We start from the raw sequence: 57671 nt of genomic DNA, 5'->3' as shown, positions 1-57671 counted from the left end.
CTTTGTTCTCGACGTGCTGGTGCAAAACCGCCGCAATGCCAAGGCGGCAAAACGTTTGATGCGCAAGCTCCTGAAAGCCCAAGGCCGTGCGCTGCGTGTGATGATTACCGACAAACTACGATCCTATGGTGCAGCAAAGCGGGAGGTCATGCCCGGCGTTGAGCATCGTTCTCACAAGGGATCGAACAATCGGTCGGAAAACTCTCATCAGCCCGTCCGACGACGGGAGAGGATCATGAAGCGCTTCAAGTCAGCACGACATCTTCAGCGTTTCGTTTCCATCCATGACCCCATCGCCAACCTCTTTAACGTTCCCCGACACGATATCCCATCCGCCCACCATCGCGAACTGCGAACAGCAGCCATGCAAGCATGGCACCAAATCGCGCGCCTTCACGCCGCATGAACTAATTCCTCACGCCAAGATGTTGCGTTCAAGGCGATAAGTTTACAGTGCCGGCCCAAGTGGAAATCGACAGTCAAGCCCCATAGACGAAGACAACGCCTCTTCGAAAGGCGCTGACTCGCAAACGATACATCAGTGGTTAACGAGACTTAAAAATCGGTTGTCATCGATATTTTAACGGTTAATGGGGCCCCTTGTGTCACAGTGCCAAAGCTTGCGACACCTGACCAGTAATTCTTGTTGAAGACGTTTTCGACTTCGGCACGGAAGGTAACGGGTCGCTCCTTGATCGTTGTCTTGTAGCGCGCGCCGAGATCAAGACGTGTCCATGCCGGTAGTTTTTGGATATTGGCTGTATCGGCATATTGTTTGCCGGTGTGGATGACGTTGCCCGTCAGGGTGAAGCCGCTCAGGAATGGGGTGTCCCATTCTGCACCGAGGTTTACGAGGACTTTTGGCACGCCAATGGGGTCATTGCCTTGCGTCGAGGCATTGTTGGTTTTCGTCAACTCGCCCCGCATGAACGTAACGCCGCCAAGCAGTCTCACGGTGTCGGTCAACTCGCCGAACGCTGAAAGTTCAAGACCCCGGTTACGCTGTTCGCCACCGCGTTCGAAAACCAGATCGCTGCCACGCGTCTCCAAAACACCAAACGGCTTTTCGATCTGGAAAAGACTGGCGGTGAGCGTCACCGGACCGGTGTCTATCTTGGTTCCCACTTCATATTGCTTTGATTTATAGGGGCTGAGGGTTTCGCCTGCGTTTACGGCGTTTGTCGGAGCCGTTTCCCCGATGCTCAACCCTTCCGCATAGTTTGCATATAGCGATACATTTTCCCACGGCTTAACCACGACACCAACCATGGGTGTTATTGCGCTCGCGTCGGAAGAGGATGTTACAGCGCCAGTTGTCGAGCTGTAGTTTTCGGAATCGATGTGTTGAAAGCGCCCGCCAACCATCAATTGCGCCCGCTCATCCCATATGGACATTGTATCGGATAAAGCCACACCGTAGAATTCGCTTTCCGTTACTTTCGGTACGCTGGACGGCTTGGCAACAAATTGCTCCTCACGATCAACCGGATTATACAGATTGGTGGTTTGGGCCGTACCGGAATTGGAGCCTCGCGACAGCCATTGCAGCATATAATTGGCCTGCAATGTCACGGAGTGCTCGATGATGCCGGTGTCGAACTGTCCGCGAGTGCCGATTTCTGCGGTTCGTCTCTGCACATCAAAAATATAATGCTGCGGTACGATGCTGACATTGCCGGCAGAGTCCGTGATTGTGGGCGTGCCAAACAGACGCTCGACGTTTGACTTCCCACCACCGACGGCACCAAACACGGTCACGTCATCGCTGAGGTCATATTCAACGCGCCCCAGTGTTGAAAACTCCCGGGTTGCTGACCATTCCCAGGACTCCTGCACATTCAGACGATTGTCCGGTGCACTCGGCAGTTTAATGCCGGCTGTGGGATAGAATGGACGCTGTGGCGCGTCATAATGTTCATATTGATTGATGACATCGAGCGTTGCGCGCAGATTTTCTCCTTCGTAGTCCAGCGCAACCGCACCGACATAGGCAAAACGAGAAAGATCGTCAATAGTGCCATCACCACCTTGAACGCTGCCATTCAGCCGGACGCCAAATTGCCGTTCACTGCCATAGCGGCGGCTGATATCCACATGGGTTCCAACCTGAAGATCCGATTCATAGCTGGTGGTGACACGGGTCAGGTCCGTATCCAGAGCACGCTTTGGAACAATATTGATGGTTCCGCCCACACCACCATTGGGAGAAATGCCATAGAGGAAGGAGGTTGGCCCTTTCAGGACTTCTACGGATTCCGCATAATCGGTAAAAACGCGATAGTTTGGTGCGACGCCGAACACGCCATCAAACGCAATTTCACCAAAATTGCCGTCACCGATGGGAAAGCCACGGATATAGAAAGAGTCGACAATGCCGCCAGACGGATGCGTATTGCGCACCGATGCATCGCTCTCCATCACATCACCAACCGTTGATGCTCCCTTATCCTCTATGACTTTTGCAGTATATCCGCTGGTGCTGAAAGGCATATCCATGAAACTGCGGTTGCCCAGACTGCCCAATCGAGCACTACCGGTGACCATGCCCCCTGCATAAGGTTCGCTCTGTTTGCCTATGGTTGCGTTGGGCGATGAGGATTGTCCCTCAACAACAATTGGCTTGAGAACCGTGTCCTCTTCTGCCTGCGCAACAGTGCCGAGAGCAGCCAGAATTGCACCCATGGCAACGCCACTTTTCAAACCCATCATGTCAGCATCCCCCTCAGCAGAACCGGCAAGGTTGCCGTGAACTATGCTCTTTAAAATACACGCCCAAGCAGCTGGGTATTGAACATGACATTAAGAGTCAAGATTTTATTTTCATCGCGAATGAAATAGCCAGATATCTTTTATCCATCTGTTTATACTGGATATTTTTTTAGGATTGTAAATTGACATCTGGAAATAAACGCTACATGTTAAACATGATTTATGTAGTCATATTTTTGGAAATAGCGATTTTCACCGAAGGGCTGTATTTTATGCCATATCATTTTTCCTCTCCCAAAAAACTTGTCGACACTGAAGAAGTCGATCAAAGCGTTGTTGAGAATTTGCGCCAAACCATTTTACGTCAGCAGATCTGGACACGCCCTATTGCGGTCGAGCGCACTCAGTTTCTGGTGATGGATGGGCATCACCGGCTTGAGGTCGCAAGGCAGCTCAATCTCGCTGTCATTCCTGTTGTCCTCCTGGATTATGAGCGTGTGTCTGTCACGAGTTGGCGGCCTGAGGAATGCATTACACCAGACGATATTTTTGCCATGGCGCGGTCCGGCAAAAAATTTCCGATCAAAACGACACGTCACGTCTTCGCGGATGATTACCCGGTATGTGATGTACCGCTCGCGGTATTAGCCGGAATTGTGGCTACCATGGATTCGGCGATGCAAGGCGGCAGGGCGGTGCTGTCATGAGACTTGGCTCCAAGCAATCTCACACTCTGACGCCCCTGATTCATGACGAGGTCGCAGATTTTATTGAAAACAAGCATGAACAGTTGCGGGAAGGATTCAACAGATTTGGCTCGCCGCTCCATTTGATCTGGCCTGATCTGCTGGCCGATAATCTTCTGGCTTTGCAGGCCATATTGAGCGGCAGTCAAGTTCCATGCAGAATTTATTATGGTGTGAAGGTCAACAAGTCTGTGAATCTTATGGGAGCTGCCCTTCAGGCTGAAGGAGGCGTTGATGTCTCCAGCCTGTACGAGTTGCAGGATGCCTTGGCATTGGGTGCAAAGGGTGCCGATATTGTTGCGACCGGTCCTGCCAAAACATCGACATTTCATAGAGCCTTGATGGCCTGCAAGGCCCTGATTTCCATCGATTCTGTTGAGGAATTCGATGATATTTTGAAGGAATTGCCAAGCGCCGGTGACCCTCAGCCCGTGCTTTTGAGATTAAGGCCCCAAAATCAAGGGCAAAGCCGCTTCGGCATGGATGCTCAAGACGTTGTTTCGTGCCTGCATCGTTTGGCAGGCACCCCAGCCCTACGATTTGATGGAATCCATTTCCACCTGAGTGGTTATAGCGTCGAGACGCGCATCGAAGCATTGAATGAAGCCGCTGATCTCATTGCCAAAGCGCGCGGCATGGGGCTTTCTCCTCGCATGATCGATATTGGTGGTGGTTTGCCGGTGCAATATGTCGATCACCCGACCTACGCCGCCTTTCTGGAGGCGCAAACGGCGCAGGATTATCGCACCAACCATCTGCCACAGTCTTTTTATCCCTATGGAGGACCTGTTTGCGCAACGGAGTGGTTAACTCACCTGTTGCAATCCAAAATGCAGGACGGGCGCGATGTCGCAACATATTTCCGTCAAGAAAATCTTACGCTGGGGATGGAGCCGGGGCGGGCCCTTGCGGATCAGACTGCAATCACGGCTTTCAGAGTGACGAGAGTGAAGGCACTGGGTGCGCAGTCAGCAGCAATTTTTGTGGAGGGCAGCAGCTTCAGTGCATGCGAAACATGGTTCGCATCAGAATTTCTGATCGATCCCATTGTGGTGCCGCACGGGCCGGAAGCTGCACGCACCACTCCTGTGCGCGCCTATCTTGCCGGACATAGCTGCCTTGATGAAGATATTGTCTCCAACCGCTGGCTCGACTTTCCGATTACCCCGCAAGCTGGTGATTTGCTCATCTATGTCAATACCGGCGGCTATCAGATGGATCTGATGGAAAACCAGTTTCACCGCCACCCCATGCCAATCCGCTTATGTGTCAGGAGGACCGCAGATGGACTGTCCGAACTTATTCCGGATACCTGTGAGGAGGTACTATGCTCTATACAACCGTCACGCAATTGATTGGCCAGACCCCCCTGATCGCGCTTGATCTGGCAACAAGCAATGCAAAACTTTTGCTCAAAATGGAGAAGAACAATCCTGGCGGCTCAATGAAAGACCGCATGGCGCGCAGCATGGTGGTTGCGGCCTTGGCGGATGGGCGCCTGCCGCGTGGCGGCACGATCGTTGAATCCTCATCAGGCAACACGGGCACAGGTCTGGCTCTTGCGGCGCTGGAGTTTGGTCTTCGCTTTATCGCGGTCGTGGATCATCACGCCGCGCCGGATAAAATCCGGATGATGCGGGCCTTGGGTGCCGAAATTCGCTATGTTGAAGGCGACTATCGCGAAGATGAAGTGGCCGTCGTTGAAAGGCAGAGACTGGCCGCCCAGCTCGGCGCGCAACTGCCTGGTGCACTGTTCATGAACCAGTCCGACAATCCCGCCAATCCTGACGGCTATGCCGGATTTGTGGATGAGTTGATGGCACAACTGCCTGATGGATTGGATGCCTTTGTTGGTTGCGTGGGTACGGGTGGGTCGATGACGGGCATATCCCAGCGCCTCAAGCGCCTCAATCCCGCCATCAAGACAATTGCGGTTGAGCCTGCTGGTTCCATTGTTTTTGGTAAGCCGGGGCATTCCTATTACCAATCTGGCACAGGTACGCCCGCAGGCGATGAAGTCGGCAAGGTTCTGGATTATAGCTGCATTGATGAAGGTGTTCAGGTCACCGATACGCAAGCATTTGAAACGGCACGCTATATTGCCCGACGCAAAGGTATTCTCGTTGGTGGATCAACCGGGGGTACAATTTACAAAGCTCTCGAATTCATCGCATCCGGCAAATTGAGCGGCACAATTGTTACAGCCGTCGCAGATGGGGGTGAAAAATACCTGGCATCCGTGTTTGACGATGAGTGGATGGAAAAGCGCGGGCTTCTCAATCCGGCAATCGCAGCTCAATTGGATGGTTGGTTCAATGGCTTGGCAGGTGCGGCATGAGGGTCGCCATTTGCGGCGCAGGCCGCACCGGGCATTTGAATGCCGTGCTTTTTAAGCAAAATCCGCAGGTCCATCTCTCCGTTTTGACGGAGAATGACACTCTTGCCGCCAATTGGGCTGGAAATCCTGCTCCATGGCAGGCTTTTTTGCCGGATGGTCAGGGTATGTCCGGGCGCCCAGATTACGTTGGCAACAACCCCGATGAGGCGGTTGGGGATGTTGATCTGATTGTCATTACCCAGCCAGCCCATGCCAGATCCGCTGTTTTGCAGCGGATCGCAGGCAGTATCTCCAGCACCAAGCAGGTTTTCGTGGGAGCTATTCCGGGCTTTTGCGGTTTTGACTGGCTCGCTGCCGATCACTTAGGCGCAAGGGACAATGTGGTCATCTGGGGTTTGAAGGATGTGCCGCATATCGCCTACGACCTTGTTGCCGGACAGAGCGTTCGCATGGGCGGTGCTAAAGCCCATTTGTTTGCTGGCCTTCATCGGCGGGAATCCGCCCAAAGTGCCAAGGCCCTGCAAACAATGCTGACCGCGCTTTACAATGCGCCTGTAACCCTTTTGCAGGACTATCTGGAAATCACCCTGACACCCGGCAATGCGCTGATGCATCCAGCGATGCTCTATGGCCTGCTGGGGCCGGGCGCTGCCTGGGAGCGTAAACCGTTCTCCGAGCCGCTGTGCTGGTGGAGTGATTGCCCTGAGGAAGGGGCGCGCTTGCTGGAAATGTTCGATGCCGAAAATCAGGCCATATGTCAGGCGATTGCGACCCGAACCGGTCTTGATCTCAGCTCCGTCAAACCTTTGCGGCAGGAACTGATTGAAGCCTATGGCGATCAGATTGCCGATAGTCAAACGATGTATTCCCTGCTCAGAACAAACAGCGCCTATGCGGGAATTCAATTGCCGCTGATCCCCAATCATCATGGTCAAGGCTGGTTGATCGATCTGGAAAGCCGTGCCTTTCATGAGGATGTTGCATGCGGGCAGGCATTGCTGGTCAAGATCGCACAGCGGCTGGCGGTACCGATTCCAACCATCTCGAAAACCTACACGTGGGCGCGCCACTATCATGGTGCTTTGCCGGATGGATTAAGCCCGGTTCCTGATGATTGGCTGGAGGCTGCCTGATGACCCATTTGCTTTCGCCTTTGTTTGACATCCACGCGCAGACCGATGACCAGCCGTTGCGGGATTTTGCCGTTGCCAATGCAATCAGCCGCCTTGTTCGCTGCCTGTTTGCAGAACGTCTTCTGGCTCCTGAAGCGTTGCTCTGGTCGCGTGACAAGCATCAAGCCTGGTTGCCGCTGTGGAACACGCGCCGTGTGCTGCATTTTAAACATTTGCATGCGGCACCCGCTGGCACCTTGCAAAACCGTGGCGAGATTGAAATTCTCGACGCCGACGGCGGCCATGCCCGGATTGACCATCCCGATGCTTTGCTGCGGGAAGTGTTCGCTTCGTTGTCCATCTCTCCGACCCCTGATGGGCTTGAGGTTTTGATGCGCGATATCGCCGACAGCATCAACAATGATATGCTGGCCCGCCGACACCGGCAGGTCTGGGCTGCGAGCCTGAATGAGAAGATCAAACAATCCGGTGCGGTGGATTTTCTGGGCTATCTCTACGGTCATTTGCCTGCACATCTGGCGGCAATGCTGATTGACCAGTGGGGTGCGCTCGAAGGTCATCCGTTCTATCCGACATGGAAGGCAAAACCGAGTTTGCAGCCCGAAGAGGTTGTTGCCCTTTCGCCTGAATTCGGGGCCAAGGTGCCGGTCCGGATTGCGGCCTTGCGTCGGGGTTGGGCCTATGTGGAAAAAATGCCGCATGTGACTGATTACAATGACTGGTTTTCTGCCCAGTTTCCCGAATTGTTTGCCGCGTGGAAAGACCATCTGAGCGCACAGGGCAAATCAGCGCAAGACTGGATTCCTTTGCCCATCCACGGATGGCACCTCGAGCATTTTGTCCGCCGCGAATTTGGACAGGAAATCGCCTCTGGCATCTTGCTGTTGGACGGGCCAGACATTGACACCTCGCCATCCATGTCATTTCGGACCATGTTACCGGACGATGAAACGTTGCGCCCTTTCATCAAGTTGCCGGTTGCCATCTGGCTCACCAGCGAGCAGCGCAGCTTGCAGGCCAAATCCATTCACATGGGGCCTCGGCTTTCCACGTTAATCACCGATATTCTGGCCAATGAACCGGACATGGCCGCACAATTGGAAATCTTCACCGAAGAATTGGGAGCCATTCTGCACGATCCCGATACCGGCGATGAGCATCGCGGGCGATTTTTGTCGGTGGTCTATCGCAACGCCCAGCCTTTAAAGCGCGAGGATGGACGCTATGCGGTGACGGTCGCCGCACTTCTAAGTGCAAGTCCCAAGGATGGACGACCATTGATCTGCGAGCTGATTGCCCGTTACGGCAATGAGGAACAGGCAAGCGTTGTCGGCTTTTTCCGCCGGTATGTTGAGGTGGTGGTTCGGCCTGCGTTGGCGATGTATCTTCTTTATGGAATCGCTTTTGAGGCCCATCAGCAAAACACCACCATCGTGTTTGATCCTTCCGGTTCTGCGGAAAAGCTGATCATTCGGGATTTTGGTGATGGCCGCAGCTTTGCGCCTCTGCTCAAACAGCGTGGCTATCACCTCAAACCCTTTCAGCGTGCTGGGATTTTGCCCACCACCTTTGACGATGACATCGGGCTGGTTCGCTCGTTTTTGATCGACGCCTGCTTTATATGCCATCTGCATGAAATTGCTCTGTGCCTGACCCAGCACTATAGCATCGGCAATGATAGGCTCTGGACAGTGATCAAAGAGGTAACGCAAGAGGCGTTTGAAACATTGCGGCCCCGTGTGTCTTCGGACACGTTCTGGCAAGAAGAACGAGATGCCCTGCTTGAAAAAAAATGGCCCACCCGGTCGGTTCTCACCATGCATCTCCAGCGATATAGCGACTATCGGGTGGAGCATGAGCTGCCCAATCCTCTGGTCGGCCGTGAATGCTGAACGCTTTTGCCATGCTCAGGGCAAGCACGCCTGTGTTTCTGCTGCTGTTTGCGCTCCAGTTCATTTCCATGGGAGCCATGGAAATGAGCGGTCCTTTCTGGCCGCTGCAGATCAGGGTACTCAGCCCGTCGGATACGGCGTTCGGATTGGCAAGTATCGGGGTTTATATTTGCCCCATGCTTGGCATTTCCCTCACCAGCGCATTCTGGGGGCGTATGGGTGACCGCTATGGCAATCGCTTGATGATGGTTCGGGCCTTGGCGGGGTTGGCGATCACCCAGCTTCTGATTGCGCTTGCCCAAGATGTCTGGGTCATCCTGTTTCTGCGGTTCTTACAGGGGGCTTTCGCCGGCTATATTGCGCCCGCGCAAGCCTATGCCGTGCAGGTCAATAGCGGGCGTGATCGCGCCAGTCTGTTCGCCTGGTTGCAGGTGGCGACCAATGTTGGTTCGCTGGGCGGCGCATTTGCGGGTGGTCTCATTCTGGATGCAATGCCATTCGCGGCCGTTAATATCACGGCCGGGGCCGTATGTGGTCTATGTGCCCTTGTTGCCTGGGCAACATTGCCCATCCCGCCCATCAGACAGAATGCACCGCGCTCCGCTTCAAGCGCGCTCACCCCGGGCCATCCAGAAAGTTCTGCACCAGTCGTCGGGTTGCTGGTTTTGATTTGCGTATTGTTGGCCAGCCGAATGGTGCTGCAAGTGCCGTTTTCGCTCTACATGACCCAAGCTTTCGGAGCCAACCACTGGATTATTGGCCTCAGCTACGGGCTCATGGCGTTTGGTTTTGTGATTGGCGCCCCCCTCTGGGCGCGTCTGTTCAAAATGCGCAGCCTTGGCTTTGTGTTGGCGGTAAACACCGCGATCGCTCTGGCCTGCGCCAGCATCACGTTGATAGCGGGCTACACAACCCTCGTTCCCGTCTTTGCCGGATTGTACTTTCTCTGGGGCATTTTACTTGGTGGCACTACACCGGTTCTTACCTCCCGCCTTTCCCAGGCCACATCCTTCAACCGGCAAGGTGAAATTTTGGGCCGTGTGCAAAGCTGGCAGCAAATCGCTTCCATTTTGGGAATAGCAGCCGGTGTTGGATCAATGCAGCTTCGGGGTGCGGACGCCGCATTTCCCCTCGTATCGGCGTGTTACATCCTGTCATTTTTTATCGGCCTGTCGCTCTTGCTCAAAAGCGGCCCCTTACCCAACCGCATAGGATAAAACTGTGATAAAGCCAGCCATCACATTCTTTGTAGCTCTGCTGTCGTGCCTTGCAGCTCAGATGCCATCTGCTTTGGCACAAGAGCCCGCGGCTCAAACATCCAGTGCAGCAACAACGCCGCGTCATATCACCGTGACAGATATTGCTGGTCGGCAGGTGTCATTGCCTGTTCCTGTCCATCGCATGTTGTTGGGCGAAGGGCGGCAGCTCTATCTTGTCGCGTCATTGGAGTCCGAGAATCCTCTGGCGTTTCTGGCAGGATGGAAAAATGACCTCATTGAAGCCGACCCCGCAACCTATGCCCAATATGTCGCGAAGTTTCCGAAACTGGCCCAACTGCCAACCTTTGGCGGCAAGGAAGCAGGTCTGATTGATCTTGAGTCTGCCATTGTTCAAAAGCCTGATGTTGTGCTTTTGAATCTCGAAACCCAGCGCGCCAGCAAAGAGTCCGAATATATCGAAAAGCTGGCATCACTGGGAATACCGGTTCTTTATATCGATTTCCGGCATCAACCCCTTCACAATACCGAACCAACAATCCGCCTTTTGGGCGAGATCATGGGACGTGAAAAGCGCGCCGAGGAAATTATTGCCTTCAGGAAAAAGGCATTGTCGCAAGTGACGGATGTGATCGAACAAAAAAAGCCCGCACGACCGAATGTCTTTGTCGAGCGGATTGGCGGTTATGCGGATGATTGCTGCCTCACCTTTGGCAATGAGAATTTTGGTCGCTATGTCGAAATCGCCGGCGGGCACAATATCGGCGGTGATTTTCTTCCCGGAACCTTCGGACAATTGAACCCGGAACAGGTGATTGCTGCCGACCCGGATCAGGTTGTGGTCACGAGCGCCAATTGGGAAGCTTATGTTCCGGGTGGACACTGGATACCCCTGGGGCCGGGTGCCAACAGACAGGAAGCCGAACGAAAACTGGAATGGTTCACGACAAGAAATGCCTATGTTGGCACCAAAGCGGTCAAAAACCGCAGTTTCCATGGCATATGGCATCAGTTCTACAACAGCCCTTATGAATTCATCGCCATACAACAAATCGCAAAATGGCTTCATCCGGATTTGTTCGCCGATCTCGATCCAGACGAGACATTCAGGGAATATCATCGCCTTTTTCTGCCAATCGAATACAAGTCAGGCTATAGTATAAGCCTTGCGCCCTGAGAGGCAGTTTCGCCTTAAGTTTTGTACGATAGAGCAGTGGGCATGAACATTTCTTCGTCTACCTTCGCCTCCTATCGTTACAAACGTCACCGCTTTCCAGCCGAGATTATCGCTCACGCGGTTTAGCTGTACTTCCGGTTTCCATTGAGCCTGCGGCATGTCGAGGATTTGCTGGCCGAACGCGGTATTGACGTTTCGTTCCAGACAGTATCGGAATGGGCCGCCAAATTTGGCTCCGAGTTTGCTGCGTTGCTTCGCCGGCGCTCAAAGGGCGGCTTTGCCGATAAATGGCACCTCGATGAGATGGTGGTAACCATCAAAGGCCGGAAATACGGCTCTGTCGCAAAGATTCCGTTTGTGCTGGAAATAGGGGAGATAGTTTTCAGCGAGACTTTTGATGAGCGATTTCAAGTGGCGTCATTTTCAGGGCGAGGTGATCTTGTGGGCAGTTCGCTGGTATTGCCGCTATGGGGTGAGCTACCGCGATCTTGAACAGATGATGGCTGAAAGGGGCGTCGCCGTTGATCACATTCCACGATTTATCGCTGGGTCCAGAAATATGCCCCGGAAATCGAGAAGCGGCGGCGTTGGCACTGGCGGCGGCCCCCAATCAACGAGCTGGCGGGTTGACGAAACCTATGTGAAGGTTCGCGGCAAGTGGACCTATCTTTACCGGGCCGTCGATAAGTTCGGCAACACGATTGATTTCTATCTATCGCCGACCCGCAATGCCAAAGCGGCCAAGAGATTCCTGGGCAAGGCGCTGAACAGCCTGAAAGATTGGGAAAAGCCAACGGTCATCAACACCGACAAGGCACCAACCTATGGGATCGCGATCGCAGAACTGAAGGCCGATGGCAAATGCCCAAAAGAGTTGGTCCATCGGCAGGTCAAGTATCTGAACAACGTTGTCGAGGCCGATCATGGTAAGCTGAAACAGCTGATCAGACCTGTGAGAGGATTCAAGACGCTGAAAACGGCATATGCGACGATCAAGGGATTCGAGGTGATGCGGGCTTTACGCAAGGGGCAGGCTGCGATTTTCAACCTGACCGGCGATATCCGTGGTGAAGCTCGCATCGTTGAACGGACTTTTGGTATCGGACCGGGCGCTCTCACTGAAGCCGTGGCACTGCTCGCCCAGAATCTCGAAAGTCAGGCCGCTTGACGAAGTACATTAGTGAATTTCGTTGCTATTTGAAATCTTTGCAACATGTATAACCGCCCCATGCGCAAGAGGGTATTTTAGCCTGTTTTGACGCGTTGTCGGGTGCTGACATGTATCCGGCCTGTGATGCGGCGATCAACATGCCGCGGGCCCGTATGGTGTTTGCAGATCGGGTCCACATCAGAGCCGCGTGCTCAAAGGCACTCTGTTGCAAGCTGGTTGTCCCGATCCCGTCTCACGACCGTTGCGCCAAACGACTCCTTGCCCTCTTTTGCTCCGACGCCCTCGCGACCGAAGACGCTTACGCTGCTGCGGCCGGAGACTGGTAGACGCCGCCTCGAACCATCAAAGCCCAGACGATCCGCGCCATTTTGTTTGCCAGTGCGACCCGCACCAGCAGTGGCGGCTTGCGCGTCAGCATTGCGCCCAACCAAGTGCCGGGTCGCGCTTCGGCATGGACGCGCCGCTTTATGATGACACTATTGGCCCCGATGATCAGCAGGCGTCGTAGAGAGCGCTCGCCCATCTTCGTCGTTGACCCGAGCCGTTGCTTGCCGCCGGTGGAATGCTGCCGGGGTGTCAGGCCAAGCCAGGCTGCAAAGTCGCGTGCTTTACGGAAAGTCTGCGGCGGCGGAGCCAGGACTGCGATCGCCGTGGCAATCAGTGGGCCGATGCCCGGAACCGTCATCAGGCGCCGCGCCACTTCATTCTCCCTGGCTCTGTGTGCGATCTCGGCATCAAGTTTATCGGTGAACAGGAAGCAGAAATTCTGTCGGTCTGCTTGTCGGTGAAGCCATTCCAAGACCAGACGCACGAAGTGTGACGGTCTGTTGAGACTGTCGATCCTGCTTAGAGGAAAACAAGGGGTCGAAGGTTCACATCCCTTCAAGGTGATAGAGCTAGCATCCCATCTTGCTGCCTATCCTCTCGATCGTTATACTGTTTTTGAAAAACAGTATAACTTCGGAGTTGAGCTTATGAAGTCCATCGACCTCATGTATCAGACTATGCTCGCCGAGCTAGGTCAGCGCTCGCTAGACGCCGCTTGGACGGCCGATTTCCCTCCAGACGGTCGGTTCACCCCTGCCAACATTAAGGGGCGCAAATATTGGTACTTCGACATCCCAGATGGACACGGTGGCACGAAGCGTCGTTACGTAGGTCCTGCTGACGATCCGGATATCGCGCAACGCGTAGCTGATCATAAGCGGGACAAGAACGATTTACGCGCTCGCAGGCGCTTAGTAAATACCCTGACCCGTGAAGGCGGGATGATCGCCCCCGACGCTATGTCGGGCGATATCGTCGAAGCTCTTGCCGATGGTGGTCTCTTTCGACTCCGCGGTATTCTCATCGGTACGGTGGCCTTCCAATGTTATTCAGGATTGCTGGGCGTACGCCTTCCCATGGCTGCAATCCTGACCGGCGATGCCGACATCGCCCAGGACTATGCCATCAGTCGGGAGGTTGAAGACAGTCTGCCTCCGATCGTGGAGTTGCTGCAGGGCGTCGACGCCAGCTTCAGGCCAGTTCCTCATAGATCGGGATCCGCGGCCTCGTCGGCATTTCAGAATGCCGACGGCCACAGGGTCGAATTCCTGACGTCGAACCGCGGTTCGAACGACTTCACCGACCAGCCCGCGAAGATGCCTGCTCTTGGCGGCGCCAGCGCGGACCCACTACGCTTTCTCGACTTTCTTATTAGAGAGCCCGTCAGGACAATATTGCTCCACCGAAGCGGCATCCCAGTCGTCGTCCCCGATCCGTCTCGGTATGCGGTCCACAAGCTCATAGTCGCCAGCCGTCGGCACACTGACGGGCAGGGGTCGGCAAAGCGAGAGAAGGACGTTCGTCAAGCTGCGCTGCTCTTTGAGGCCCTGCAGCAAACACGGCGATCGGCTGACTTGGCACTCGTCTACAACGAAGCATGGGAGCGCGGGCCCGCGTGGCAAGAAGGTATTCGAACCGGGGCAGGGATGCTGCCGGCACCGGATGCCGAGCGGTTCAAAACGATCCTGAGCGAGGGCGCTAAGAAAAACCGCGAAGACATTGAGCTTCCGTTTGGCGAATAGGCGGTACACGCTTTGCAGGCAAAGCAGTTGATTTAATTCGAAGTAGCAAAGACAAATAGAGTGCCGAGAGTTCGATACCGTTCAAGACCACTGGTTAGGAAAAATTCTCTAAGACGGCCAGGAACGTGTGCCGATCGCCCTGTCCCTCGGTCAGCCGAACGCGCCCCTCGATGTCGGCCAAATGGTGATCCATCAACTGCTGCGCTTTTGGCAGGTCCTTGGCTTTCAGTGCGCCGACAATCTGGCGGTGGTGATCAGCCCCGCAGTCGTCTTTCCGCTCCTCCTCGTAGAGCGACATGACAAGCGAGAGGCGCGCGACGATCTTCGACAACACCTCCGTCAGGACGGCATTGCCACCGAGCTCTGCCAGAACGACATGGAACTTGCCTGACAGCACCGTCTTCGACTTCTCATCACCATGGTAATGGATGTGTTCTTCCTCGTCGGTCAGTTTTTCAAGTGCGTCCAACTGATCGGCGGTCGCGTGGTCCAGGACAAGTTCCAGGATGACGTGCTCGAGCTTGCGACGAGCCTCGAACAAGGCCTTGGCCTCTTCGATGCCAGGTTCGGCAACGAAGGTGCCGCGGTTCTTCTTGCGTTCCAGGAGATGGTCGCTTTCCAGAACGCCAAGAGCGCCACGCACGACCGTGCGACTCACGCCGAAGTGGTCGGCGATCGCGTCCTCAAGGATCTTGACGCCGGGCTTGAGCGCACCTTCACCGATCGCCGTGGCGAGCGTGATCCGGATGCGTTCAGTCACGTCGTCATGGGCGTTCTCGGTCGCATCGACCGGGCCGTTTGCCTTCGGTGCGGTCTTTGCGCCTTGACGTCGTGTCGTCTTCTTCATGTCTGTTTCCACCTCAGATCAAGCAACCTAATTATTTTCATGAGAATATTCCTGCGTATATGCGCTTGGCGCCAAAAGTCGAGATCTTCCCAATGTTTTGAGGAGCACCGGCGACATATGTAGCCGGTGTTGAACCTCTGCCTGTCAGGCGGCTCGCTGTTTCGTGGAAGGCGTCGAGAGCGGAATTCCATTCTCTCTGCAGACCCCTTCGACGTGGCGGGCGGAGGTTTTGATAAACTCTAACGCTTCACTGTAGCCGTAGGACTGCTGCGCATAGGTCGGGTATCCATACTGACTGGCTTCATAGGTCTCCCAGTCCGGGATCTCGCCGGTGGCAACACGCTTCTCGAACCCTTCCACCAGTGCCAGATAGGCCTCAAGTTCTTCCGCGGTCAGGTCGGGATGGCCGGCTCGCCAGATCGGGTCGTTGATCTCGATGCATTGGCGAGGATAGGCCTTGCGCGGTTTGTCCTCCACGGAGGCGGCGACTTCAAGGGAAAGGTTCAGTTCGGGATTGGCCTTGGCAAGGATGGGGATGATCGTGGCGAAATCGACGATGCCCCGGCCGACCGGCCGGGTCTGGAAATCGAGCCCCCCTGTGGCATGGCCGACATAGGCATCCTTGATATGGGTCTGGCGGACATAGGGCGCCACGCGCTTTGCGGCAAAGACCGGATGTTCTGCCCGTTGCAGGCCGTTGGCGGTGTCGAAGACCACCCCCATGCAATCCTCACCCACCTTTTCGATCAGCCGGAGGATTTCGAAGGAGGTGATCTCGTCATGGGTCTCCATGTTGAGATGGACGCCATTGGCGCGCGCCACGGGGGCGAGCTTCAACAGTACCTTTTCGATGGCCAGCAATTGTTCGTCCCAGGTGACGTCGGTACGGAAGCGGTCATTGGCCAGGCGTCCGCGATATTCCGATTTGAAATTTCCCGGCGATACCCAGAGCTCGCGGCAGCCGATGGCCGCACTCGCTTCGATCATGCGGGTGAAGCCAATGATAACGTCGCCATCGCCGATGGCCCGGAATTCCGGTGCCTCGGCACTGCAATAGGGATTGATCTTGCCAACACCGGCTTCGAGATAAAGTCCGAGTTTGTCTGCCTTGGCGCGGATCTCGGCCAATGCGCCCTTGTCCAGCGTCTCGCTCATGTCGAGGATCGTGCTGAAGAAGATACCGCCGAGGCCGAGTTCCTTGACGTGGTCCAGGCTTTTGAGTGGCCCGCGCTTCCTGGCTTCGGGCAGCTTCTGTCCGTCAATGCCTAGTCTCATGATCTGCTCCTTTGATGTTTCCTGATCGGATGCGCTGCAATGGCGATCCTGGTTGGTTGATGGATTGAACGGGAGATGTGTCAGGCGCGTTTGGGCGCGCCTTTGTGCGTACCGGCGGTCCTGCCTTTCGGGGCGAGGTGCTTTTCCAGAAAATGCTGTCCGATCGATGCGATTGACGTGATGAGGAGGTACCAGAGCGAGGCAACGCACAGCAGTTCGATGACGAGGAAGTTGCGCGCGTAGATCGCCTGCGCCTGGGTCAGCAGGTCCTGCATGCCGATGACGGACACAATGGCGCTCGCCTTCAGCATGCCGATCGCCTGGTTCCCGGTCGGCGGTACGATCAGCCGGATAGCCTGGGGCAGGACGACGGTGCGAAGGGCCTGGAGTGGGCGCAAGCCCAGTGACGAGGCCGCCTCGCGCTGGCCACGATCGACGGCGGTCAATCCGCCGCGAGTGATCTCGCTCATGTTCGCGGCTTCATGCAAGCCGAGCGCCAGGAAGCCGGCCAGCGCTGGGGTGACGAGTTCGTTGATCGAGATGGAATAGTGGCCGACGCCCACCATCGGAATGAACAGCGCGATGTTGAACCAGAAGAAGATCTGGACAATGAGCGGCACGCCGCGGAACCACCAGACGAAGGCGACGGCAAAAGCTTTAAAGACGATATTCTGGCTGGTCGCCATGATCGCAACGATGCAGCCAAAGGCGATCCCGGACACCATCGCGCCGGCCGTCAGTTGCAAGGTGAGGCCAACGCCGTCGAGGATGACCGGATCGACCATATACCGAGGTATCTCGCCCCACTGAACAGTCTGGTTTCGTCCAATCGTGATGACGAAGAGAACCAGCGCGAAGATCACGCTGGTGCCTGACGTGATCTGCCCCCACCGGATCGGCTTGCCGACCGGAGGTGCGATGGCCATGCTGACGGGTTGAGCAAACAATGACATGGCTCAGTTCACCGGCATGCTGGCGGCGTCGTTGAACTTGACGGTCGTCACGGCGAGTGGCCCGAGCCCCCATTTCTCCATGATCGCCTTGTAAGCGCCGCTGTCGACCATGTGCTGCAGCGAGGCGATGACCGTATCGCGAAGTTCCGGATTGTCTTTCGATGTCAGCATGCCGAGATAGCCGACAGCGAGGCGCACTTCCGGGATCGCTTGCAGGCCGACACCCTTGCCGGTCTGGTTCTCCGTTGTGTAGACACTCGTCGCATAACCGTTGACGGTTGCATCAGCGCGGCCTGTGCGAACGGCCTGCAGGACGTCAGGCATTTTGGGGATCGACATGATGTTCATCGGCGTAGCGCATTTTTCCGATGCGACTTCCACCAGGCGCGCCTGGAACGTGCCGACCGGCACGGCGACCTTCTTGCCGCAGAGGTCTTCCATGCTCTTGATGCCGAGCGGGTTGCCCTTGATGGTCATGATCGTCGTGGCGTCGAACATGTAGTCGATGACGTCGACCTGCTTTTCCAGCTCTACATCGTCGTTGATGCCGGAAATGGTCATGTCGAAACGCTTGGACAGGACGGCCGGCACGATGGCGGCGCCTGCGCCGACATTGGTCATCTGAACATCAATGCCGAGAATGACACCCAGTGCCGCGGCGATATCGGCATCGATCCCGATCAGCTTTCCGTCCTCTGCCTGGAAGCTGATTGGCGGCGTCAGGTCGGTTGCCACCTTCAGTATCTTCTTATCTTTGATGTCCGATGTCAGGCGGTCCGCAATTGTCTGATCGAACGCGACGCCGGGCAGTTTGGCGACGTCTGCATCCGGCACCATCTTTATGGCAGTACCTTCTGCGGCGTGTGCCGAAGTCGAGAGCAGTGCGAATGCGATGCCGGCCAGGCCGCCTTTGAGAGTTTCATTGAAGCTGCGCATGTGATCCCCTTGTCGCTTTTTGTCGAAGTGAATTTACGCAACATCGATGCAATCGGCGTGCCATCCTGGGCAGTGGTTTCTTAATATACTGTTTTCAAATGCTTATTTTTGGCGGATAACGCCCTTGCTATATCCGAACGAACATACGCATAAATATTCGAAAGTTGTCTGATTAAAAAACCACCTCCCGTCTCGGTCCGGGGCATGCATTGACGGTCACCTGACTAAGTTACTGCGTTTGCAGGTTGTTTTTGCCTTACCCATCCGCTTGGGATAATGGTCTGCAGCGGTTCCATCGGGAAAATCCCCAGAAACTCCCCAATCTATGCCTCAAGTATTGCCTAATGCGTGAGCTACGTCGATGAAAGTTGCACATTTTTTATTTTCGACAAAACTTTCGGTAAAATATTATATTATCTATTCTAAAATATTAAAAGCATAAATATATATTTAAAAACATTGTGTTGCCGATATAAATTGTGTGCATCTTGGAAACTGGCATGCAGATTGCAGCTCTCCTGCCATGACCGAAAGAGAAGCCATCATCGTCGACCGACCAAATCTCCGCCTGGTGCCGCCACGCGCCGAGCGCTTTGACGGCACGGCGAAACCAAAGGGGATATTCATGGCAGAGGCCTCGAAGGCAGGGGAGGGCAAGCAGCTCAGCGTCCAAGGTCTGACCCACAGCTATGGTGGGCAGAACGCGATCAGCGACATCACGTTTGAGGTCGAGGCTGGCGAGATCGTCGCGCTTCTCGGACCAAGCGGCTGCGGCAAGTCCACCGTCCTGCGGGCCATCGCCGGGCTGATCCAACCAAAGAGCGGGGCCATCCAACTCGGTGGCCAGGATCTCGCCAACGTGTCCGCGAGGTCCCGCGGCATCGGCATGGTGTTCCAGAACTACGCCCTGTTTCCGCATCTGACCGTGGCCGAGAACATCGCTTATCCGCTGGCCTGCCAGCACGTGCCGCGGGCTGAGCGCAGGCAACGGGTTGAGGAAATGCTTTCGCTCGTACAGTTGAAGAACTATGGCAACCGCCTGCCGCGTGAACTGTCCGGCGGCCAGCAGCAGCGCGTCGCCGTTGCCCGCGCCATTGCCGGACGCCCCTCGCTTCTGCTGCTCGACGAACCGTTCGGGGCGCTCGACCGGGCGCTTCGTTTCGATTTGCAGGTCGAGCTTCTGCATTTACAAAAGACGCTCGGGATCACGACGCTGATCGTGACGCATGACCAGGAAGAAGCCCAGAGCCTCGCCGGTCGGCTCGTGCTGATGAACAAGGGCAATGTCGAGCAGATCGACACGCCCATGGCCGTTTATGACCGCCCGAAGTCACTGTTCGTCAACACCTTCATTGGCCAGGCCAATGTGCTGCATGGGACGGTGGAGCGCCTGGATGCAAAGGCAACCAGCATTGCGCTGGTGAACGGCAAGGACATTGTTCTGCCGCGTCGGCTGAACTTTACGATCGGTTCCAAGGTGACAATGACCTTCCGTCCCGAAGATGTCCGCCTGTCTGCCAGCCCGAGTGACTTTGCTTTGCCGGCCAGGGTGACCGTATCCGTGCCACTTGGGCCGACGCTGGTCCACGATCTTCTTCTTGACGATGGGACAGGCCTTCGCGCGTCGCAGGTCCGCAGCCCTTCCACCTTCATTCCCGAGCCGGGAGCCCGACTCTTTGCCGAGATCGACACCGCCAGGTGTCACGCCTTTCCGAGCGAACCGGAAGCATCCAGTCAATGAACAACAACAGAGGTGAACAGATGCAAAACTTCAACATCACAAGACGTCATTTCGGACTGCTCGCCGCCGGTGCGGCTGCGGCCGCCACGCTGCCCTTTGCTGTACGCGCCGCTGGTGGCACGGCTGTTGCCGCGACCTTCCCCGGAAACTGGGAGGACGGCTACCGCTCCGTGCTGACACCGCTCGTCAAGGAAGCCGGTTTCGACCTGACGGTCGCTCCCGCCTTGGCGCAGGACCAGCTTGCGAAGGTGATGGCAAGCCCCGGCAACCCGCCTTACGATACCCTGCTGATGTCGCCCGGTCAGATGGCCGTCGCCATCGAGAACGACCTCATTCAGAAGATCGATCCGTCCAAGCTCAAGAACTGGAGCATGCTCGATCCGGCATTCCAGGGCGAGTACGGCCCGACCGTGACGGTCGAAGTCAACGGTATCGCTTATAACCCGGATCTGGTGCCGGCTCCGAAGGGCTATCGCGACCTGTTCGAAAACCCGGCTTATAAGGGCCTGGTATCCTGGACCGGTTTCGCCTCCAACACCGGCGTGATGGCCTATACCGAAATCGCCAGGATTTTTGGGAACGGTCCGACGGATATGGACGCCGTATTCAAACTGTTCAAGGACAATCCCGAGCAGATCAAGGGCGTCGTCGCCAGCACAAACCACCAGATGACCTTGTTCCAGCAGGGCGAAATCGCTGTGTTCATGTGCTCGACCGGCAATGTTGCGCGCCTCAAGTCCATGGGCCTCAAAGCCGAGTTCGTGCAACCGGAAACCGGCTCTCCGGCAGCTCCCGTCAATATCCATCTGACCAAGGGCGCCAAGAACATTGATGCAGCCTATGCCTATCTGGACGCCGCCATCTCAAAGGCCGCTCAGGACAAGCTGAAACTGCCACCGACCGAGATGTTCCCAACCAATAAGGAGGTCGCTCTTACACCGGGCATAGAGGCCTATGTGAAGCGTGAACAGCTGGCAACGCTGGTCTATCCGGACTGGGCGGCGATCAACAAGAACCGTGCGGAATGGATCCGCCAGTTCGATGCTCTCGTCGCCGGTTGAGGGTTCACAATGAAAGCGAGCGGTTTCCCATACGTTGTCCCGATGCTTCTGCTGTCGGTGGCGTTCTTTGCGACGCCGCTCGCCGTTCTCGTCGGATTCAGCTTCATCGGCCCCGACGGACTGTCTCTCCACAATTACGCACGGTTTTTTGGCGACGCATTTAACTACCGTGTTCTGGTCAACACCGCCACGCTCGGTCTCCAGACCATTGCCAGCACGACCCTGCTCGGTGTTCCGATCGCGCTTTTCTATTGGCACAGTGGCAAGACCGCGCGACAGGTCATCATCTTTCTGACACTTATTCCGATGCTGACCAGCAATGTGGTTCGGACCTTTGCCTGGATCGTCATTCTTGGACGACAGGGACCGATTAGCGAGGCATTTGTCGCGCTTGGGCTCGCGGACCGCCCGTTCACGCTGCTGTCCACCGAACTCGGTCTCGTCATGGCCATGTGTCAGATCGACCTACCTTTGATCATCTTGCCTTTGATTGCCATTCTCTCGCGCACGCCGTTGCAGTTCACCGAGGCGGCGCAGGTTTCAGGCGCGGGGCCATGGCGTATCTTCATGACGGTTCTCCTGCCAGTGATGCTACCCGGTCTGCTGGCGGGCTGGATCCTTGTATTTGCCAGTACCAGTGCGTCCTTCGTTACCCAGGCGGTCATCGGTGGTGCGCGAAACGTCTATGTGCCGCAGCTGATCTACCGCGAGGTCGGCACGTTGTTCGATTGGCCGATGGCCTCTGCCATCGCCGTTGTCCTCCTTCTGTCGACCGGCATCCTTCTTGTCGCTATGAGCATGATTTCACGTCACAGGAGGCTTGTCGGCCATGCATAATCATCGCGAAAATCCGATCCCGACCCTTCTCTATAAGACATTTGTTTTCGGCTTCGGCAGTCTCAGCCTGATCTATCTGGTGGCGCCCATTGTCATTGCGATCACCATGTCCTTCACCTCGGGCCAGACGCTCAAATATCCGCCAGAGGGTTTTTCTCTGCGCTGGTATGAGGCGCTGATCGATCCCGTCCGCTCAGGAACCGAACATATTGCCGCCGGCAATTCACTGAAGATCGCAGGCCTCGCGGTGCTCGGATCGCTGCTGTTTGCCGTGCCTGCCACTATCGGCATGGCGCGGATGCGACGCAGCACGGTCAATTCGCTGGAGCCGTTTCTATTGGCCCCGCTTGTCCTGCCAAGCCTTGTGTATGGCCTGGCAGCGCTGATCGTGGCGAATTTCGTCGGCTTCCAGCCTTCGCTCTGGCTCACCGTCGTCGGCCATGTCGTCGTCTTCGGGCCACTGATGTACCGTGCCGCTTCCGTTGTCGCGCAAGGCATCAATCCGTCGCTGGCTGAAGCTTCTACCGTGATGGGTGCAACCTGGTACACGACGCTCCTGCGTGTGATCCTGCCGCTGCTGACATCAGGTATTCTGGCTGGCGCCTTCCTCGTCTTCATCCAGTCCCTCGACAACGTCTCCGTCTCGCTCTTTCTCGCCGACGCGCAAACGACCGTGCTGCCGCTTCGCATGTTTGCATTGATCGAGGAGTCGCTCGATGTCCGGGTCGCGGCGATGTCCGGCATTCTGATCGGGCTGACCCTGGTGGTGATGCTGGTCGCAAGGCGGGTGCTGGCGCCCTCCCGGCAAGCCTGACCCTTAGAAAGAATACTTCTGGAAGGAATACCTCATGACCATACATCCCACCAGGGCCGGCGCCTACCGTATCGGATCGCTGCTCGCCGATTTCCAGCCGGATTTCGAATTTTCCGCACCGCTGCCTTTGCCGGTCGAGGAATTCGAGGACCGTCTGCGGCGGATCCGCCGCCAGGCGGTCGAGGCCGGGCATGACGCGCTGATCGTCCATACCGGCGGCGTCGGCTGGTTCCACACGTCCAACCACTATCTGCGCTACATTTGCGACTGGATGCGCGAGGGCGTGCTGATCATCCCGACGGATGCCGACAAGCCGCTGACGCTTTTGTCGTTCTTCACCCAATCCGTGCTTCTGCCGCCAGGCGGCGAACCGGTTCTAGTCGAAGAAGTCTGGCAGATTGGCCCGATCGGCCGAGAATATGCGGACCGTCCGGGCGACAGTGTCATCAAAACGGCGGAGAAATGCGCCGAACTGCTGGCCGGCATGGGCCTCGCGAAGACGCAGATTGGCCGGATCGGTGACCGCACGTCTCTCACATTTTGGGCTGCCCTCGACGAGCTGATGCCCAAAACCAAGTTCGTTGCGGACAATGCCATTCTCGACCGGATGCAGAAAGTGCGCTCGCCGCGCGAAATCGAGATGTTCCGAGCCGCGGCCCAGCTTGTCAGCATCGCCACGCAGGCGGCCTATCATGTAGCAAAACCCGGCGTGACCGACCATGAGATTTATGCTGCCTTCACCCAGGCACAGCTTTCCTTCGGCGGTGAAACCGGTGATGGCTACCAGATCGGCATCAACGAGTTCGGCACCCATTGCGGCAAGCCCTATGGCCATGTCGTTCGACCGGGTGATCTCATCAATCTCTATGTCTCCAACATCACCTATCGCGGCTACACGGCCCAGGCCGCCCGTATGATTGCCGTTGGTGACATCACCAAGCGGCAGGGAGACGTGCTCGCCGCCTGCACCGAAGGTGTGAAGCGGGCGGAAAAGCTGATCCGCCCGGGCGTGCTGATGCGCGATGTCAACAATGCAGCCTTCGAGCCGATGATCGAGCGCGGCATGCTGTCTTCTCCGGAAGCGCGCACCATGCCTTACAACTGGGCGCCGATGGAGGATGGCAGTGCGCGGCTGATCCCGCGCCAGTATGTCAAGAACATCGATTGGGAGGCGCAGGGCCGCACCCTGATGCATGTCTACCCGGCAACCCATGGCCCGCATAACCCTAATCTCGGTCATTCCGTTGGCATGGCCGGCGGGCAGAACAGCTTCAACATCTCCTCGCACAATTACGACCGGATGGAAGAGGGCATGGTATTCGTGCTGCACACCCAGTGGCTTGAGCCAATGTCTGCTGGCTGCAACGTCGGTGACATGTATGTTGTCACCAGGGATGGGTTTGAGAACCTCTCCCGCCACACTCCGCTTGAAACGCACCGCATTGCTGCCGAGGCCTGATATGACCGACCACACCCATTTTGATTTCGCCAAGCTCAATGAGCGGGAGCGTTACAAGCTCCTGATCGGAACCGTGATCCCGCGCCCGATTGCGCTGGTAACTACGGTGAGCAAGGACGGGATACCCAACGCTGGCCCTTTCAGCTTCTTCAACGTCCTGACCCACGATCCGGCGATCGTCGCGATCGGTGTCGAGAACTATTCCGATATGCGCTTCAAGGATACCGCCCGCAATATCCGTGAGACTGGCGAGTTCACGGTCCATATCTGCGATAATGCGCTGGTCGAGCAGATGGAAATCTGCGCCATCAAGTTCGGTCCCGAGGTGGACGAAATGGAAGAGGCGGGTCTTGCGACCGTGCCCGGTCAGATGGTGCGCAGCCCCCGTATTCTGGCCGCTCCTGCGGCTCTGGAATGCCGTCGCCATACGACGCTTCAGGTCGGCCCGGCCCGTGAGATCATTCTCGGTGAAGTCGTTGGCGTGTTCGTGCGCAGCGACGCGGTCAACGCGTCGAACCTGCATATCGACCAGCAGATCATGGACGCCGTCGGACGCATGGGAGGACATACCTATGCCCGCACCCGTGACCAGTTCGATATCAAAATGCTGACGCCTCAGGAATGGGAAAATCGCAAGGCCGTTGAGACGTTGGTGGCAGAATGAGCAGAAATCCGTATTTTTCGCAGGTTGGCGGCCTTCCGCCGCAGACTCAGACCCTCTCCAGCAAGGCCGTCTTCAAGACAGCCTATGCGGTGATCCCGAAGACGGTGATGAGCGACATCGTCACCAGCGTCCTTGCGCATTGGGAGGAAATCAGAGCCTGGGTCATCGCGAGACCGATGAGCGGCTTTGCCAAAACCTTCGCCCAATATATCATGGCGGTGGAGCCCGGTGGGGGCAGCGTCAGGCCGGAGCCGGACGCAAGTGCATCGGCGGCGATCTTTGTCGTCGAGGGCGAGGGTATAATTACCTATGACGGGAACGACTATCCAATACGTGCCGGATCGTTTGTCTATTTGCCTCCTGCAGCGAAATGGGCTTTCAGCAACGAGAGCGCTGCGCCGATCCGGTTTTCACTGGGTCCGAAAGGCGGTCAAGGTCGTGGATGGCCTGGAACTGCCACCGGCCATCTTCACCCATGAAGACGATTGCGTGATGCATGCTATGCCCGATACCGACGGCCGCTGGGCAACCACCCGGTTCATCGATCCGTCCGACGTTCGCTAAGACATGCACCTCAACATCGTCACCTTCGAGCCGGGCGCCATCATTCCCTTCATGGAACATGGGCTCTATGTGCTCGAGGGCAAGGCCGTCTATCGCTTGAACGAGGATTGGGTGGAGGTCGAGGCCGGGGACTATATGTGGCTCCGCTCGTTCTGCCCTCAGGCCTGTTATGCCGGCGGCCCGGGACGCTTTCGCTACCTGCTCTACAAGGACGTCAATCGCCATCCGGATTTGTAGAAGTCCGATTGCACCAGACTGCCTGAATTCGCAAATACAATGAGTTAGACAAAATCGTTGTCTCATAAAAGACGGGTTGAAGGTTCACATCCCTTCAAGGCGACGGCTGTCACTTTTGACCAGATCTGTCTGGCATCAATTTGTGCTCAACCTTTGACTTGACTTATCTCAAGGGCACTTGTTTCACGAAAAGTCATCTGCATCGATAGGCACCGAGAACCCGGCTTTCACCCTGTCCATTACGACCATCGTCTTGAAGCCCTTGATGTCCGGATTCTCGTAGAAGAATTTCCGGGTAAACGCTTCGTAGTCTTCCATGCTTTGCGCAGTCACGATGAGAACGAAGTCGGAATCGCCGGTGACATAGTAACCATTCATCACCTCCTGCGTCTGGCGGATCGACTGTTTGAAGCGGTCGACGATGTCAGCTCTCTCTCGCTCCAGTGACACAAGCACGAGCATCGCGATCGGGCGACCGACCGCTCTCGGCTTCACGATCGAAACATCTGCCTCGATCACCCCCTTTTCTCGCAATCGCTTCAGACGGCGCTGAATGGCTGTGGCTGAAAGGCCAACCATGGCTGCCAGCTCTTCGCTGCTGTTCCGATTGTTTTTTTGCATGATGGTGAGCAGTCGTGCGTCAAACCGATCAAGGTTCATTTTAAAGTTCTCGCAGGAATTGGGCATCTTAGCTGCTTAGAAAGCAGGATTAATGCGTAGATGCAATAATCTCGAGGAAATACGTCGGCAGAAAAGGCCTAAGATTTATTATATTGATGGGGATTGGAACATGCTGGATGTAGCGATGACCGCCGCGCGCGCCCTAAAACAGCTCAACGATGAAGGCCTTTTGAGGTCTCAGCCGTTTATCGATGGGCAGTGGCAGCTATCGAGGAGTGCGACTGGCGTCGCCGATCCTGCAAGCGATGACGAAATTGCCCGCGTCGGCGATTGCGATCTGCCGATGCTTGATCGAGCCATTGACGCTGCCCACCGCGCTTTCCCATCCTGGCGGACGCTCCTTCCGCGTGATCGGGGCAGGATCATGCTGAATTGGGCAAATCTCATCCGCCTGCATGCCGGCGATCTTGCCACGATACTGACCGCCGAACAGGGTAAGCCTCTTTTCGAATCCGAGGCAGAGATCCTCTACGGCGTCGGCTTTATCGAATGGTTCGCGGCCGAGGGCGAACGGGCATATGGGGAGACGATACCGAGCCACAAGCCCGATAGCCGTCTGTTCGTCTCAATGCAGCCGGTCGGGGTCTGCGCGGCTGTGACGCCATGGAACTTCCCCAGTGCGATGATTGCGCGCAAAGCGGCCGCGGCCATGGCTGCGGGATGCCCGGTGATCGTCAAGCCTGCCGTCGAGACGCCACTCTCGGCATTGGCGCTCGCCGAGCTTGCATACCGCGCAGGATTTCCTCCGGGGGTCTTTCAGGTGGTGACTGGCGAACCGAAGCTTCTGACGGATGCGTTGCTCGCGGATGAACGGGTTCGCGCATTTTCCTTCACGGGTTCAACCGAGGTCGGGCGCCTGCTCCTCACAAAGGCGGCAGCCACCGTCAAGAGGGTTTCCATGGAACTCGGCGGCCACGCGCCGTTCATCGTCTTCGATGACGCCGATGTCGACGAGGCTGTCGACGGCTGCATGCGCGCGAAATTCGCGACCTCGGGACAAGACTGCCTAGCCGCCAACCGCATCTATGTTCACGACGGCATTTATGATGCCTTCATCGACAAGCTTCGGCGCAGTATCGCGGCGTTGACCGTCGGGCAGGGGTTCGAGGCCGGTATCGACATCGGGCCGATGACGAAGACGTCGGTTGTTGAGAAGTGTCGCCTGCATATCAAGGACGCGGTCGGAAAAGGCGCGCGATTGATCGTCGGCGAAATTCCCGATCCCGCCCTTGGAAACTTTGTCCGCCCGACCCTTCTTGCAGATATCACCTCTGAAATGCTCATCGCTTCCGAAGAGACCTTCGGTCCGGTTGCGGCCGTTCTCAGGTTCAAGAATGAAGATGAGGTTCGCGTAAGCGCCAATGCCAGCGAGATGGGATTGGCGGCCTATGTCTACACGCGCGACGTAAGGCGGGCCATGCGCCTTTCCGACACGCTGGAATACGGGATGGTGGCTATCAACACCGTCTCCTTTACCGGTGCGCCTGTCCCGTTCGGCGGCTGGAAGCAGTCTGGGCTGGGGCGCGAAGGCTCGCGCCATGGTCTGCAGGAATTCATGGAACTCAAATATGTGTGCTTCGGCGGTCTGGCCGCGTAAGGAAATGACGATGACGAATATTGCAGAAATCGCAGAAATGGACCGCAGAACGGTTCTCCATCCCTTCACCTATCTGAAGGATTACGCATCCGGCGAAACCGATCCGACGATCATGGAAACGGGCAAGGGCGTACGGATCAAGGACGCGACCGGCAGGGAGTATCTCGACGGGTTTGCGGGCCTCTACTGCGTGAACATCGGCTACGGCCGCACCGAAGTCGCCGAGGCGATTGCGCGCCAAGCGTACAAGCTTGCCTATTACCACTCCTACGCCGCCCATACGACGGAAGAGCTTGCACGCCTTTCCGATCGTCTGGTCAGGATGGCGCCGGGAAACATGTCGAAGGTCTTCTATGGCCTGTCGGGCTCGGATGCGAACGAGACGCAGGCAAAGATTGTCTGGTACTACAACAACCTCCGCGGACTGCCAAAGAAGAAGAAGATCATCGCACGGGAGCGCGGATATCATGGATGTTCCGTGGTCGCCGGTTCGATGACGGGCCTCAGTTTCTACCACGATCATATGGACCTGCCGGTATCCGGTATCCTGCGCACCGGCGTTCCGCACTACTATCGCGGCGCGCATCCGGGCGAAACCGAAGAGGGATTTTCGCAACGCCGAGCAGACGAACTGGAGGCGCTGATCGTTGCTGAAGGCCCAGAGACAGTCGGCGCATTCATTGCCGAGCCTGTCCTCGGCACCGGCGGACTTACCCCGCCGCCCGCCGGCTACTGGCCGAAGATCCAGGCCGTGCTCCAGAAGTACGATGTGCTATTGATTGCCGACGAAGTGGTCTGCGGGTTCGGCCGCACCGGTGCGATGTTCGGCTCCGACCTCTACGGCATGGAGCCCGATCTTGTCACCGTTGCCAAGGGTCTGACGTCGGCCTACGTGCCCCTGTCCGCTTCGATCGTGTCGCAGAAAGTCTACGACGTTATGGAAGAAGCAACGCCGCGTGTCGGCTCGTTTTCGCATGGCTATACCTATTCCGGGCATCCGATCGGCGCAGCGGCGGCAAACGCCGTTCTCGACATCGTCGAGCGGGAGGATCTGGCCGGCCAGTCGGCAACGAAAGGCGCTTACCTCCTGAAGCGCCTGAAGGCAGAGTTTGAACAGTATCCGATTGTCGGCGAAGTGCGTGGCGTTGGAATGCTAGCCGCTATCGAGTTCGTATCCGACCGTGGCACCAAGGCCATGTTCGATCCGGGCCTTAAAGTCGGAGCGCGTATCTCGCAGGCGGCTCGCAATCGGAATCTGATTGCGCGCGCGATGCCACACGGAGACATCCTGGGCTTTGCGCCTCCCTTGGTCATGACGGAAGCGGAAATCGATGAAATGGTTGGCATCGCCAAAGCCTCGGTCGATGAGGTTATGAAGGAACTGGATGCGATAGGCGCTATCGCGGGATAACGGGCGTCGAGTTCCGGAAAAGGTGTCAGGCATGAACGAGATTTTGAAGGTCCATGAACTGACGAAGGCATTCGGAGCCACGAATGTCCTCGATGGCATCAGCTTTTCCATGAGGGAAGGGGAGGTGATCTCGCTAATCGGTTCGTCCGGATGCGGAAAGAGCACCGTTCTGCGCTGCATCAATTTTCTGGAGACGCCGACTTCCGGGCAGATCACCTTTCTCGGGCAGGCGGTTTCCGTCGCGTGCAACGAGCGCGCCGAAAGCGAAATTGTCAACGCCTCCAACATCCGCGTCTTTCGTCAGCGGATCGGGATGGTGTTCCAGAGTTTCAACCTCTGGCCTCACCGAACGGTCCTTGGCAACGTCACTGAGGCGCTGGTCTATGTGCTGGGCATGGACAAAAAAAATGCCGAAGACACAGCCCTGTCCGCCTTGTCGAAGGTCGGCATGACGAGCTTTCGCGACCGCTACCCGCATCAACTCTCCGGTGGGCAGCAGCAGCGGGTCGCCTTCGCGCGGGTGCTGGCAATGCGGCCCAAATTGATGTTGTGCGATGAGCCGACATCCGCCCTCGACCCCGAACTCGTCGGGGAAGTGCTGAAGGTCATAAGAACACTGGCTGAAGAGGGGGCCACGATCCTCCTCGTCACCCATGAAATGCGGTTTGCGCGCGATGTGTCGAACCGAATGATATTCCTGCAAAAGGGTCGCCTTGAGCAGGATGACACGCCTGACGAACTGCTTAGAAATCCGGCCACCGAAGGAGTAAAACGCTTTCTATCCAACGTCATGCCGGCAGGCGCCTAGCGGCGTCGCGCCAAACCAACAACTATAAAAGGGAACAGACATGATCATCAGCAAAATCATCAAATCGGTCGTCGCAGGCAGCCTGCTTCTCTCCGTTATCGGAACGACCGCGTCGGCCAAGGAAGGCGTGCTGCGCATCGGCACCGAGGGCGATGCACCCAAATTCAGCATGGCCGATCCGAGCGGGGATGTCTCCGGCTTCGACGCCGACATTGCCAAGGGCATCTGCGCAGAACTCAAGCTCAAATGCGAGTTCGTCGTGCAGACGTTCAGCTCGCTCGTTCCATCCATGGACAGCGATCGCTTCGACGTGATCATTTCAGGCCTGAGCATCACCGACGAGCGGGCCAAGAAGATCGATTATTCCATTCCATACGCCACGACGCCCCAGTATTTCGTGGTCGCGAAAGACTCTCCTCTGGCCAAGCTGACGAGCCTTGTCGAGATCGAAAAGGGGCTTGGCGGCAAGAGCGTCGGCGTCGTCAACGGCACGACCTATGCCAAGTTCGTCCAGAAGAACATTCCCTCGGCGGACCTGAAGACCTATGACGCGACGACGCAGCAACTGGCTGATCTGTCCAGTGGCCGCATCGATGCTGCCTACAGCGACTCCCCGACAGTCATGGATTTTCTGGCGACACCGGATGGCGCGAACTTCGCCAAAATCGAGGTGAAGGTCATGGCCATGGACGATCCGGCGACACTCGGCAAAGGCATGGGCGTTGGTATGAAGAAGGGCAATACCGAGCTTAAGGCAAAAGTCGATGCGGCTCTTTGCAAGATGATCAATGACGGCAAGGTCAAGGAAGCCTCCATTCATTGGTTCCAGGACGACTATACAATCCCCTGCAAGAAATAATCCATGATGGTGCGACCTGCCTTGGCCTCGTCCAAGGCAGGTTAGGGGAGTGTATCGATGCCCGCTGATTTCTGGAAATTGATGGTAGAGCAGGGCTGGGCGCTGGCTCTGCTACGCGGAAGTGCGGTCACGATCGCGATCGGCTTGCTTGGCATGGCCCTTGGCTTTGTCGTCGCAACGCCTTTGGCCGTTCTCCGGTGGCAGAAAATCGCCGTGGTCTCGCCGCTGATCGACGCATACAGCATCGTGGTGCGCGGTGTGCCCGGCCTGCTCGTGATTTACCTATTGTTCTTCGGATCTGTCGATATGGTCAGATCCGTCGCTACGACATTTGGGTATCAGGACCAGATTGATAGTGCATATCCCTATATCGTGGGGGTTATCGCCATTGCTGCAATCTCATGCGCCTACTCTATCGAGGCCATTCGTGGCGCACTTCAGTCGGTGCCGCCAGGTCTGCACGAAGCGGCAAAGTCCCTCGCGCTTCCAAGGGGGGTCGCCTTTTCCCGCGTCACCCTTCCACTGGCGTTGCGACTGGCGCTTGGGGGGATCAACAACGTCTGGCAAATGACGATCAAGGACACGTCGCTGATTTCAGTGGTTGGACTGCAGGAATTGATGAGAACGGCGGCGATCGGGGCGGGGATCACACGCTCGCCGCTGCTCTTCTACTGCATCGCCGCTGCACTGTTCTTCTTCATGACGGCGGTTAGCCAGACGCTCTTCTCAAAGGCAGAGCGCACGTTGAACCGCGGCTTCGGAGGGCGATGAAATGGACCTGAACATCGTTAACTATGCCATTCCCTTTTTGCTGATCGGCGCCAAGACAACGGTGTTGATTGCCTTTGTCGGCATTGTCGTCGGCTTCCCGTTCGGGATCGTTGTCGGGCTCGGCCGCGGATCGAAGATCAAAGCTCTGCGCCTTGCCTGCGACATCTATTGCGCAATCTTCCGCGGCACACCGATGCTGGTGCAGGTATTCGTCATCTACTACGGCTTGGCGCAGGTCAGCTTCATCAGGCATAGTCCAGTGCTGTGGTGGATGATTGGCGATGGACTACACGCCGCGATCTTGGCCGTCGTTCTGAACACAGGCGCCTATACCGCCGAGATTTTCCGCACAGCCTTTTTGTCCCTGCCCAAGGGCCTGATCGAGGCAGCGGAAGCCTGTGGAATGTCGCCTTGGATCGTGTTCAGGCGGGTAAAATTCCCGCTGGCGCTACGCCAGGCATTGCCAGCCTACAGCAGCGAGGCGGCCATCATCGCCAAGGAATCGAGCCTTGCATCGACCATTACCGTCCTGGAGATCACAGGCTATTCCAAGCGTCTGATGAGCGAGACTTTCGCGATCATGGATATCTTCATTGTTACCGCTGCCCTTTACCTCATCATGAACGTCATCGCTCTGACGGCATTGAAACTTCTCGAACGACGCCTGTCGTTTGTCCGATAACCATCTTCAGAAAGGCTATACCATGTCCAACCTCACCTTCATCGATGAAAACAATCTTCCCGAGCCACGCAAAGGTCAGCCTGCGCCCGACAGGCTGGTCGAGGGCAACCCGCAGTTCCTCACCTGGGACATCGCGCAGACCGCCGACGGCGTCGTTCGCTCCGGCCTATGGGAGGCAACCCCGGGCGCCTATCGTTCGATCAAGGGCGATACCTTCGAGGTTTGCGTTATCCTTTCCGGCGTCTCGGAACTGATCGAGGACGGGTACGAGCCGAGGCGCATCGTGGCCGGCGACACCTTCGTCATGCAGCCAGGCTTCACCGGCACCTGGGAGGTTATAGAGACCACGCGCAAGCTCTGGGTCTGCCGAGACTAAGTCACCCGACCCTGTCCCCCTTCTACTTTACGGATTCCACTCATGACCCAGACTGTTGCCGTCTCGCCCAATTCAACACCCTACTGGTGGGACGGTTGCCCGTTTCCGTCTTTGCCCGTCCGCGATGTCGAGAAGACGTGCGATGTCGCCATCGTGGGTGGCGGATACACAGGTTTGTCGGCGGCAATGACGCTGGCCCGAGCCGGCAAGCATGTCCAACTCTTTGACCGACAGGCTTTAGGCGAGGCGGCATCCAGCCGCAACGGCGGGATGGCGAGCGGGAGCATCCGTCCCGGTCGCAAGGAGCTCATAAAGAGGTTCGGTGAGGGCAGGGCCAATGCCATTCTTCTGGAGGGAAAGCAGGCGCGCGAAGACCTCTGGCGCTTCCTGAGAGACGAAGGTATCGAATGCGAATTCCACCTGTCCGGCCTGTTCGATGGTGCCATGACGGCGGATGAGGCCGATGATCTTCGTCGCCACGCCGACTTCCTCAGTGGCACGCTTGGCATCGAGGCTTTTCCGGTCGCGCGGTCCGACATCGACAAGTACATCGGGACGGACCTCTATGTTGGAGGACTGGTGCGCCGGGACATCGGCGGCCTGCAGCCCGCAAAGCTGCTCGCCGGCATGATCCGCATCGCTACCGGGGCGAATGTGATCCTACATGAGAACACTGCTGTTCTTGTCTCCGTCGCCGAGAACGGCGGGGTACGGATCCAGACCTCGCGTGGCGAAGTGTTTGCCCGAAAGCTCCTGGTCTGCACCGATGCCTACACTGACGGTTTTGATCCTTGGCTCCGTCGCCGTCTGGTACCGGTCCGCAGCAGGATCATTGCAACTGAGCCACTGGGCACCGACGTCATGGACCGCCTTATGCCGGCCCGCATGATGCATGGCGATATGCGAAAATTGAGCTACTATTATCGCCCGTCACCCGATGGCACACGGATCCTGTTCGGTGGGCGGGACGGGACTACGGAAGGCGATCCCATCGCTCCGACGATGCATCTGCAGGCCGAACTGGCAAGGCTGTTCCCGGAACTCGCCGGCATCGGCCTGACGCACAGCTGGTTTGGCTACGTTGCAATGCACCGCGATATGATCCCGCGCATATTTTCCTCCGGCAACACGATCTATGCAACCGGCTATTGCGGCTCTGGCATCGTGTGGGGACGGTGGCTGGGGAAAAAGGCGGCATTCAAGATCCTCGGCGACAAGGAACAGCCGCGCTCCGCCTTCGATTTCGACCCGGCTCCAAAGGCCGTACCGTTCTTTTCCGGCAAACCTTGGTTCATTCCTCTCGTCTACGCGATGTATGAACGACACGACAAGAAGACGCTACGCCGTCGCCAGAAGAGCTGAGCCAAGAAAATGACATTTCTCTTTCTGTGCGACCCCGTGCGCGGGGCCATATTCGCCGAAACCTTCTCGACGCTGTTACTGGAAGTCTCGTTTGCCACAGCTGCTGACGAAGGTGGCATATGAAGACGTGCGGTTCATCATGACATGGGACCCACTCATCGATCTTCGTCGCTATACAAATTTGCAGGCCGTGTTTTGCATCGGGGCGGGGGTCGATCAGTTCGCGGGCTCCGTCATACCGGCGGGCGTAAAGCTCGTCCGAATAGTTGATGACAGCATCACGAGGATGATTGCCGAGTATGTGACGATGGCAGTGCTCGCTCTCCACCGCAATCTTCACCACTATATCGATCATCAGCGCCAGCGGTGCTGGCAAGAGATCGCACCGCAGGTTCAGGCCAGAGAGCGCAGGGTCTCTTTGATGGGAACCGGAGTGCTCGGAAAGGCTGCGCTTGAAAAGCTAAGGATCTTCGGATTCGACCTCGCCGGCTGGAGTCGTTCGCGCCGGTCGATTGATGGCATAGGGGGGCTTGTCGCAAAATTTCTTATCGTAGTTTTTTATTCTGTATGCGCCAGTTTTCATCAGCCTAAAGAGCTCGGTTGAGCGGTCATTCCTGAGCCGAGGTCGCCTCGATTTCCGAAAACATTCGTCAAATTCAAAACGCGCAGGAATAAATTTCTACGTTCTGGGGCGCAGAAAAATTTCGACACGCCCCGATGATGAGCGCGGCGGTGTCAGACAGATTGCGCATCGGGAAGGCTGATCCGCATTCTGCCAGAATACGAGGTCAAGCCGACCGAGGCTTATTTCGCCTATCCTTCAGTGCGCTTCATGAGGCCAGTCGTAAGAGCCTTCACGGATTTCGCACTTCCGGCGCTTCGGGCAATTGAGGGAATTGACGCGGCATAGCCTTGCGGATCGCCAAATTCAGGGCTTTTCAATCTCGTTCTTTATGCCCAAGGTAACGAGATTTGCCTCGACGGCTTCCTCGATGGCGACGCATTCCGACCAGTCTCCGCTGCGAATGCCGTGCAAGAATGGTCGAAGCCCCATTCCGGCATCAAGTTCGATGGCGCCCAAGTTGGTATTGTCGCCACAATCGCCGATCTGGGCAACCAGATGCTCCCCCCGCATCCGAAGCGTGCCCCGACTTCCCAGAACCTCAATGTCCAGCATCGGTCCGTCTCCTGCCACCCATCCCGCTTCGACGACCGCCGTTCCGCCTGGATATGACACCAAGGACACGCCGAAATCCTCCGCTTCCGTGCGCCCCATGATGTTTTCATAGGAGGAGGGTCCCTGGACTAACGGCCGGAGACCCCACCAGCGCAAGAGATCAACGCAGTGAATAGCCAAGTCCCCAAACCCACCGACACCGGCAAGTTTTGGTTCGAGTATCCAGTTGTCGCGCAGCCAGCCCGCGCGGACGCCGTTATGGGTGAAGCGGATTCGTACATAGCCTATGTTTCCGAGCCGTCCACTTCCAATGAGCTTCCTGGCTTCGGCGAGAGCCGGAACAGTGCGTAGGAAAAACCCGGTATGGAAAGGCAGACCTGAAACCGCCACAGCTTTGGAAACCAGCAAAACATTTGTCCTGCTGGCGCCGAGTGGCTTCTCGATAAACATGGGTAGATGCCAAGCCAGGATTGCAGCAAGATCTTCAACATGGAAGCTGGTCTCTGAAAGAAGGAGGATCGCCGAGGCGCCTTTGATGGGCGTCGCCGGATCGAATTTCTGGGCGCCTTTTGCTGACAGTGCGGCAGAGAGACTTTGCTCATCGCGGTCCCAGATATGAGAAATCCGAAACCCATCAGTTCTTTCAACCTGATCGACATAGTCCTGCCAATGCGGGTGACGACATCCATGAGCAACGATATTATAGGTCATCTTGTAGCTTTCGGTCGTGCGGTCTTGCTAGACAAGCGGGATTCTGGACACATCAAGGATTTGCACGACAACTCCAGCCTACTTCACACCGCTCGCAGGCTGTCCGCCATGAAATCGGCGCGCTGCTCAATGCCTGCCAACGGAAGCTCAACAATCTGATAGCCGAGCTGGGTGTAAATTTCAGCCATAACCCTGCCGGTCGCCTCGGCCTCTTGCCGGCCCTGCTTCCGCTCGGCGTCCTGCGTGAAAATGGCGTCCCAATACGGGGCGAGGAAAACTCGCTTGTTGTAGGGATGAATTTTCGTCGCCGCCTCGATATGACCAGGGACAGGTATGCCAGAGAGCGTGAGATATCCGACAACATCAGGTATCCCACGATCCATCAGAACCGGCGCGTTAATTTCGAGAGCGTCGCGGTAGGAACGCAGTTCCCAGCCTAGCATGAGCTCGGAAAAGGCAATCTGATCCGCCCAAGGCAAGGCTGGTCCGCCAATCCTGACCTGATCTTGTATGATCGCCCGACCGGCCTCGGGCATCGTGCGAAAGCCTCGTCGGGTCATAGCATTGATCGGACTGCTTTTGACCGAACCGGGGCCGCCGGTCACCACGAACATATGTTCGGCGTTTGCCATAGAAACTCATTCCGCAGGCGCGGTGAAATTATGTTGATGCTGGAGAGTGAAGCGCAAGCCCGAACCGCAGTTCATGAAAGTCGCTATGCGAGGGGGCTGCCTGATACAATGTTCAGATCTGCCATAGGATCAAGGTAGCTCTTGGGAATGTCGGAGTCTAGAGGGAAGTAGGCTGTCGCGAGAATCCCGGATTTTGTTCGATATGTTATCCCGACTTCTGCAGCGCTGCAGAATTAGGATTTCCGCAACATTTCTTCAGGCTTGCGGGCGAGGTAAATCGCCGTGACAAAGTTCCGGCGAACGTGCCCGTCGAATTCCTCATCAGCGATGCGTCCAAGCGCGTTCAGGAACCCGGTTCGTTCCGCTTCAGGCAGGCGAGCGACCGGCGAGAACGTTGCCGTCAGCCCTACGACCTGACGGGTCGTCAGAGTTGGGGTCCACCTGATTTCCTCATATGTGGCGTGCCTGAAACCCGCCGCTTGCAATTCGGCCATCCGCACGTCCTTGTCGAGCGCGAACGGCCGATTGGAGCCGGCCGCATGGGAGGGGCTGCGGCTCAGCGGTTGGAAAAGCGCCTGAGTTCGGCACTGGAACGGGTCCATGTCAGCCGGATCGCCAAAGACTGTCCACCACATGGCCCACCAACCGCCCGGCCGCAAAATCCGAAACACTTTGGTAAGCGCGCTATCCTGCTGGAGCCAGTGAAAAGCCATGGCGGCGACGCCGAGGTCGAAACTGGCAGAAGGCATCAAGCTATCCTCGAATGAGGATTGGATGATGGTCAGTGACGAGCTGTAGTGCTTCAATCGATCACCTAGCGTGGCGGCAAGCCGCGCGTCCGGTTCGATAGCTGTTATCGTGCAGCCCAAGGCAAGCAATGGCGCAGTAGCCTGTCCTGTCCCCGCCCCAATCTCGAAAACTCTAGCCGTTTGCGAGACTGCACCTTGATCGCGCAAAATATCGTAGACGCGCCGCGGATAGGCGGGCCTTGCATCATTATAACCTTCGCTGTTCGCTCCGAACGCGCGTCGGCCTTCTTCAAGCGAAATTACATCCGACACAGCGCGTTCCTCGGTAGTTGTCGCGAAATCCCGATTTCTTTTTCAATTTTGCGTCTGACATTTGCGCCGCGGCGGAATAGGCAATTACTCGGCGCCTGCAACGCCCTCTACCGGCGAACCATTTTGGCATTAAGGCAAGTGATGCCGCAGCAAGTAGGCTGCTCGTCCGTTCCGACAGCTGACATCGAGCCTCTGCCCTCAAGAAAGGCAGTGGCGACTACGGTAGAAGCCGTGCGGCCCGTCCTGTTCGCCTGGTTGCGTTGTTGTAATAACTGGAGGCCTGCTGGACCGATCTATGTCGCGACGGCGCCATGGCTTCCGGCAAGGGGACGCCACGATTGGCAGCCTCGGTCAGATAGCCGGACCTTAGCCCATGAGCGGAAAACTCCCCAGGCTCCAGGTCAGCCAGCGCCGCCCGCTGCTTGACGATCTGGTTGACCGCACTCGGCTCCAGCGCCCGCTTCGAAACATTGCTCCAATGATCGACCTTCCGAAAAATGCCCCTGTCCTCGATTTTTCCAGCCACCATCCAGGCATTGAGCGCATCCACCGGTCGGCCAGTCAGATAGACGACCTCGTCGTGATCGGAACCAGACGTTTTGGTGCGACCCAGATGGGTGGAGAGAGAGGGGAGGGGAAGGCCACTCTCGACGGTGATCGGTGGCTCGACTGTGAGCTGCTCCCTGCGCAAAGCGGCAATCTCGCTGCGACGCCGGCCGCCGGACGCGAACGCCACCATCAGGATTGCCCGATCGCGGATATCCCTCAGGATGTCTGTGCTGCAGGTCGCGAGCATTTTGGCAAGGACGTCGCCTGTCACCGCCTTGGCGCTCTTGCGCTTCCTTGGCCGCGGCGTCGCGCGGACAGTAAGGCGTATTGCGGATTTCAGGGAAGGGGAGGAGAAGACGCCGGTCAGGCCGCGCCATTTGGTCAGCGTCGACCAACTGGCAAGCCGCCTCCGCACCGTATCGGGTGCATGCGGCCCTGGCGATCGCAGAAAACCCTGTTCCCGCAGGCTCTGTTCGACATCGGCTGGCAAGCCGTGGTGAGGATCGATGTCGCGCTGTTCGTGCTGCCAGAGATGGTGGGCAACGAATTTGAGCAGCAGCGCCTCGGGCGCAGGCCAGGTGAGGGAGGCGCCGGTCGCGGCGAGCGACCAGGCCTGCAGATAGGCGAGGTCGAAGGTGAGCGCGCGCAGGGTATTTTCGCCCATGCCTTCGTTGACCAGATGGCGTAGCGTTTCGATGTCCTGGTCGGTGAGCAGTTCGGCAAGTTCGTCGCGGCGATCGACGGCGGTCTTTGAACGGAACGGCATGGCCATAGAAAACCTCCGGATCGACGGTTTCGACGGCCCAGCGACCGTGGATTTGCCGGATTCTTTCTGATTTTCGACCGGAAATCAATCACATCCGATAGGGGTTACTTATCGATGGTTAGAATGCCTTTCTGCAGCCATACCATGTGAGGAACCGTAATATTCATGTAGAGTTCCTTTAGCGAATCATTTACCATAATTTCAATGGCTTACGATCTCGCGAAAATCAGCATGACAGCCCTGTTGCGGCCGGCTTTCGACGCTGGTATCGCGCTTGGGCGTTTGGACGAGCGCATCGTCCGTTCGCCGGTCGGCCAGGGCTTCTTCGAGAGGTCCCACTTCACGGACGCCTGCGCCTCGCTGTGGATCGAGGGCGAACTCGTCCACCTGGCAGACCTCGTCCTCCATGACACCACCCGCGATATTCGCACACCCACCCATGAGCTGACAATCGCCCGCGACGTGCTGCGAGACCGCCGGCGCATTGCCGCGCAGTCACCGGCTTGGGCGCTGTCGGCCGACGGCATCGAACGCTTCGGCAGACGGAGCCAGTGACCTCGATCGGCGCCGACGAAGCAGAGGCGGACGATGGCGAATACCTTCCCGGGCACTGTAAACTTAGCGCTTCGCAGTCATGATCTGGGGTTGAGGTTCTGGTTCAGGCGGCTTGAATGCCAGCGATTTGGTACCATGTTCGCATGGCTGTTTCTCGCAATTCGCGATGATGGGTGGATGGGATGTCGTGGCGGGGAATGTGAAAGAGGCTGGCAATCGGATCGTGGATGGAAACGAAACGCTGAAGGTGCCTCGCTGACTTGAAGCGCCTCATAATCCTTTCACGCCGTCGGACAGGCTGATGAGAATTCTCGACCCGATTGTTCAGGCCCTTGTGCGAGCGATGTTCGATGCCGGGCATGATATCACGCTTCGCCGCACGGTAGGATCGAAGCTTGTCGGTGATTATCACACGCGGCGCACGGCATTGCCCTTTCAGAAGCTTTCGCACCAAACGCTTTGCCGCCTTGGCATAGCATCGCGGCGGCTTTTCACCAGCACGTCGAGAACAAACCCGTCCTGATCGACGGCGCGCCAGAGCCAATGTTTCTTGCCGGCGATCGTGATGACAACCTCTTCGAAGTGCCATTTGTCACCGAGCCTGCCATCTGAGCGCCTCCGGATGTCATTAGCGAAATGCCTGTCGAACTTCTCCGCCCAGAGCCTCACGGTTTGGTGAGAGACGATGAGGCCACGGGCAGCCAGCATATCCTCGACCATCCGCAGGCTCAGCGGAAACCGGAAATAGAGCCAAACGGCATGGGCAATCACCTCGGCTGGAAATCGATGGCGACGATAAAGTGGATCACGGGCAAATCTGGTCATGCCACAAGATCCCAAATGTTGATCGATGCCAGGTTAACTTTACAGTACGCCGCTGTCGGCTCAAGCGGACGAGCCAACCGTCCACCTCTTCATATCTCAATTCGCCTGTTATACGGCTGTCATAGTTCATGCCTATTGGCCTGAATTTGCACGTTGCGGAAATATCCACGACAGTCTCTCGAAAGGCATTTCTATGAGTGCGACGATGAGCAGCCGTTCGCTCTCGCTCTATCCCTTCTTGCTTGTGTTGTTTATAGGCACGACCTGCAGCTCCATGATCGGGCCGTTCATGGCTTACTACATTGTGGAGGGTTTGGGGCGCGCGCCGTGGACAATCAGTCTCTATGCGGCGGGCGTTACCGTGCTCGGCATAATCTGCACCCGCACCTTTGGTCGCTGGCTGGATGCGGGAATTGCTCCTTTTCCACTGATCGGTGTAGCACTGGCGGGTTATCTTCTTGCCACGAGTGCCTTGTCGATTTCACCGTCTTTCTGGATCGTTTTGACATTCGGCGTGCTCGGATTCGGTCTGAGCAGTAGTGCGGTATCCACCATGTTCAGCCTCGGGGCGGTCGTAGCAGAACGCGGCAAGATTACGCGTGGCCGGTCCAATGCATTCCTGCGCGCCACGACATCAACCGCCTGGATGATAGGCCCGGCGGTCGCCTTCCTGTTCGCAGAGCGCTTCGGCGAAGCTGCCGTCTTCAAGCTCGCTTTTGCCCTGGCATGCGGCTGGGCGTTGATGTGGTGGATAATTATCCCGCGCGATATGACACTTCGTCCCAAGTCAGGATCAGTACACGCACATTCGTCCAACAAGGACGTCGGCCTGTGGTTGGCGGCCGCGTTCGTGTTCTGCCTGTCCTCAGCGCATTCTCTGACATTTAGCGCACTGCCATTGTTCTACGTGCGGGAAGTCGGGCTACCGGCTTATGCGCCAGGCACGGCCTTCAGCATGAAGACCTTCGTGGAGGTCCTCGCGATCTTCACCACGCCAATGATCATCTCCCGCTTTGGCCTGAAAGGGCCACTTGTCGCAGTGGCGCTGCTGGCTACCGTAACGATCCTGCTGCTCTCCTATGTGCAGACCTATCCAGAGATGTTGGCAGGCGCGGCCTTGGAGGGCCTGTATTACGGCCTCTATGCCAGCATCGGCATCAGTTTCGTGCAATCTTTCTCCGGTGATCGCCCGGCGCAGGCCACCGCGCTTTACTGGAATGTTCTGAGTGTCAGCGGCATTCTTGCGGGCCCCACGACCGGCCTCATAGCGCAAGCTTACGATTTCCGAGCAGTTATCCGGGTGGCCTCGGTTGTCGCTGCCTTCGCCGCTATTCTCCTTTTCACGTCAATGTTTCGTAAGCACTCGCGATAAGAATCAGAGCGGTACAGGGCGACTATCAGTCAGCAATGCAGCCCCACCAGCGATGATTGTTGATAAGATCACATGATAACCCTGAAGCCACTCAAGGCATTTAGTTCGGGGCAACGCAATGAATGCTATTGGCGGCGCTAAACATTGAGACGGGAACGGTTTTTACATCAAAAAGTTAGAAAGACTTTCTCCTCATTTTTCGACCGTCTGGCTCTTCAGAACGCGAAATCCTCGCCGCTCAAAGAATGGCCGCGCAGTAATGCTTGTTGCCGTACGAACGCAATCAAGGCCGAGTTCTCATGCCTTTTGCTCCACTTGGCCCACTAAAACGCTTGCCACACCCAAGCCCTGATACTCAGGATGGACAAAAATCATGTCCAGATACCATCAAGGACAAGATCGGCGAAGCCAACGGGCTTATGGGAATACCCGCCTTAATGGCGCTGCCGAGCAGTCGGCGTTCCTCAAGCATCCATCCCTACCTGGCGTCTTCGTGGTCGACGAGATGGACGACTGGGAGAAGCCGATGGCGCAGCTACCTCCTCACGGCCTGTTTTTTTACCGGTCGCGCGGCGGCCGGCGGCATTCACAGCTGGCTCAGCGCGTGCCCCTGAAGGTGCGAGCTGTTCAAGATTGCAGGTTATCGCCAGCCGAGCGCCGGGGCTACGTGCTTCAGAATAGCCTCGATGACATGGGCGTTGTATTCGACACCGAGCTGGTTCGGTACGGTCAGCAGCAGCGTATCGGCCTCGGTGACGGCTTCATCCTGCGCCAGTTCCTCAACCAGCGCATCTGGTTCCGCCGCATAGGAGCGGCCGAAGATGGCCCGTGTGCTGTCATCGATATAGCCTATTGAATCCCGCTCCTTGCCGCCGCCGCCGAAATAGGCGCGGTCCCGGTCATCGACCAAAGCGAAGATGCTGCGGCTGACGGATACCCGTGGCTGGCGAGTGTGACCCGCCGCCTTCCAGGCCTCGCGATAGGCACGGATCTGCGCCGCCTGCTGCACATGGAAGGGCTCGCCGGTCTCGTCGTCCTTCAATGTCGAGCTTTGCAGGTTCATGCCGCGCTCGGCGGCCCAGATGGCGGTGGCATTGGAGCCGGCGCCCCACCAGATACGTTCCCGCAAGCCTTCCGAATGCGGTTCAAGGCGCAGCATCCCGGGTGGGTTGGGAAACATTGGGTGCGGATTGGGCTCGGCAAAACCCTCACCTTTCAGCACTTCCAGAAACACTTCAGCATGGCGCCGGCCCATATCGGCATCACTGGCACCCTCTTCCGGATGAAATCCGAAATAGCGCCAGCCATTGATGACCTGCTCGGGCGATCCGCGGCTCAGGCCAAGCTGCAAACGACCCTGCGCGATCAGATCGGCAGCACCGGCATCCTCGGCCATATAGAGCGGATTTTCGTAGCGCATATCGATGACGGCCGTGCCGATTTCGATCGATCTGGTACGGGCGCCGACGGCGGCGAGAAGCGGAAAAGGCGATGCCAGCTGCCGGGCAAAATGGTGGACGCGGAAATAGGCGCCATCAGCCCCCAGTTCTTCAGCGGCAACAGCCAGATCAATCGACTGCAGCAGTGCATCGCCAGCAGAGCGCGTGCCGGACTGAGGGGACGGCGACCAATGGCCGAAGGAGAGAAAACCGATGTTTTTCATGGGTAAAAACCTTGCATCTGCAGAAAAGTGATTGCGTTGCCCTAGATATAGGAATGTGGGGGCTAAGTAACGAAGGTCAAACGGTGAACGGTGCGTTCGTTCTACCGCGGCGGTTTACCAGGAGTCTTTCAGTTCAACGCCACATCGTTGCCGTCGGGCCCGCCGGCGCGTTTGATGGTTTCACCCGCCTCGATCGCGCCAGACAGGTTCGGCGTAAAGGCTTAGTCACGGCGCAACTGAAGGTTTTGTCACAAAATCTCCGGTTGATTTGCAGCCTCGATGATCATGCGGCAGATGCAGCCTGAAGAAAGCAGGCAGGCAGAGTTGTGCGGTCATGGTCGATTTCCAAGGCAGTCACTATCCGAAAAAAGTGATTTTAGACGCCGTGTTTTTCTATGTCCGCTATGCGGTTTCCTACCGCGACCTTGAAAAATCATGGCTGAACGCGGTGTCAATCTCGACAATGCGACACTGAATAGATGGGTCGTGAAATACTCGCCGCTGATTGCCCTTCAAGCGAAGCCCCGCAAATCCAAACCCATTGGCTCCTGGCGAATGGATGAGACCTACATTAAGGTCAAAGGCAAATGGGTGTATTTTTATAGCGTCATTGATAAGCACGGCAAACCCTTGATTTCATGCTATCTGAGCATCGCAACGAGGCCCCCGCTACCGATTTTTTCGCCCACACCATCGAGAACAATGGCTGGCCGGACAAAGTCGTGATCGACAAGAGTGGGCGAATTTGGCAGCACTGCAGAACATGAACCTCCTGCTGCTGTTGCACGGTTGGTTCTGGCTGATCGAGATTTGCCAAGTCAAACATCTCAACAACATGACTGAGTAATACCAAGTCTCGAAGATGCTGACGCATCCTTGACTTGAAAAATTGAAAATACCTCAAATGCATCAGAGGCTTGTGATATTTTCAAAGGGAATACGAAGAGTCATTTTCAATGATTTTTCGTATAAGATCATCGTTTCATCAAGAAGCCGACCCGGCCCATGAAGGGCTTCAAACCTTTCGGTCCGCATCATCGACGCTGGACGGCATCGAAGTCGCCCATATGATCCGCAAACAACAGTTTCCCGCCAGTGGCCAATCGGCATTCAAACAGTTCTCCGCACTCGCCGCATAACTGTGCCCTGGGATAGCCCTCTCTCTGCGACCATGCCAAAAGTTTGCGACAAAACCGATGGCACATGTCCAACTGTCCGTCTGCGAAAGATTTGAGACAGATTGGCGTTGCGAAGATCGGAGTTTCTGGTCCGTCGTTATGTTTGTTTTAAGCCGCTCGCTGACGATGTTGCAAGCGGCGCTGTTTGATGGTGTCGCGTTTGATCCTTTCGCGTTCGAGTAGGATGGTATTGCCGCGTCCGAAGTAGACGTCGGCCGGGGTCAGATTGCTGAGACTCTCGTGATATCGGCGATGATTGTAATGATCGACGAAGGCTGCGATCTGGGCCTCAAGGTCCTGCGAGAAGTAATAGTTTTCCAGCAGAATGCGGTTCTTGAGCGTCTGGTGCCAGCGCTCGATCTTGCCCTGGGTCTGGGGATGGCCCGGCGCACCATGCACCTGTTCGATGGATCGCTGTTCGAGCCAATCGCCAAGATCGGCAGCGATGTAGCATGGGCCATTGTCAGATAGCAGGCGTGGTTTGTGCTCGACTCTCGCCGTGTCGCATCCTGAGGCCGTCAACGCCAGCGTGAGCGTATCGGTGACGTCTTCGACCTTCATTGTGGTGCACAGCTTCCAGGCGACGATGTATCGCGAGAAGTCATCCAGGATGGTCGACAGATAGAACCAGCCCCAGCCAATGACCTTGAGATAGGTGAAGTCAGTTTGCCAGAGCTGGTTGGGCCGGGTCGTCTTGTCCTTGAACTCGTCGCCGGCCTTGATGACGATGAAGGCCGGCGAGGTGATGAGATCATGGGCTTTGAGCAGACGATAGACCGAAGCCTCTGATACAAAATACTTTTCCGTATCAGTGAAGCGAACGGCAAGCTCGCGCGGCGACAGTTCGGCCTGCTCCAGCGCCATGTCGATGATCCGGCTGCGAACATCGTCGGGAATGCGGTTCCACAGCCGAGACGGCGCTGAATGCCGATCCTCAAGTCCATCGACACCATGGGTCAGGAACCGATCATATCAGCGGTAGAACGTGGGTCTTGGAATACCGAGCTTGTCGAGTGTGGCCTTGATCGGCAGGTGTGACTGCTCGACGATCCAGATGATCTCAAGCTTCTCGGAGGCGGGATATCTCATTCCTCGTCGCCCCCATCCGCTATCATGCTTTTTTTGAGAAGCCGCAGTTCCAGCGCTTGCTCAGCCACGACCTCCTTCAGATCGCGGGTCTCACGGCGAAGAACCTTGACCTCATCAGAGGTGGCAGCACGCGCCGTATCGCCAGCCAGGCGCTTCTTGCCAGCTTCGAGAAATTCCTTCGACCAGCTATAATAAAGGCTCTCGGCAATGCCTTCGCGGCGGCACAGCGCGGCAATGCTGTCCTCGCCACGCAGGCCTTCCAGCACGATGCGGATTTTGTCCTCCGCCGAGTGGTGCTTGCGCGTCGCACGCCGGATATCCTTGATGACCTGTTCGGCCGCTGCTTTCTGCGGCCCGGATTTCTGTCTCATCTTCGCTTCCTTTGATAGGGCTACGATGAACCAGAAATCCTCCCTTCTCAATTACCAGTCATTTGTCTCAAAGGCGCTGATGGCGGACATTTTTCTCCCGTCCGCCTGGCGAACCAACGCCGCTACTCGAAGCCACGGGTGGAAAATCCAGTGAATTCGCGGGTAAAGCGCCGACGATGGCAGGCGAATGAGCGGCGCTCCTCGATATCTGACAGGTTTGACAATGCATAGAGCGAGGAGCATGTTTTCCAAAAAAGTCAAATGGGAGGAGACCATGACTTACAAAAGCATCAGGGCACTGGAGCGCGGTATAGACGTGTTGCAGTACCTCAATACGGTTAAAGGAGCTGCACCGCCGGAGATTGCTGAAAACGTCAATCTTCCACGTCCTACAGTCCATCGAATTCTTGAAACGCTGAGCGAACTCAACTTGGTCTATCGCAGTCAGCTCGGAGACGAATATCGTCTTAGCTCTGGCGTGCAGCGATTGGCGGGCAACAGGTCATCCGTTCGGCTGAATTGGATTGATGAAATCGCCTTGCCAGCACTGCTTGAACTCACATCGGAGATCATTTGGCCGTCGGACATTGCTGTTTACCACAAAGCTGCAATGATCATCCAGGGAACCACACATCGCATCAGTCCCATGTCGTGCGATGTCGGAATGGTCGGCAATCGGCGTTCCATGCTGATGAGCCCGCTGGGCCGTGCCTATCTCAGTCACTGCCCGGATGACGAGCTAAAGTCGATTCTTTGCGCTCTGAATGCGTCATCAGCATCTGAGGATAAGGGCGCGCGCGATCGCGCTTTCATTAAGGAGATTATTGAAACGGGTCGTCGTGATGGTGTTAGCGCCTGCAACGAACTACCGCACCCGCGATGCGCCAGCCTTGCTGCACCCATTCGCTTGAATGGGAAGGTACTTGCCTGCATGAACGTTGTCTGGCGGGCCAATATGCTCACGATTGAAGACGCAATGGATCAGATACGTGACCCATTGCTCGCAACGCGTGACCGGATCGAAGCTCAACTCCACGAACAGTTCGCACGACCGGCGCTGGGCTCGACAAGCTTCCCTGAAACATACACCCTGCGGACGGGAGCGCGTGATCGCTTGCCTCACAGTCTAGCCCTTGCTTGATTGCATCAATATGGCCCGCCCACGAGGGGTTTCCTTCGTGGGCGGCCCCTATTGGCTCAGAGGAAGGACAAAGCATGACCAAAACACTTGGATTTCTTGGGGCAGGTCGCCTCGCACAGATGCTCGCACCAAAAGCGATAGCCGGTGGCTGGCGGGTTATTCTTTCGAACTCGCGTGGACCTGAAACATTGGCTGATTTGGTCTCTCAACTCGGCCCAAATGCCAGCGCAGCCACCAGCAAAGACATGGTGTTGGCCACCGACATTATTATCCTTGCAATCCGGTGGCCACAAATCGCCGATGCCACAGCTGGCCTGCCCTGGGACGGCAAAACCGTGATTGATGCCACCAACAATCGTCTCGGCCCGAAGCCCGAAGATGTCATCGGCATCGGCGATGCAATCGCCAGTGAACTCGTCGCGGGTTATCTACCCGGTGCAAAGCTGGTCAAAGCTTTCAATCATGAGCCGATCCCTGTGTTCGACAAAACACTGCCTCCCGCTGGGGATGAAAGCGTGCTTTTTCTGGCTGGCGCAGATGCGGAGGCAAAGAAGCAAGTCGCGCAATTGATGCGGGATCTGAAGGCAACACCGATTGATCTTGGCGCGATTGACGAAGGCGGCTTGCTCATTGCCATGGGTGGCCCACTGACGAACAAGTTCAAACTATACACACCCGCTGAAGCCGAAGCTGAAACAAAAGCTGCGCTTGTCTAATACGAAGACACGGAGAACATGACTGTTCGTATTCCACTTTTGAATATCTTAATCATCTGATGCATTTGAGATATTCGGAATTTTGCAAGACGAGGATGCGTCGATCTCTTCGAGTCCTTGTATAAAATCTGTTATTCTTCCCGAGAGAGAGCCGCCTCCGGCTCAGGATTGTGTGCGACATTCGTTTCGACGGAGAGCATCGTGCGATATTACAGGTCGCACACAATTTGAATATTCCAGCCTTAATTACCAGTGCGAGATCCTCGGTCATCTACCAATATTGACCAGAATGATATGTTGCCAGCGCATAGGCGCCCTTGGTCAACGCGCCCCAAGGGTGGGCAGTGATCAGTCCATGAACTCGCCCAGAACCGCAAGCAACACACCTTTCCAAACGCAAATCTAGACCAGTTGACCCTGCGCTTTGAACAGGATGGCGCTGTGCCATACATCAAGCATGGGACACCCGCTCACCATACTTGGGCGCTCTTCAGCTATAGATTCAACCTATTGATTTTTATATATATTTATATTTGACAATCGATTTTTGTACGCACGACGGACGTACATTGTCTGATCCTTGTTCGTCTTGAGTCAGCCTGACACGATGAATGAATAGTTCAAAATAAGGAGCATTCAGACGTGGTCGCTGCCAAAGAACGCACCGTGGTACTCGCCACAAAGAGCACTCAAAAACAGGTGACGCCTTTGGCGCAACCTGAACCCGGCCTCACACCAGAGCAGATCATACAGCGAGCCATTGACTTACGGCCGCTTTTGCTCGACGGCCAAGCCGATGCAGAAGAGCGAGGCACATATTCTCCTGAAATGCATGAGCGTTTTCGCAAGGCCGGTTTCTATCGAATCCTGCAACCTGTGATGTATGGCGGCTATGAGTTTGATCTGACCGTCTTTTCTCGTGTCATCGTCGAAATTGCACGGGGCTGCCCCGGTTCTGGCTGGTGTCTCTGCCTTGCTTCCGGGCATGCCGTGAATGCTGCAGCTTTGTTTGATAAGGCTGGCCAAGACATTATCTTTGGCGATGACGGCGAATTTGCAGCCCCGGCACGCGGCGTACCAGGGGGGACAGCCACGGAGTGTGATGACGGTTGGATCATTGACGGAACCTGGGATTATTGCTCCGGTTCACCCTATAGCACACATGCGATCGTTGGCGTTCGCATCGCGGGTCCAGCGAAAGACGGACCGTCTGAACTCGGAATTGCAATGGTTCCAAGGTCTGGCTGGGAGATGATCGACAACTGGCGCGACTTCATCGGCATGCGCGCCAGTGGCTCAAACAGCATTCGCATCGACAAGCAATGGATACCAAAGGCTCTGCTGGTTCGCCAAAACTTTTTCGCCGTCAATATCGATGGTGGCACCGAAGGTTACAAGTTGCACGGCAACTCCATGTATTCAGGCCGTATGTTCGGCTTTTTCCAGGCGGAGATCACCTCAATTTTGGTCGGCGTCGGCTTTGCTGCGCTAGACGAATTCGAACGGATTGTGGGACTGCGGGCAGGGGCTCCTAAATTTGGGCCTCCGATGCCGGGTGTGCCGGACTTCCATCGGCCCTATGGCGTCGCGCTGGGCATGCTCGAAATGGCATCCAATGCTCTGGCAGCCGGCACTCGGTCCTATCTCGACTATTGCGAACGTGGCGTGAAGGACCCCAGCGCTTATACGGAGTTCGACGATCTTCGCATTCAAGCAGGGTTGCAGCATGCAGCGCATCTGTCGATGGACGCGGTCGAGATCCTCTACAGTGCTGCCGGCACGAGCACCTCAGCGAAAAATGGCTCACGGCTTCAGCGCTATTACCGTGACATTTCCATGGCGCGCACCAATCCCGGCCTGCAATTCGACAAAACGGCCATGCAGTTGGCTGCGCGGAAATTTCCAGAAGGACCGCAAGCCCCCCGCCCGTAAGCAACCGAGAATTGGAAAACAGGCGCACGCGAAACTCAATGGGAGGTGGGTATGCAACATCACGTTCACACTAACAATGATAAGGTTGCAGCGGACACCAAAAGTGTTCTTCCTGCAACGGACTGGACATCAGAACCACAGCAGATAGACACCTCGGCGGTGACAAGTGGAGGCGGGCTGACCGCAGCCGAGGAAAAAGCTGCTCTGAAAGCGAAATTCATCTCTGGCATGGGACGGGTTGCGGCTCCCGTTTCTATTGTTGCCACCGATGGCCCGGCAGGGCGTGCGGGCGTCACAATCTCAGCAATGAGTTCCGTCTCTGCCGATGGAGACCGACCGACCCTGATGATCTGCCTCAACCAGTCATCACGCACATGTCAGGCCCTCGAGAAAAACCGCCATTTCACTCTCAATGTTCTGAATGCACGCAAGCATATCCCCATAGCCGATGCCTTTGCAGGCCGTTTCGGGACATTTTTGCCCGATAAATTCGCGATGGGCGACTGGAAGACCAGCCACTTCGGGATTCCAGAATTGAATGAGGCGACCGCGGTGTTCCATTGCCAAGTCAGCTTCACCCAGATTGTTGGCACGCATATGCTCATTATCGCAGAAGTTGACGAGGTCAGTGAAGCTGAAGGAGCACGGGCTCTCGTTTACTGTAGCCGTGAATATCGTTGCCCTTGAGCGGCTTGCGGGAGGGAGCAAGCCGCAAAATTCAAAGGGAATAATCGTGTAATTTTGATCGCTTTCACACTCTGAAAGCCGTCACCGATCAGGGCACGACCCCTGATCGGTCATCGTTGATGGATGCAGGCCCGAATGGGAGCGGGTCAACGATTAGCTATTTCCAAAAAACGACATGCATAACTTGGGGAGGACAAGGAATGTGTTCAAAGGCAGGCTTATGTCTTGCTGCGAGTTGCTGTGCCCTCACTTTGGTGATGGTTTGCGCGGGTGCCTACGCACAGGATGGCGCAGTTAAAATAGCAAAGACAAACCGAAATCCAACGACGGACGCGCAGAGGCTTGATTGTCCCGGCGGTGACCAGACAAAGCGTTCGAAAGATCCCAACACCAAGACTTGCCCGGATCTGACGCTGGTGGACAATGGTTCAAGTGTGGGTCCAAGTGCAGCTCCAGGCCAGGGCCCCGGTTCCGGAGCAGGACCAGGCCCTGGTCAAGGGCCGGGGCCGGGTGCCGGTCCGGGAGCGGCTCCTGGGCCAGATGGATTGCCGCCGCCGCCCTTCGGAATGATCGTGCCACGTAAATCGTTCAATCTCGGCCCTCCGCTTGGTGGACCTCCGGCGGTGGGCAACATCAATCCGATCTTTGTGATGCCACCGGGCATGGTTGGAGCGCTGAAGCCGGATCAAATTCTGATTGGCCTTGGGGACTTGGCCAAACCGCGCCCGGCTCCGGACGGCTTCAATCATATCGGCACAGAAATCTATACCATGGGAGGGTCCTTCGGGCGCAATCGCGAGACCGTCCAGACCGGTAATTCCAAAGACAATTTCTCTACCTATTTCGCCGGTAGCAGAGTCCAGGATCCGAGCTGGCGTGATAATACCGACAGTAAACAGTACGAATTCTATGGTGACCTTGGTTGGCGAAATGAGACGTCAGCCCTGCACCTTTCCTTGAGTGGCCAGGACCTTAAGTCCTCCGGCAACGGCCTGACACCGGCCGAAATGCTTGCGAAGGACCGTTCAAGTTCCTTCATAGCGCCAAGCGGCGACACGGACAGACGATGGAAGATACAGCTTTCTGGCGAACATGAGACGGACTCAGGTTGGAACGTGAATGGCAAAGCCTACATTGGTCACGTGTCACGGACCAAGCAATGGGCCGATGGTGAAACCCCGCAATCCTGCGCCGACAACGCAGCGACACTTTGCAACATGATGGGCTCGCCCTATCTCACCCTGAATGGTAATCGTTTTCCATTATATTCCAGTTCATACCGTTACGCATCGCTTACCAATTACAGTGAAGACGCTTACACCTACGGTGCATCACTCGAGGGACGAGTCAGCGATACCCTGTTGGGGCGAGCGAACGATTTCGTCATTGGGGCCGCACTTGATGGATCGACGACCTCGGGTACGGTTTCTAGAAGCCTGGGTGAATATACCAGCGACTATGTCTACACCAATGACCAGGGAGTTTATCAGACAACCTCGGCAGATTTGCGAGCGCTTTACTTCTCGGTTTATGCTGCAGATCAGCTCGCGGTGACGGATCGGCTGACGGTAGGCAGTGCGCTGCGGTTTAACGTTTCAGACCTCAATCGCTACAACGGTTCGGCAACGAACGTCACTTACGACTATGATCTGAACATGCACAAAACCTACTACAGCGTCGATCCGTCAATCGGCCTCACCTACAAGTTCAACAGTGATTTGGTGGGATATGCCGGCTACAACCGCGAAAGCCGGGCTCCTACTTCTTTTGGGACGATGTGCAGCAATCTCGCATCAACCTGTGCGTTTCCCAACTTCCCGATAGCCGACGAACCGCTTTTGCAGACGCACTCGAACAATTTCGAAGCTGGCCTTCGCGGACAAAACACCGTACTCGGCGACGCAACCCTCTCATGGAATGTGCGGCTGTTTTCGCAGATGACCTCGGATACCTATTGGCTGGTATTGCGTGAAACACGCCCGATGTTCAGCAATGTAGGAGACAGCTGGCGCCGGGGCGTTCGTTTCAATGCGGCCCTGGAAACCGGTCCCTGGACGATCGGCCTTGACTACATCCTGCAAAAATCAACCTTCGAAAAGGAGTTTACGGAATTCAGTTCGGATAATCCCTCTGCAGATGCAATGGGCAATATCACTGTCCCTAAGGGCTCGGAAATGCCCAACATCCCAAACCAGATATTGAACTTGAGTGTCGATTATGCCGTCAATGATCGTTTGAAAATTGGCGCTTTGGGTACGGGAGTTGCTGGAAGCTATGCTCAATTTGACGAAAACAATACGCTCAAAAAGTCAGACCCTTATGCGCTCCTTTCACTGAATGCGAGCTACAAGCTCAGTGACAATGCTGAAATTTTCGGGCTCATAACCAATGTTTTCGATACGAAATATAATGCAATGGCAGCGCTTATAAAAGTCAACTCCATCCCCAGTTTGGGCCTGACAAATTCGATGGGTTACATTCCCGGCGACGGTCGCGCCTTCTATGCCGGGCTTCGGGTGACATTCTGACGGTTGTAAAGAGCGCAATTTGACACGCCGGAAAGTGCATTCTCAACGTGAGCTGAGTGCACTTCCGCGGGACGTTACACCAATTTTCCTGCATGGGAGGACATGCACGCTTCGATAACGAATGCGGCCCAAAGCCTCCTCATATAAGCTTCTGATTGCTGAATGTTCGCATTCCGAGAGACTATTTTTCGTCGTCCGGGTTACCGTCGGACGACGATTTTGGTTTTGTGTCTTGCCTCGATTATTGCCTGAAACTTAAAAAATAAACGGATAGGATTTCGATTAAATCAGCTCGTGCTGTTGCCCATGATGGACATATTTGGCGGTAAAATTCGTATCATACTCAATTGAGGCATCGTCCAGGAGCTTTTGTTCAATGAAAGATTGTGCTCGCTTGAGAGCCGGTAAAAACTGAGTGATGCCATCCTGCAGCTTTACAGCTCGCGGAAGCCAAACAATGCTCAGACATGCAAGCACACGATTGTCATAACGAATGGGAACGGCGATGGCCGCGATCAGTGGATACGAGTTTCGTTGCTCGACAGCGTACCCGTCGCTAATAACTTTGTTGATCAAATTTCGAGTGTGGGCACCGGCACCCCGCTGGCTATCAGGCCGCTGACTATCGGAATGGGTCCGATCGCCAAAATGTCCGAGATGCTCGAGAATCTGCGCCCGCTGTTGTTGGGGGCAGAAGGCCAAATAGGCAAGACCGCATGCACTTGTCAGCATTGATCGGTGGTTGTCATCAAAATCCAGCAGGTTGATATGATAGGGGTTTAGTGAGTGGGTTGTATCGCGCTTGAGCATTGTACAGCTGTACGCATCGAAGGTGGTTATCTCACTGGTCCACACCACTTCCTTTTGTAACTCGAGCAGAATGGGCTCAGCCGCCCAGAGCGCCCATACGTCATCCGTCAGCCCTTCCTTGAGGGCGCGTGTGGCAATGGTCGGTCGATAAACACCATCGTCACCAAGCGAGATAAGGCCACTTTTTTCAAGGGTACCGAGTAAACGATAGATCGTGGGTCGCGAGAGCCCGAAATGGGCAACGGTGGCCTGTCTGGTCGCGCCACCGGTCTCGCTGAGAAACTCAAGCACATTGAGTCCACGGGACAAAGCTCTGATGTTTTCTGACATGTTGTTATTCCTCCCGCGTCAAATTGGTCACTCATTTTAACGTCTGTCAATATGCTTTGCGCCCAAGAGCGCACGGTGCCGATAACGGTAACTTTTGTGGATTGGATGGGTCAGACACCAGGCGGACGAGCGCGACATGGGAGTTGGCTCTGGGCCGTGCCACGGTCAGAAATACGCCCATTGGTGCGCCATCAAGCGCATGCCTAATCAAGGGAGCGAACATGGCAAATGCAGAAACCAATTCGGGGCGGGGCAAAGGGTATGGCTGGCGTCTGAGTTTGGGCATGCTGTTGCCATCGAGCAACCCGGTGGCTGAGCCGGAATTGACGCGGATGCTTCCGGAGGGGGTTTCACTCCTCACGACCCGGCTCAAGCTCGCAGGCAGTAGCCGTGAAGAACTCTTGGGAATGACGGGGCAAATCGAAGGTGCTGTTCCCTTGCTGTGCGACGCTGGGGTCGATCGCATTGTCTTCAACTGCACGGCCGTTTCGACGTTCGACGTGGAAATGGGAAATATGCTGCGCCAGCGGATCGAAAAGATTGCGGCGCGGCCTGCGACCAGCACCGCAGACGGCGTGGTTGCGGGCCTTAAGGCGCTCGGTGCGAAGCGCATCGCGCTGATTACCCCCTACATTTCCTCCGTCGTCGAGCGCGAGACGGCATTCCTTGAGCATCACGGCTTTGAAGTGGTCCGCGCTGTGGGGCGCGACCTTGACGAAGGCAAGGCGATGTCATCGGTGGAGCCGGGTCAATGGTATCGCTGGGCGTTGGACAATGCAGGTTGCGGTGCCGACGTTTACTTCCTCAGCTGCACGGCCATCCGCGTCATCGATATCGTCGCGACGCTTGAGTGTGATCTTGGTGTGCCGGTGCTGACCAGCAATCAGGCAATGCTCTGGTGGTGCCTGCGCAATGCTGGGCTGAACGATAGCCCCGAGGCCTTTGGTCGTTTGTTCACCAAACACTTGCCCGCGTAAACATTGGGGAAATGACATGAGTATCCGTGGCAAGGCCTTCATTGTTGGGGCCTACGAGCATCCGGGCCGCAATCTGCCTGACCATTCCGTGCAGCAAATCCATGCAGAATGTGCGATGGGCGCACTTAGCGACGCGGGCCTGTCCATCAAAGACGTGGATGGTTATTTCAGCAATGGCCAATTGGGGTTCGGCGGCATTTCCATGGCCGAATATCTCGGCCTGAGATTGAATTACATCGATTCCACCTTTACCGGGGGCTCCTCCTATATGGCGCATGTCGGCCATGCCGCTGCTGCCATTGCCGCAGGAAAGTGCAAGGTTGCCCTCATCACGCAAGGGGCCAAGGTGCGGGGTGTCCTTCGCGGTGCCAAACATACGGCGGATACACCGGAATTTCCCTTCGAGACGGTCTATGGCGAAACCAATGCGGCCATTTATGCGCTGGCTGCGCGTCGGCATATGCATGAATACGGTACAACAGCAGAACAGCTCGCCGCCGTTAAAGTTGCGGCGGCGGCCTATGCGCAACACAATCCAAATGCGCTGTTGCGCAAGCTCGTTTCAATCGACGATGTTGTGAATTCACCAATCATTGCGGACCCCCTTCATCGGCTCGATTGCTGCGTCGTGACTGACGGTGGCGGCGCTCTTGTTCTTGTTGCTCCTGAAATCGCGCGAAGCTTGAAGCGCCAGAGTGTCAAGCTTTTGGGTCATGCCGAAGCGATCCGGCATGGTGGAGATGGCCCAAGCGATTTTGCCAGCACGGCAGCGGCGCTTTCAGGACCCCGTGCATTCACTGAGGCGGGCGTCAGCCCTCGAGACGTTCGGTATGCCTCGATTTACGACTCCTTCACCATCACCGTCATCATGACTTTGGAGGATCTCGGCTTTTGCGGGAAAGGTGAGGGTGGCGCATTCGTTGCCAGCGGCGCGCTGGGGCTTGATGGCCTGCTCCCGATCAACACCGATGGCGGTGGCCTCTGCAACAACCATCCGGGCTACCAAGGCGGTATGGTGCGAACCATCGAAGCGGTGCGCCAGCTGCGGGGCGAAGCCAATCCAAATACACAGGTCAAAAACTGCACCATAGCACTGGCGCACGGAACCGGCGGCGGCATGTCGCGGCACGCCAGCGTTACGCTGGTATTGGGTCAGGAGGACGCATAATGGAAGACCGTCAAGAAGTGCAAGCGCTTCCCATTCCTGTGCCGGTGGTTTTCCCGGAAACAGAACCGTTCTGGACGAATGCCCGAAAAGGCAAGTTGCTGCTGCCGTTCTGTACGCATTGTGCGAAGCCGGTTTGGTATCCAAAAGCATTCTGCACCGCGTGCGGTAGCTTTGAGCTTGACTGGCGTGAAGCGTCCGGCTTGGGCGAAATCTATAGCTTCACGGAAGTCATGAAAGGTGAGGGTGCCTATCGTGAGACGCCGGGCTACATTCTTGCGCTGATCGACCTTGATGAGGGCGTGCGCATGCTCAGTAACCTCGTCGACTATAGCCGGGAAACGCTGCGCATAGGTCAGCGCGTAAAGGTCGTGTTTCACAATAGCAGCGACGCCACCGCTCTCCCACGATTCACACCGGCCTGATTTGCCGAATTCAATTTTAGATGTAGTGGAAGGAGGAGGCATTGAACAAGGTCTTCGAAAGTACCAGTGACGCTGTTGCGGATATCAAGGACGGCGCATCGATTGCAATTGCTGGCTTTGGCGTTGGCCATTCCTATCCCAACAGCCTGGTGTTGGCGTTGCAGGCACAAGGGGCCAAGAATCTCGCCATCATCGCGAATTCTCTGGGGGCGGGAGGCGATTTTCGCCCGCAGATCCTGGTGCAGAACGGTCAGGTAAGCAGGCTTGTTCTGTCTTTCTCCGTCCGCCCGGGCATGCCTTCGCCGGAAGAGGAAAAGATTGCGGCAGGCGAGATTGCACTTGAAATGGTGCCACAGGGCATTCTCGTGGAGAGACTGCGGGCGGCGGGTGCCGGTTTGCCTGCTTTCTATAGCCCCGTCACTGTCGGAACTCCTCTCCAGGAGGGCAAGGAAGTACGGCGCTTTGGCGAGCGGGATTATGTTCTCGAACATGCTCTGCCCGTTGATGTTGCGCTGATCCGTGGATACCGCGCTGACCGTTTCGGCAATGTCGAATTTCGCGGCAGCAGTGCGCATTTTCATGCCAGCTTTGCCAGGGCGGCGAAATTGACCATCGTTGAGGTGG

47 protein-coding genes and 10 pseudogenes (2 of these 57 cut by a window edge) are annotated in these 57671 nt (G+C 56.4%); 41 read left to right on the top strand and 16 right to left on the bottom strand.

Annotated features, from left to right (window positions below):
- A pseudogene (locus tag H1Y61_RS22810) lies at window positions 1-406 on the top strand (IS6 family transposase); it begins 309 nt to the left of the window's first position.
- Between the two features lie 149 nt (window positions 407-555).
- On the opposite strand, the gene H1Y61_RS22805 reads toward H1Y61_RS22810, so the two are convergent.
- Window positions 556-2706, bottom strand: a complete 2151-nt coding sequence (locus H1Y61_RS22805) for a TonB-dependent siderophore receptor (protein WP_180575501.1) — start codon at window positions 2704-2706, stop codon at window positions 556-558.
- Between the two features lie 185 nt (window positions 2707-2891).
- On the opposite strand from H1Y61_RS22805, the gene H1Y61_RS22800 reads away from it, so the two are divergent.
- The 9 genes and pseudogenes from H1Y61_RS22800 to H1Y61_RS22760 all read left to right on the top strand — a co-directional run bounded on the left by H1Y61_RS22800 (window position 2892) and on the right by H1Y61_RS22760 (window position 12380).
- Window positions 2892-3416: a ParB N-terminal domain-containing protein gene (locus H1Y61_RS22800; RefSeq protein WP_322790788.1), complete on the top strand. Its 525-nt coding sequence runs from the start codon at window positions 2892-2894 to the stop codon at window positions 3414-3416.
- Window positions 3413-4810 (top strand): Y4yA family PLP-dependent enzyme, encoded by a 1398-nt coding sequence (locus tag H1Y61_RS22795; RefSeq protein WP_180575430.1) that lies wholly within the window; start codon window positions 3413-3415, stop codon window positions 4808-4810. Before H1Y61_RS22800 ends, H1Y61_RS22795 begins: the two co-directional genes overlap by 4 nt.
- Window positions 4783-5793, top strand: coding sequence for a PLP-dependent cysteine synthase family protein (locus H1Y61_RS22790; protein ID WP_174113721.1), 1011 nt, complete (start codon window positions 4783-4785; stop codon window positions 5791-5793). The genes H1Y61_RS22795 and H1Y61_RS22790 overlap by 28 nt, the downstream gene beginning before the upstream one ends.
- Window positions 5790-6926 (top strand): NAD/NADP octopine/nopaline dehydrogenase family protein, encoded by a 1137-nt coding sequence (locus H1Y61_RS22785; protein WP_180575429.1) that lies wholly within the window; start codon window positions 5790-5792, stop codon window positions 6924-6926. Before H1Y61_RS22790 ends, H1Y61_RS22785 begins: the two co-directional genes overlap by 4 nt.
- Window positions 6926-8818: an IucA/IucC family protein gene (locus H1Y61_RS22780; RefSeq protein ID WP_180575428.1), complete on the top strand. Its 1893-nt coding sequence runs from the start codon at window positions 6926-6928 to the stop codon at window positions 8816-8818. Before H1Y61_RS22785 ends, H1Y61_RS22780 begins: the two co-directional genes overlap by 1 nt.
- Window positions 8812-10035, top strand: coding sequence for an MFS transporter (locus tag H1Y61_RS22775; protein WP_180575427.1), 1224 nt, complete (start codon window positions 8812-8814; stop codon window positions 10033-10035). Before H1Y61_RS22780 ends, H1Y61_RS22775 begins: the two co-directional genes overlap by 7 nt.
- A gap of 61 nt (window positions 10036-10096) precedes the next feature.
- Entirely contained in the window at window positions 10097-11212 is a 1116-nt protein-coding gene (locus H1Y61_RS22770; protein WP_180575499.1) for an ABC transporter substrate-binding protein, read from the top strand.
- A 42-nt stretch (window positions 11213-11254) separates the two neighbouring features.
- Window positions 11255-11545: pseudogene (locus H1Y61_RS22765) on the top strand (IS6 family transposase); the annotation flags it as partial.
- A gap of 64 nt (window positions 11546-11609) precedes the next feature.
- Window positions 11610-12380 (top strand): IS6 family transposase, encoded by a 771-nt coding sequence (locus H1Y61_RS22760; RefSeq protein WP_235680989.1) that lies wholly within the window; start codon window positions 11610-11612, stop codon window positions 12378-12380.
- Window positions 12381-12681: 301 nt separating this feature from the next.
- Here H1Y61_RS22760 and H1Y61_RS22755 read toward each other — a convergent pair.
- Window positions 12682-13125: pseudogene (locus H1Y61_RS22755) on the bottom strand (transposase); the annotation flags it as partial.
- Window positions 13126-13357: 232 nt separating this feature from the next.
- Here H1Y61_RS22755 and H1Y61_RS22750 point away from each other — a divergent pair.
- A complete protein-coding gene (locus tag H1Y61_RS22750) occupies window positions 13358-14452 on the top strand; it encodes a nucleotidyltransferase family protein (RefSeq protein ID WP_180575426.1) in 1095 nt (364 codons plus the stop codon).
- Between the two features lie 94 nt (window positions 14453-14546).
- Here the strand turns inward: H1Y61_RS22750 and H1Y61_RS22745 are convergent, their stop codons facing one another.
- The 4 genes from H1Y61_RS22745 to H1Y61_RS22730 form a co-directional block, all read right to left on the bottom strand.
- Complete coding sequence (locus tag H1Y61_RS22745) at window positions 14547-15299, bottom strand: GntR family transcriptional regulator (protein ID WP_174113716.1); 753 nt, start codon at window positions 15297-15299, stop codon at window positions 14547-14549.
- A 144-nt stretch (window positions 15300-15443) separates the two neighbouring features.
- Window positions 15444-16574: a sugar phosphate isomerase/epimerase family protein gene (locus tag H1Y61_RS22740; protein ID WP_174113715.1), complete on the bottom strand. Its 1131-nt coding sequence runs from the start codon at window positions 16572-16574 to the stop codon at window positions 15444-15446.
- An 80-nt stretch (window positions 16575-16654) separates the two neighbouring features.
- Window positions 16655-17527: an amino acid ABC transporter permease gene (locus H1Y61_RS22735; RefSeq protein ID WP_180575425.1), complete on the bottom strand. Its 873-nt coding sequence runs from the start codon at window positions 17525-17527 to the stop codon at window positions 16655-16657.
- A 3-nt stretch (window positions 17528-17530) separates the two neighbouring features.
- Window positions 17531-18463 (bottom strand): ABC transporter substrate-binding protein, encoded by a 933-nt coding sequence (locus tag H1Y61_RS22730; RefSeq protein WP_180575424.1) that lies wholly within the window; start codon window positions 18461-18463, stop codon window positions 17531-17533.
- 625 nt (window positions 18464-19088) lie between these two features.
- Here H1Y61_RS22730 and H1Y61_RS22725 point away from each other — a divergent pair.
- The 7 genes and pseudogenes from H1Y61_RS22725 to H1Y61_RS22695 all read left to right on the top strand — a co-directional run bounded on the left by H1Y61_RS22725 (window position 19089) and on the right by H1Y61_RS22695 (window position 25840).
- Window positions 19089-20204 (top strand): ABC transporter ATP-binding protein, encoded by a 1116-nt coding sequence (locus tag H1Y61_RS22725; protein WP_409364011.1) that lies wholly within the window; start codon window positions 19089-19091, stop codon window positions 20202-20204.
- A 20-nt stretch (window positions 20205-20224) separates the two neighbouring features.
- Entirely contained in the window at window positions 20225-21265 is a 1041-nt protein-coding gene (locus H1Y61_RS22720; protein WP_180575498.1) for an extracellular solute-binding protein, read from the top strand.
- A 9-nt stretch (window positions 21266-21274) separates the two neighbouring features.
- Entirely contained in the window at window positions 21275-22102 is an 828-nt protein-coding gene (locus H1Y61_RS22715; protein WP_180575422.1) for an ABC transporter permease, read from the top strand.
- Window positions 22095-22916 carry an ABC transporter permease gene (locus H1Y61_RS22710; RefSeq protein ID WP_180575421.1) on the top strand — a complete coding sequence of 274 codons (822 nt, stop codon included), beginning with the start codon at window positions 22095-22097 and terminating at the stop codon, window positions 22914-22916. The genes H1Y61_RS22715 and H1Y61_RS22710 overlap by 8 nt, the downstream gene beginning before the upstream one ends.
- 34 nt (window positions 22917-22950) lie before the next feature.
- A complete protein-coding gene (locus tag H1Y61_RS22705) occupies window positions 22951-24375 on the top strand; it encodes a M24 family metallopeptidase (RefSeq protein WP_180575420.1) in 1425 nt (474 codons plus the stop codon).
- Between the two features lies 1 nt (window position 24376).
- On the top strand, window positions 24377-25039 hold the full coding sequence (locus H1Y61_RS22700) for a flavin reductase family protein (RefSeq protein ID WP_180575419.1): 663 nt from the start codon (window positions 24377-24379) through the stop codon (window positions 25037-25039).
- Window positions 25036-25840, top strand: a pseudogene (locus H1Y61_RS22695) (bifunctional allantoicase/(S)-ureidoglycine aminohydrolase). Before H1Y61_RS22700 ends, H1Y61_RS22695 begins: the two are co-directional and overlap by 4 nt.
- A gap of 183 nt (window positions 25841-26023) precedes the next feature.
- Here the strand turns inward: H1Y61_RS22695 and H1Y61_RS22690 are convergent.
- Entirely contained in the window at window positions 26024-26500 is a 477-nt protein-coding gene (locus H1Y61_RS22690; RefSeq protein ID WP_180575418.1) for an Lrp/AsnC family transcriptional regulator, read from the bottom strand.
- A gap of 130 nt (window positions 26501-26630) precedes the next feature.
- Between H1Y61_RS22690 and H1Y61_RS22685 the strand changes: the two genes are divergently transcribed.
- The 10 genes and pseudogenes from H1Y61_RS22685 to H1Y61_RS26765 form a co-directional block, all read left to right on the top strand.
- Window positions 26631-28118: an NAD-dependent succinate-semialdehyde dehydrogenase gene (locus H1Y61_RS22685; protein ID WP_180575417.1), complete on the top strand. Its 1488-nt coding sequence runs from the start codon at window positions 26631-26633 to the stop codon at window positions 28116-28118.
- A 10-nt stretch (window positions 28119-28128) separates the two neighbouring features.
- Entirely contained in the window at window positions 28129-29529 is a 1401-nt protein-coding gene (locus tag H1Y61_RS22680) for an aspartate aminotransferase family protein (RefSeq protein WP_180575416.1), read from the top strand.
- A 31-nt stretch (window positions 29530-29560) separates the two neighbouring features.
- Window positions 29561-30337 (top strand): amino acid ABC transporter ATP-binding protein, encoded by a 777-nt coding sequence (locus tag H1Y61_RS22675; RefSeq protein ID WP_180575415.1) that lies wholly within the window; start codon window positions 29561-29563, stop codon window positions 30335-30337.
- A gap of 40 nt (window positions 30338-30377) precedes the next feature.
- The gene (locus H1Y61_RS22670; protein ID WP_180575414.1) at window positions 30378-31196 is read left to right on the top strand and encodes a transporter substrate-binding domain-containing protein; all 819 of its coding nucleotides are present in this window, start codon (window positions 30378-30380) and stop codon (window positions 31194-31196) included.
- A 57-nt stretch (window positions 31197-31253) separates the two neighbouring features.
- Entirely contained in the window at window positions 31254-31967 is a 714-nt protein-coding gene (locus H1Y61_RS22665; RefSeq protein WP_180575413.1) for an ABC transporter permease subunit, read from the top strand.
- A 1-nt stretch (window position 31968) separates the two neighbouring features.
- A complete protein-coding gene (locus tag H1Y61_RS22660) occupies window positions 31969-32649 on the top strand; it encodes an ABC transporter permease (protein ID WP_180575412.1) in 681 nt (226 codons plus the stop codon).
- A gap of 22 nt (window positions 32650-32671) precedes the next feature.
- A complete protein-coding gene (locus H1Y61_RS22655) occupies window positions 32672-33025 on the top strand; it encodes a cupin domain-containing protein (protein ID WP_180575411.1) in 354 nt (117 codons plus the stop codon).
- 42 nt (window positions 33026-33067) lie between these two features.
- Window positions 33068-34387 (top strand): NAD(P)/FAD-dependent oxidoreductase, encoded by a 1320-nt coding sequence (locus H1Y61_RS22650; protein ID WP_180575410.1) that lies wholly within the window; start codon window positions 33068-33070, stop codon window positions 34385-34387.
- 91 nt (window positions 34388-34478) lie between these two features.
- Window positions 34479-34991 (top strand): NAD(P)-dependent oxidoreductase, encoded by a 513-nt coding sequence (locus H1Y61_RS22645; RefSeq protein ID WP_180575409.1) that lies wholly within the window; start codon window positions 34479-34481, stop codon window positions 34989-34991.
- Between the two features lie 144 nt (window positions 34992-35135).
- Window positions 35136-35297 (top strand): annotated as a pseudogene (locus tag H1Y61_RS26765) (LysR family transcriptional regulator); the annotation flags it as partial.
- An 18-nt stretch (window positions 35298-35315) separates the two neighbouring features.
- Here the strand turns inward: H1Y61_RS26765 and H1Y61_RS22640 are convergent.
- From H1Y61_RS22640 to H1Y61_RS22625, 4 genes are all read right to left on the bottom strand, one after another.
- On the bottom strand, window positions 35316-36275 hold the full coding sequence (locus H1Y61_RS22640) for a Gfo/Idh/MocA family protein (protein ID WP_180575408.1): 960 nt from the start codon (window positions 36273-36275) through the stop codon (window positions 35316-35318).
- An 83-nt stretch (window positions 36276-36358) separates the two neighbouring features.
- Window positions 36359-36889 carry an AAA family ATPase gene (locus H1Y61_RS22635; protein ID WP_180575407.1) on the bottom strand — a complete coding sequence of 177 codons (531 nt, stop codon included), beginning with the start codon at window positions 36887-36889 and terminating at the stop codon, window positions 36359-36361.
- A 251-nt stretch (window positions 36890-37140) separates the two neighbouring features.
- Entirely contained in the window at window positions 37141-37968 is an 828-nt protein-coding gene (locus tag H1Y61_RS22630; RefSeq protein WP_180575406.1) for a class I SAM-dependent methyltransferase, read from the bottom strand.
- Window positions 37969-38185: 217 nt separating this feature from the next.
- Window positions 38186-39289 (bottom strand): site-specific integrase, encoded by a 1104-nt coding sequence (locus H1Y61_RS22625; RefSeq protein ID WP_180575405.1) that lies wholly within the window; start codon window positions 39287-39289, stop codon window positions 38186-38188.
- A gap of 189 nt (window positions 39290-39478) precedes the next feature.
- Here H1Y61_RS22625 and H1Y61_RS22620 point away from each other — a divergent pair.
- A pseudogene (locus H1Y61_RS22620) lies at window positions 39479-39891 on the top strand (RHE_PE00001 family protein); the annotation flags it as partial.
- A 50-nt stretch (window positions 39892-39941) separates the two neighbouring features.
- Here the strand turns inward: H1Y61_RS22620 and H1Y61_RS22615 are convergent.
- Window positions 39942-40663 (bottom strand): annotated as a pseudogene (locus H1Y61_RS22615) (IS6 family transposase).
- Between the two features lie 205 nt (window positions 40664-40868).
- Here H1Y61_RS22615 and H1Y61_RS22610 point away from each other — a divergent pair.
- Window positions 40869-42035, top strand: a complete 1167-nt coding sequence (locus tag H1Y61_RS22610; protein WP_235680988.1) for an MFS transporter — start codon at window positions 40869-40871, stop codon at window positions 42033-42035.
- A gap of 297 nt (window positions 42036-42332) precedes the next feature.
- Here H1Y61_RS22610 and H1Y61_RS26760 read toward each other — a convergent pair whose 3' ends face one another.
- Together H1Y61_RS26760 and H1Y61_RS22600 are read right to left on the bottom strand one after the other, a co-directional pair.
- The gene (locus H1Y61_RS26760) at window positions 42333-42410 is read right to left on the bottom strand and encodes a GNAT family N-acetyltransferase (protein ID WP_235680995.1); all 78 of its coding nucleotides are present in this window, start codon (window positions 42408-42410) and stop codon (window positions 42333-42335) included.
- 265 nt (window positions 42411-42675) lie between these two features.
- Window positions 42676-43698, bottom strand: a complete 1023-nt coding sequence (locus H1Y61_RS22600) for an LLM class flavin-dependent oxidoreductase (RefSeq protein ID WP_180575404.1) — start codon at window positions 43696-43698, stop codon at window positions 42676-42678.
- A 334-nt stretch (window positions 43699-44032) separates the two neighbouring features.
- Between H1Y61_RS22600 and H1Y61_RS22595 the strand changes: the two are divergent.
- Window positions 44033-44542: pseudogene (locus H1Y61_RS22595) on the top strand (IS6 family transposase); the annotation flags it as partial.
- 128 nt (window positions 44543-44670) lie between these two features.
- Window positions 44671-44837: pseudogene (locus tag H1Y61_RS26755) on the top strand (IS6 family transposase); the annotation flags it as partial.
- A 147-nt stretch (window positions 44838-44984) separates the two neighbouring features.
- Here H1Y61_RS26755 and H1Y61_RS22590 read toward each other — a convergent pair.
- A pseudogene (locus H1Y61_RS22590) lies at window positions 44985-46336 on the bottom strand (IS3 family transposase).
- Window positions 46337-46610: 274 nt separating this feature from the next.
- On the opposite strand from H1Y61_RS22590, the gene H1Y61_RS22585 reads away from it, so the two are divergent.
- The 5 genes from H1Y61_RS22585 to H1Y61_RS22565 all read left to right on the top strand — a co-directional run bounded on the left by H1Y61_RS22585 (window position 46611) and on the right by H1Y61_RS22565 (window position 53340).
- Window positions 46611-47477, top strand: coding sequence for a helix-turn-helix domain-containing protein (locus H1Y61_RS22585; protein WP_235680987.1), 867 nt, complete (start codon window positions 46611-46613; stop codon window positions 47475-47477).
- A gap of 74 nt (window positions 47478-47551) precedes the next feature.
- Window positions 47552-48193 (top strand): NADPH-dependent F420 reductase, encoded by a 642-nt coding sequence (locus H1Y61_RS22580; protein ID WP_180575402.1) that lies wholly within the window; start codon window positions 47552-47554, stop codon window positions 48191-48193.
- Between the two features lie 642 nt (window positions 48194-48835).
- Window positions 48836-50125: an acyl-CoA dehydrogenase family protein gene (locus tag H1Y61_RS22575; protein ID WP_180575401.1), complete on the top strand. Its 1290-nt coding sequence runs from the start codon at window positions 48836-48838 to the stop codon at window positions 50123-50125.
- Between the two features lie 51 nt (window positions 50126-50176).
- On the top strand, window positions 50177-50812 hold the full coding sequence (locus tag H1Y61_RS22570; protein ID WP_180575400.1) for a flavin reductase family protein: 636 nt from the start codon (window positions 50177-50179) through the stop codon (window positions 50810-50812).
- A 200-nt stretch (window positions 50813-51012) separates the two neighbouring features.
- Window positions 51013-53340: a TonB-dependent receptor domain-containing protein gene (locus tag H1Y61_RS22565; protein ID WP_180575399.1), complete on the top strand. Its 2328-nt coding sequence runs from the start codon at window positions 51013-51015 to the stop codon at window positions 53338-53340.
- A gap of 282 nt (window positions 53341-53622) precedes the next feature.
- Here the strand turns inward: H1Y61_RS22565 and H1Y61_RS22560 are convergent, their stop codons facing one another.
- Complete coding sequence (locus H1Y61_RS22560; protein ID WP_180575398.1) at window positions 53623-54480, bottom strand: helix-turn-helix domain-containing protein; 858 nt, start codon at window positions 54478-54480, stop codon at window positions 53623-53625.
- A gap of 221 nt (window positions 54481-54701) precedes the next feature.
- Here H1Y61_RS22560 and H1Y61_RS22555 point away from each other — a divergent pair, with 221 nt between their 5' ends.
- The 4 genes in view from H1Y61_RS22555 to H1Y61_RS22540 are tightly spaced (at most 41 nt apart) and all read left to right on the top strand, a layout consistent with a single transcriptional unit that may run on beyond the window.
- Window positions 54702-55457: an aspartate racemase/maleate isomerase family protein gene (locus tag H1Y61_RS22555; protein WP_180575397.1), complete on the top strand. Its 756-nt coding sequence runs from the start codon at window positions 54702-54704 to the stop codon at window positions 55455-55457.
- 16 nt (window positions 55458-55473) lie between these two features.
- A complete protein-coding gene (locus tag H1Y61_RS22550; protein ID WP_180575396.1) occupies window positions 55474-56625 on the top strand; it encodes a thiolase domain-containing protein in 1152 nt (383 codons plus the stop codon).
- Complete coding sequence (locus H1Y61_RS22545) at window positions 56625-57047, top strand: Zn-ribbon domain-containing OB-fold protein (protein ID WP_180575395.1); 423 nt, start codon at window positions 56625-56627, stop codon at window positions 57045-57047. Before H1Y61_RS22550 ends, H1Y61_RS22545 begins: the two co-directional genes overlap by 1 nt.
- Window positions 57048-57088: 41 nt before the next feature.
- Window positions 57089-57671, top strand: the start of a protein-coding gene (locus H1Y61_RS22540) for a 3-oxoacid CoA-transferase (protein ID WP_180575394.1). 803 nt of this gene lie beyond the right edge of the window; 583 of the gene's 1386 nt are visible here — the first part of the coding sequence; its start codon is at window positions 57089-57091; its stop codon lies beyond the right edge, outside the window.

Origin of the sequence: Agrobacterium vitis (assembly GCF_013426735.1) — a bacterium.
Taxonomy (GTDB): domain Bacteria; phylum Pseudomonadota; class Alphaproteobacteria; order Rhizobiales; family Rhizobiaceae; genus Allorhizobium; species Allorhizobium vitis_D.
The sequence above is the reverse complement of the archived record's forward strand: the minus strand, read 5'-3'. Positions and strand labels throughout refer to the sequence as shown.

Coding starts and splice junctions, on each gene's coding strand:
- H1Y61_RS22805 (WP_180575501.1), bottom strand. CDS start 2,706: ATGGGTTTGAAAAGTGGCGTTGCCATGGGTGCAATTCTGGCTGCTCTC.
- H1Y61_RS22795 (WP_180575430.1), top strand. CDS start 3,413: ATGAGACTTGGCTCCAAGCAATCTCACACTCTGACGCCCCTGATTCAT.
- H1Y61_RS22790 (WP_174113721.1), top strand. CDS start 4,783: ATGCTCTATACAACCGTCACGCAATTGATTGGCCAGACCCCCCTGATC.
- H1Y61_RS22785 (WP_180575429.1), top strand. CDS start 5,790: ATGAGGGTCGCCATTTGCGGCGCAGGCCGCACCGGGCATTTGAATGCC.
- H1Y61_RS22780 (WP_180575428.1), top strand. CDS start 6,926: ATGACCCATTTGCTTTCGCCTTTGTTTGACATCCACGCGCAGACCGAT.
- H1Y61_RS22775 (WP_180575427.1), top strand. CDS start 8,812: ATGCTGAACGCTTTTGCCATGCTCAGGGCAAGCACGCCTGTGTTTCTG.
- H1Y61_RS22770 (WP_180575499.1), top strand. CDS start 10,097: ATGCCATCTGCTTTGGCACAAGAGCCCGCGGCTCAAACATCCAGTGCA.
- H1Y61_RS22760 (WP_235680989.1), top strand. CDS start 11,610: ATGAGCGATTTCAAGTGGCGTCATTTTCAGGGCGAGGTGATCTTGTGG.
- H1Y61_RS22750 (WP_180575426.1), top strand. CDS start 13,358: ATGAAGTCCATCGACCTCATGTATCAGACTATGCTCGCCGAGCTAGGT.
- H1Y61_RS22745 (WP_174113716.1), bottom strand. CDS start 15,299: ATGAAGAAGACGACACGACGTCAAGGCGCAAAGACCGCACCGAAGGCA.
- H1Y61_RS22740 (WP_174113715.1), bottom strand. CDS start 16,574: ATGAGACTAGGCATTGACGGACAGAAGCTGCCCGAAGCCAGGAAGCGC.
- H1Y61_RS22735 (WP_180575425.1), bottom strand. CDS start 17,527: ATGTCATTGTTTGCTCAACCCGTCAGCATGGCCATCGCACCTCCGGTC.
- H1Y61_RS22730 (WP_180575424.1), bottom strand. CDS start 18,463: ATGCGCAGCTTCAATGAAACTCTCAAAGGCGGCCTGGCCGGCATCGCA.
- H1Y61_RS22725 (WP_409364011.1), top strand. CDS start 19,089: ATGGCAGAGGCCTCGAAGGCAGGGGAGGGCAAGCAGCTCAGCGTCCAA.
- H1Y61_RS22720 (WP_180575498.1), top strand. CDS start 20,225: ATGCAAAACTTCAACATCACAAGACGTCATTTCGGACTGCTCGCCGCC.
- H1Y61_RS22715 (WP_180575422.1), top strand. CDS start 21,275: ATGAAAGCGAGCGGTTTCCCATACGTTGTCCCGATGCTTCTGCTGTCG.
- H1Y61_RS22710 (WP_180575421.1), top strand. CDS start 22,095: ATGCATAATCATCGCGAAAATCCGATCCCGACCCTTCTCTATAAGACA.
- H1Y61_RS22705 (WP_180575420.1), top strand. CDS start 22,951: ATGACCATACATCCCACCAGGGCCGGCGCCTACCGTATCGGATCGCTG.
- H1Y61_RS22700 (WP_180575419.1), top strand. CDS start 24,377: ATGACCGACCACACCCATTTTGATTTCGCCAAGCTCAATGAGCGGGAG.
- H1Y61_RS22690 (WP_180575418.1), bottom strand. CDS start 26,500: ATGAACCTTGATCGGTTTGACGCACGACTGCTCACCATCATGCAAAAA.
- H1Y61_RS22685 (WP_180575417.1), top strand. CDS start 26,631: ATGCTGGATGTAGCGATGACCGCCGCGCGCGCCCTAAAACAGCTCAAC.
- H1Y61_RS22680 (WP_180575416.1), top strand. CDS start 28,129: ATGACGAATATTGCAGAAATCGCAGAAATGGACCGCAGAACGGTTCTC.
- H1Y61_RS22675 (WP_180575415.1), top strand. CDS start 29,561: ATGAACGAGATTTTGAAGGTCCATGAACTGACGAAGGCATTCGGAGCC.
- H1Y61_RS22670 (WP_180575414.1), top strand. CDS start 30,378: ATGATCATCAGCAAAATCATCAAATCGGTCGTCGCAGGCAGCCTGCTT.
- H1Y61_RS22665 (WP_180575413.1), top strand. CDS start 31,254: ATGCCCGCTGATTTCTGGAAATTGATGGTAGAGCAGGGCTGGGCGCTG.
- H1Y61_RS22660 (WP_180575412.1), top strand. CDS start 31,969: ATGGACCTGAACATCGTTAACTATGCCATTCCCTTTTTGCTGATCGGC.
- H1Y61_RS22655 (WP_180575411.1), top strand. CDS start 32,672: ATGTCCAACCTCACCTTCATCGATGAAAACAATCTTCCCGAGCCACGC.
- H1Y61_RS22650 (WP_180575410.1), top strand. CDS start 33,068: ATGACCCAGACTGTTGCCGTCTCGCCCAATTCAACACCCTACTGGTGG.
- H1Y61_RS22640 (WP_180575408.1), bottom strand. CDS start 36,275: ATGACCTATAATATCGTTGCTCATGGATGTCGTCACCCGCATTGGCAG.
- H1Y61_RS22635 (WP_180575407.1), bottom strand. CDS start 36,889: ATGTTCGTGGTGACCGGCGGCCCCGGTTCGGTCAAAAGCAGTCCGATC.
- H1Y61_RS22625 (WP_180575405.1), bottom strand. CDS start 39,289: ATGGCCATGCCGTTCCGTTCAAAGACCGCCGTCGATCGCCGCGACGAA.
- H1Y61_RS22610 (WP_235680988.1), top strand. CDS start 40,869: ATGAGCAGCCGTTCGCTCTCGCTCTATCCCTTCTTGCTTGTGTTGTTT.
- H1Y61_RS26760 (WP_235680995.1), bottom strand. CDS start 42,410: ATGATTTTTGTCCATCCTGAGTATCAGGGCTTGGGTGTGGCAAGCGTT.
- H1Y61_RS22600 (WP_180575404.1), bottom strand. CDS start 43,698: ATGAAAAACATCGGTTTTCTCTCCTTCGGCCATTGGTCGCCGTCCCCT.
- H1Y61_RS22585 (WP_235680987.1), top strand. CDS start 46,611: ATGACTTACAAAAGCATCAGGGCACTGGAGCGCGGTATAGACGTGTTG.
- H1Y61_RS22580 (WP_180575402.1), top strand. CDS start 47,552: ATGACCAAAACACTTGGATTTCTTGGGGCAGGTCGCCTCGCACAGATG.
- H1Y61_RS22570 (WP_180575400.1), top strand. CDS start 50,177: ATGCAACATCACGTTCACACTAACAATGATAAGGTTGCAGCGGACACC.
- H1Y61_RS22565 (WP_180575399.1), top strand. CDS start 51,013: ATGTGTTCAAAGGCAGGCTTATGTCTTGCTGCGAGTTGCTGTGCCCTC.
- H1Y61_RS22560 (WP_180575398.1), bottom strand. CDS start 54,480: ATGTCAGAAAACATCAGAGCTTTGTCCCGTGGACTCAATGTGCTTGAG.
- H1Y61_RS22555 (WP_180575397.1), top strand. CDS start 54,702: ATGGCAAATGCAGAAACCAATTCGGGGCGGGGCAAAGGGTATGGCTGG.
- H1Y61_RS22550 (WP_180575396.1), top strand. CDS start 55,474: ATGAGTATCCGTGGCAAGGCCTTCATTGTTGGGGCCTACGAGCATCCG.
- H1Y61_RS22545 (WP_180575395.1), top strand. CDS start 56,625: ATGGAAGACCGTCAAGAAGTGCAAGCGCTTCCCATTCCTGTGCCGGTG.